We start from the raw sequence: 57,671 nt of genomic DNA, 5'->3' as shown, positions 1-57,671 counted from the left end.
CTTGCCATATCAACAGCTACACGTGTCAACATAATACCCACACCTGCCATCATCCCACTAGTAATTGCAGGTCCAATAAATGTTACGATTCTTTCAAGAAGTCCAAATATACCTATAATAGTCATCCCTACTCCACCTAAAATGACCATAGATATTCTTTCTTTCATATCTTTTCCCATTGTTCCAGCTAAAGTAATAGTCTCGGCCTGAAATGAAACTGGTGCTACTACACCTAAAACTAAACATCCAATAGCCCCAACAATAAATGCAAAAGCTGTGGGTACAGATGCAAATCCAAATGATAATGCCAAAAGTCCTTGAGGTAATCCATTAAGGATAACACTAAGTGCTGCAAGTAAATCTTTTAATAAGTCCATTTATGTCTCTCCTTTATGTTGCTCTCAAACAATGGAATACATACATAAACAAAAGACTGGAACTCTTTCCTATAGGAAAGAATGCCAGTCTTTTCAAAACGAAAACAAAGGTTAGAATTGATATATCCACCTTTGTAGTTTTATCTGTTATCCTGACCCATAGTAGGATATTTTACGGCTATCCTGTAGAAACTCCCGAACCATATTATCGGGATTATATGAGAGCAAATATTTTATTTTAACGTAATAAATATATCAGATATTTCGACATTTTACAACATTTTTCTACTCTGATTTTAAAACATAAAACAAAGGTTGGTTTTATAAGCAAGTGGGTATCATTATATTATTACAATATTAAAAGGAGGAATACTTTTGAAAGCATTATTTACTTTTAAATACAAAGATGAGGAAATGAAAAGCCTAGAAAAACTAGGTTTTGATATAATATTCAAAGATGAAAGGAATATAACCTTTTCCGAGGAAATAAAAGATATAGATTTAATGGTATGCTTTGATCCATTTAATAAAATAGATATTGGACTTTTCCCAAATCTTAAATGGATTCAACTTTTAAGTGCAGGTATCAATCAAGTTCCAATAGATAAAATCATAGCTCAAGATATTATTCTTACTAATAATAGAGGCGGATATAGTATACCAATAGCTGAATGGATAGTGCTTAAGATATTAGAAATGATTAAAAATAGTAAAGAGTTCTATGATAAACAAAATAAGAAAATATGGAAAATGGATACTTCACTTTTAGAATTATATGGAAAAACTGTAGGATTTATAGGAACTGGTTCTATAGCCCAAGAAGCTGCTAAAAGACTAGAAGGATTTGGTGTAAAAATACTGGGAATTAACGCCAGCGGAAAAAATGCAAATCATTTTCATCAATGTTTTAGTATAGATAAAATAAATGATATAGTTCCCCAATGCGATTTTTTAGTAATAGCTGCCCCATATACAGATAATACCCATCATCTTATAGATAACAGTGTATTCACTAATATGAAAGATGGAACTTACTTAGTTAATATTGCTCGTGGAAGCATTATAGATGAGAATGCACTTATCAATTATCTACAATCTGGTAAAATTAAAAAAGCCGCTCTTGATGTTTTTGAAGTAGAGCCTTTATCAGAAGATAATCCTTTGTGGAAAATGGATAATGTGATTATATCTCCTCATAATTCTTGGGCTTCAGAAATGTATATCAGAAGAAGATACGAGATAGCCTATGAAAATATGAAAAGATATATAAATAACGAAGAACTCATTAATGTAGTTAATTTGAAAATAGGATACTAATTTGTATGTTGAGTATTAATGTATAAAGAATAGTAAAAAAATCTATCCTTGTCAATCGTGATTTTCTACCATGCAGGGATAAGAAACACACCGAAATCCCGTATAAACATTAGGTTTTTTGCAGGTTGTCGGCGTTTCTTTTATGCCTGTGAATGAGGGAAAATATTGATTGTGGTGTTTCAGCGTCAAAAAGAAAGAGCCGATAATCCTAGGTTTTATTTCCGCAGATAGGACATAAAATCCATTTGGTATTTACCATTGCAGCATCTCATTTCATAAATATATTTTTAAATGAAACCATAATGATCGGCGCATACATACAAAGCAAACTTAATCTTTGCCATATTCCCTCATTAGAAATTATAGTATTTTCAAATCTTGCCTTATCAGCCATTACAAAAAAAGCAAAAAACAGTATAGACAAAGCAAAAAATATAAACGACATAACACTACAAACTACCTCGTTTGAGTACATGGTAACAATTCCAATAATCAAAGGAACAAAGGTTAAAACAATAAATCCTAAAACAGAACCATACCCATGTATTTTTTCGGGTAGGGTTACAAGTGCCTTTGTTTCTCCAACTGAAAATATACCGGATAATATGCAAGCTCCAATGGCATAAAACACTACACAAAATAGCAATACTTGCGAAAGTATATTTGAAGCAGGTAAATACATTGCATACAATTTTAAACCGCCAAGAATAAGCATAATTCCTGCAGCGATGAGCCACAAGTTATATATTAGATGTACTGGGGAATTGCGATTACCTAACAAACTCATCACCATTGTCATATGATTATACTTTTTGCAAAATGGAGCAAGAAAAAAAGGTATAAGCAAATCCCCAATCGTTGCAATGAGTAAAAGAATGAAACCTACATCTGACACACCAAAGGATTTTGTTATATTATTTTTCATCTGGCTTAAACTCCCCTAACCCTTTAAGGATTTTTACTGCAACTTCTTGCATAACATCTGCTTTTGTAATAGCAATCCCTTGTTCCTCATCTCCTAAAACCAATAAAATGTCTCCTGATTTTATATCAAACAAATCTCTTGCTTCTTTAGGAATTACAATTTGTCCTCGTTCTCCCACCTTGACTGTTCCAAAAATATGTTTACCTTTTGGTAATGACATTTTTAACCCCTCCACATTCATACTTTTCATACTAACATGAAAAGTATATCATCAATCAAATGGTAAGTCAAGAAAACGCCCATCCAAAATTGTATTATATGCTTTATTTCAGTCAGTACTGATATGTATACTCATATCCCAGAGGAAAGGTAAACGGTAAAATGTAATAGGGTGAAATATTATGAAGCGGCAACAGAAAAATTTGATTTCAAAGCTTTCTCTTACCCTATCAAAATAGCACCCGATACATGGCTTCTTTCACCCCTACTGCGTGACAGAAGAACATGAAAAAAGCAGCGTTCCTATATTCCTCCCCGCATGGAAATTAGTAAACGCCGCCCATGAGGTGCTTATTTAGTTTTCGTCGTTCACTTCACAGAACGGGAGTATAATACCCCTATCTAAAAGTTCGTTGCTCATGTCGCCCTCCTTAAAATTTATGGTACCAAAATGGTGCCCAACCATTTTTACAAGATACGTCTCAAAAATTCTCTCGTACGCTCCTTAACTGGATTATTGAAGATTTGTTCTGGACTACCTTCTTCTGCAATAATTCCTCTATCCATAAATACCACGCGATCTGCCACTTCCCTTGCAAATTCCATTTCATGGGTCACTACTAACATGGTAAGTCCAGTTTCCGCAAGTTCTTTCATGACCTTAAGAACCTCTCCTACCATTTCTGGATCGAGGGCAGATGTAGGTTCATCAAATAGCATAACATCAGGTTCCATAGAAAGTGCTCTAGCAATGGCTACACGCTGTTTTTGTCCTCCTGATAATTGCTTTGGCTTTGCATTAATATATTGGTCCATTCCAACAACATTCAAATATTTCATAGCTATATTTTCAGACTCTTCCTTAGAACCTTTCAAGACTTTCATTTGCCCTACTATACAATTATTTAAAACATTATGATTATTAAATAGGTTAAATTGTTGGAATACCATTCCTAGCTTTGTACGATATTCATAGATATCGTGATTATCATCTAAAATATTCTCTCCTTTATAAAGAATTTCACCACCATTTGGTTTCTCTAGAAGATTAACACAGCGAAGAAGAGTTGATTTACCTGAACCAGACGAACCAATAATACAAACTACTTCTCCTCTATTTACTGAAAAATTAATGTCTCTTAATACTTCATGAGTTCCAAAGGATTTACTTAAATGTCGAATATCTAGTATCTTTTCCATATTTCTCCTTCTCTCTCTAATATCGATTCGCATTGAAATCTTCTATTCTACCTATCATATTCTTCATGTGTTTATACTTACATTTGATTAGCATATATAATATAATTTTCAGGACCATCTAATTTTATTTCGATATATCGTAAAATTCTTGTCACTGTAAATGTCATTATAAAATAAAGAATACACGCAACAAAAAATGATTCAAAATATCTAAAGTTGTTTCCTGCAACTGATTTTGTTTGAAAATATAATTCTGTTACAGAAATTACATTAAGAACTGATGTATCTTTTATATTAATTACAAATTCATTCCCCATTGCTGGTAAAATATTACGAATTACTTGTGGTAATACTACATTTATCATAGTTTGAATATGGTTCATACCCATAGCTTGAGCTGCTTCGAATTGCCCTTTATCAATAGAAACAATACCACCACGAACAATTTCTGACATATATGCCCCCGTGTTAATAGATACTATAAATATAGCTGCAAAAATTCGATTCATATCTATACCAAACGCTGAAGCAGACCCATAATAAATTACCATTGCTTGTACAATCATTGGTGTTCCACGAAATATTTCTATATAAATAGAAAGAATAGCATTAATGAATTTAAAAATAATTTTCTTTACTCCTCTTTCAGGTATTGGAACAGTACGTATAACTCCTATTAGTAAACCAATAATAAAACCCACAATAGTACCAACCATAGAAATTATAAGTGTCATACCAGCTCCACGAAGAAACATTATCCCATTATTTGAAATAATTTTTAGTATCCACTCAAAACTCATTTTTCTCCTCCTATTCTGCTGCAGGCTGATTCTTAATAGCATCATCCATAATAGCTTCTTGTTCTTCTTCTGAAATAGCTTTTAATATTTCATTGATTTTTTCAGTTAAATTACTACCTTTTACAACACCTACAGCAATCGCAGTGTCTTCATCTGATGTATTGAATCCATCTCTAAATTCTATCATTTTGAAATTTTTGTTTGCAGTTTCAGCACTAATACCTTCTGGACGTTCGGAGATATATCCATCAATCATTCCTGATTCAAGTGCAACCCTCATTGCTGGGAAATTATCCATAGCTGGCTGCTTATCCACATCTTGAATCTGATTAACTACGGAATAATGAAATGTATTTAATTGAGCAGTTATTTTTGCTCCCTTAAAATCTTGGATAGAAGTAGCATCTTCATATTTTCCACCTTTCTGTACAACCATAACTAAATTAGATTTATAGTAATTCTCCGAGAAGTCAATTGTCTCTTTACGTTCAGCTGTTGGTGACATACCTGCAATAATTGCATCAATTTTTCCTGAAGTTAATGCTGGTACAAGACCATCCCATTCGGTTTTAACTATAACTAATTCTCTTCCTAAACCTTCTGCAATTTTCTTAGCGATCTCCACATCGTATCCACCTACAAATTCTGCGGCACCATCTATTTTAATCCCGCCATTGGAATCATCCACTTGGGTCCAATTGAACGGTGCATATCCTGCTTCAAGACCTACCCTAAATGTTTCTTTTTCAGCTACTCCCACATCTTTTATACTACTGTTTGTACCACATCCTGCTAAAACGATTGTTGTTAATAAAGATATTACGATTAATACCGATAATTTTTTTCTCATGACTAGTTCCTCCTGTTGTCTTAATTTTAATATAGTATTTTTACTAAAAGGTTAACTTGCCACTTGTTATACGAGTCATGCTATTTTTGACAACAAAAAGACCTGAGATAGACTCAGGTCCTAATAGACATAGTAATACCTAATTCCCCTCCTTTTCCCAAAATGAGATAGCACAACTCAATAAACTGGGAAAGTTTATTGAGACAGTCCTGCAGATCTTAACTGCAGACCCAGCAAGTAATACTGAGAATATTACAAGCTTCGGCAACATTTCCTTCTCCTTAGCATCTTTGCTTTCTCATGCTCAACTAAAGACTGTTAAATATCGCGCCTCTACCTCACTTGTAAAAGTGAGGCCTTATTCAATTGTTTGATATAGCTTACAATAAATTTATTTATCTGTCAACCCATTTATAAGTTTTTTAAAAATTCTAATTTCATCTTCCATAAAATATTTTAAAGTTAATTATTTTATTTATCTAGTTTAAAAATTAATAAAAATCGGCCTCACTACCAATAAGCCATCCTTTTATTAAGGATCAAATTTTAGAAGCTTCTCTTTTTACTATATAAATTTTTCCCTTGTACATTCTGCTAGCTACGAATTTTCATAGCTGTTAAATATAAATAGGACTGCTATTCAATTTCATTAAATAGACAGTCCTAAAATTATATTAACCCATTAAATGAGTTTCTAATATTTGCTCTTGTTTTAATCCTTGTAAGCCTAAATAATGATTTAAATTATTTAGTAAATATTCTAATTTAACTGGTCCTACAAGTTCTGAACCTGTTACTGCCACACCATATTTCTGAGCTTCAAGTTTAACTAATTCGAAAGCTCTATAAAGCGGAGTATTTGCACAGTCAAACATATTCATTGACACAACTACTCCTTCTCTTTCTGGGAATTTAATTCCTACAGCTCTTATTGTTGAGAATCCACCACTTGGTCCTCTTACTGCTTTTGCTATTTGTTTAGCTATGCTTAAATCCTCTGTTCCTAAGAAAACATTATATGCAGTTAGCCCCTCTTTATCTGCTGATACAATAGTTGCCCCATATTTTGGCTTAATTTTCCATCTACTGATAAATCTGGCTTTCTTGATTCATAATCTGGATGATTATTATCTTCTAGTAGAGCTTTTAATCCCTCATATTGTCCTTTTCTAATAAAGGAAATACTCTTCTTATCTTCGGTTCTAGCATTTTCTCCAGAGAAGAAAATTGGCACTTGGAATTTTGCAAACAATTCTTTTCCGATTTCTTCTGCTAATTCTTTACATTCTTCTACTGTTGTATTCATTAATGGGAATAATGGAATAGTATCTTGTCCACCAATTCTTGGATGTGTTCCCTCTTGTACTGTCATATCAATTAACTCATATGATTTTGCAGCCATTTCTAGTAAAGCTTCTTTAAGTGGAGCTGGTTCACCAATAATTGTTAGAACTGTTCTATTAAAATCATGTTCTGGTTCACAAGTAACAAGCTTCACTCCTTCTTTATTCTTTATAGTACCAGAAATCGCATCAATTACCTCTTGTCTTCTGCCATCACTAAAATTAGGTACAGCTAAAATATATTTATTTTCCATATCCTCTCTCCTCAATAAAGTAGTTATAGTAAATGTTCTTAGCCGTTAAGCCTTTTATATACAGTTTCTAAGGATTTTTCTTTTAAATTCTTAGCTGAACTTAATAAGCTAGATACTTTTTCAGAAATATTCTTTTGATATTCCTCATCCTTTATACTTCCTAGATTAATCGTAACATTTAATAACGCACCTTCTAAGCCTGAGTAAGCAAGTAATACACCTACTCCTATATCTGTTATAGCATTTACATTTCCATATTCGGCAAATACATCTTGTAATTCCAGAATCCTATGACATTTTTCAGCACATTTTAATGGAACTTCTAATGCAATTTTATATCCTTCTTGAATTGCTTGGGATCTAGCTTTTTTCTCTTTATCAGTTTCCTTTGGCATCTTAAACGCTTCCATTACCTTATCAAAAGCATTTGTATCCTTGTCTACGTCATTTGCTAATTCTTCAAATAATCCTTCTAATTCTTTAGCATTAGACTCCATCTTAGACCTTACATCTTCTGGTAATTCCGAATAATTTTTCTTAGAAAATGTTAATCCTCCAACCATGCTTGTCAAGGCTGAACTTAATGTTCCAACATAAGCTGATACACTTCCGCCACCAGGTGTAGGATCACTGCTCTTAGTATCCAATGCATATTGTTTTAAGCTTTTGTCAATAAACAATCTTGACACCTCCATATATCTAATATATAATGCAGTTTAGCATTTTTATTGGTATAATTTGCTTAGGATTTTCCTCTTGATTTTGTTCATTACCCCAAATTCAAGAAAAATATTCAGAAACTACATTACATATAATATATTAAGCAAGTATTATGCCAAAAAATAAAACTTACTTGTAACTTTTCAAAAAATAGTTAAAGTAAGTTTTATTTTTCATTAATTATACTTGATTCATAGGAAATCTCTAATTTTATCTAATGCTTTTTATTTTATATTTTCTATCAAATCAATAATAATGATTTATTATATTGAATCAACTATAATTTACACCCAATTAGAATGAGTTTAAAAGTGATTTTTTTCCTTTCTAAATTTAATAATAAGTTAAAAACCTCTAAATACAAAGGGAAACTATTAAAAACCAATTGAAGATTTTTTTCCTCTCATTTAGGAATTTTTTCTCTTTTGGAAATTAAGATCAACTTCTAATTTCTTTGCTTTTTTTCTCAGGGTGCTAACCTCCAACCCTGTTTTCTGACTAAGTTCATGTATATCACTAGTCCTATAAATATAATCTTCTAATAAAGCCCTTTCATAGCTATAAACATTTTCTTTAAAGAGTTTATTCTCATCTATGTCCATTGACCTTGTTTTGCCAATGTCTCCATATAAAACGTCTACTTCACTAATCACTTCAGATTCCGATGTAACTACAAGCCTTTCAATCTCATTCTGCAGCTCCCTTACATTTCCGGGCCAATCGTAATTAATTAGTAAATTCATAGCTTTTGCAGAAATGATTTTTTCATAATTATAATGGTCATTAAATTTCTTAAGGAAAAAATTAACTAAAGGTACAACATCTGTCTTTCTTTCCCTAAGAGGCGGAATCACTATCGGTATAACCTTTAGTCTATAATACAGATCCCTACGAAATGTGCCTTCTTCTACCATAGTATATAGATCTTTATTAGTTGCAGCTATAATTCTTGTATTAATAGATATATTTTTTGTTCCGCCTACTTTTTGAAATACTTTATCTTGAATTAAATTTAAAAGTTTTACTTGTAAATTTAATGGCAATTCTCCGATCTCATCTAAAAACAGAGTTCCTTCATTTGCCAATTGGATTAATCCAACCTTCCCCTCCTTTTTAGCACCTGTAAATGCCCCTTCCTCATATCCAAATAATTCTGATTCTATTAAACTTTCAGGCAAAGATGAACAGTCTACTTTAACAAATGGACCATTCTTTCTATTACTATGTTCATGTATATATTTACTAAAAATGCCCTTACCAACACCCGATTCTCCTTCTATTAATACTGTGGAGTCTACCTTTGCAATTCTAAGTGCTAAAATCTTTATGTTCTCTATCTCCTTACTTTTAGATATAATAGAATCATTTTGTCCATCTATTGCATTAAGTATATCTAATTCTTTTTGCATTCTCACATTAACACTTTTTAATTCATTAAATTGAAGCTTTAAATTTTCAAGACTAGTCATATCCATAACAGATACAACAACATTTATTAACTCTCCATTTTCATAAATAGGTATACCTGTTGAAAAAATGTATCTTCCGTTTACCTTCTGTGTCTTTGCAGTCTTCTGTCCTTTTTCTATAACTTCCAAAGCAACTGATTCAGAATAAACTCCATCATGGACAAGTTTCTTCATATCCTTCCCAACAATCCAATCCTCTGAGATTCCCTCAATTTCTTCGCAGATTTTATTATATAAAACTGTTATTCCTTTTCCATCTACTACATGAACGCCAACATCTAATGAATTAAATATGTCTTTGATTCTTTCTAAATTTAGGCACATATTAACCTTGCCTTTATCAGAATTATTTCCCTTAGTATCTTCCATATTAGCACCTCACTTTTATGCAAGTTAATTTAAGTTAATTATAATATTATCATAACTATTTTTTATATTCTGATAATATTATATCATACTTATAATCATATGTTTAAACATAGATTTACTTGATATGATATAAATAAAAAACAGCACTAATTTTAAAAAATAATTATACACAAAAAACGGATTCTGCGGAATCCGTTTTTATATTTTTTGATATTTTTTTTGCTGCCTTACCTCATTAATTATTTTCTATTTTGAGACAGCCTCTTTTTATGTGTATTATTTATTTTCCTTAATATTTTCTAATATACTTTCTACTTTCTCTATGGTAGTATTACCTTTTGGATTAAATTTTTCACTTTCTAGTTCTAAATAACCCATATTTACTATTTTTTCTACACTATCTTTTGCCCATATACTAATATCTTTTTCATCTTTATATGAAAGTTGTTGCTTTTCTGCTGGTTCCATGTTTAAATAAGACACAAATCTGTCCAGTACAACAGCCAATTCTTCTCTTGTTAATAAATCAGAGGGCGCAAAAACATTGGATGATTTTCCTACTATTATATTGTTTTTTACTGCCCAACGACTAGCCTCTTCATAATAAGTGAAGAAAAAAATATCTTTAGGTGTTTCTTTTGCATATTCTAAAGATTCATTATTTTCAAGAGATATCTCATGTAATAAGTAAGCCAATCTTCCTCGTGAAATATATAAGTTTTTATCCTCTCTAGCCTGCAACTTTCCTGAATTATTTTCAATGTAATGAACTGCCGTATCTATACCTTGCATATAGTCATCATAAGTTTGTTCCATTATAATATCAGGTTTAATAGGCTCAATACCATAAGGAATACCACTGTCAAATAAACTATCAATTTCTATATATTTTGTAGAGTGACCTACTTGTATATTCAATTGAGGCAATTGAAATTGATTTACAGCACCATAATGGTCAACACTTCCACCACTATAAGTCCCCATTAAAATACCACCCATTTCTTTTATCATCATGGCATTTATTGTAGCGGAAGAAAATGTATTTTCACCAATAAGACCTACTATTTCTACATCATTATTGTTTTGATATTCGGTTAATACATATAATAAAGGCATAATCACCCCATCAGAGCCGCCTGTATTATTTCTTAAATCAATAACAACAGTTTGATAGTCATTGCTTTCTAAATCCTTTTGAACATTTAAACTAAATGTTTCCATGGGCAAGTTTTTATCTTCTTGACAAGCATTATATTGAATATAATAAACATTTCCATCTAATGGCATAGAAAAATAAATTTTAGATTTATCCTTAGTTGTTTTTGGCTCTTGTATACGTTTTTGGGCTAAATATACCACATCTACCATATCCGCTGAAGTATCTACAGTATGAAGATAAATTGTTTTTTCCTGATTTTCTTTCTTTACTGTTATTTCTAATTCATCATCTTTTATAATACCTACATAATCAAGAATTTCTTTGACGTTGATAAATTGTCTTAATTGTCTTTGAAGCCACACATCATTATCATGGCTGATAATAGTCGCCATTTTATTTTTTACAGTTTCCATATCATATCCATTTAAATCCACAATTTCCCAGCCAAGATATTCTTCATATTCTGTTTCAATAACATCAAGCACCCATGTTTCAATATGTCTGATGCTAAACGGATAGATATGTACATCTTTCAAAGCATGGCCTATATTCACATTTGTATGCGAATCATTAACCATAGCTACTAAGCTTTGTAAATCAAGGACATACTCCACATTTGACTTTTCATTTACATTCTTTTTAATCTCAGCTTTTTTCTCTATAAATTCTTTTTCTGATGTGCTATAAAATATATTAGGATGACTTCCTTTTAATGTTTCATACAAAAAATCTAAATTTTCTTCCCTTTCCGTAATTTCACTGGCATGAACCACTGGAAAAGCACATAATAAAACGGTTAAAATTATAATCATCAGTTTTTTCATTTTTATCTCTCCTTAAACTATAGCATTAAATTTTTTTATTGTGGAAGATTTAATGTACATAATACATTTTCATGTTGATTGATAAACCCTTCAACAGCTTTTGAAGTATGAATTCTAGCATTGTCCCAAATAATAAACACTCTTTTGTCCTTGTTAATGTCTAATAAGTCTTTTAAAAACTTAATAATTTCATTAGAAGTAATTCTTTCATCAGAAGAACATACAATTACGATAGAATCTATAAACTCTCATCTTTTAAAACATCTACTATTTCATCCCTCTCTACTTTCTTAATTCCAAAATAATATGCTAAATATATACTCATAAATATCACGATAACATATCCAATTATAATTCTATAATCTAAAAATATAATTAAATCTTTAAAGGTATATGTTTTATTTATTTTAACTACAAATGCTAAAAAAATCAAAAATAGAGGAATTGATATTATAAAAGGATATATGCTGTAATAAATTCCTTCTAATCTTAACATTTTACCTAAATCATTCTTTGTAATACCCATAGACTTCAACATAGCAAATTCTCGTCTTCTATTCCTTAAGTTATTATTTATACTGGAATATGCATTAGATATACCTATAATACTTAGAAAAAATATAATAGAGAACGTGATTAGATAAACCAATTTATTTTGCATTTTCCGCTCTGCTTCATCATCCAATATGTTCCAAATATAATAATCACTTTCCGGCAAATAGTATTTCATAATATCTTTGATTTTTTCTTTGGCACCTTCGATATCGTTTTTATCAACTGCTAATCTAATTATCTCAGAATAACTGTAATCTCCCGGTAAATCAAAGTTTTCAATTATGGAATAAAGAACTTCCTTTGGCATAAATAAATATATACGATAATCTTGTAAATAGTAATCTTTTATTGGTTTTTCAAAGGTTTTAAGTCCTATATCTATATCCAAAGTATATCCCTTTTGATTTTTATATTCATTAATGGATATATTATTTACCTCTTCATGTAAATATGGTATAAACTTTGTCCTAGCCAGCGGTTGATTTATATCCTCCTTCACTAAATTTAAGAGAATAGCTTTTGGCTTTTCTTTATTGTAGTATTCTTCCGGTTCTTCTCCCTGAGACTTAATATATCGATTAAAATCCTCATTTTCAATACCTGCCAAAACTATAGGTACCTCATATCCATCTTCCAATTTATCAATAGGATATTTTTTAATATCTATACTTTCAAATCCACCTGTACCTTTAAACTCATCTGACTCATATTCTGATTTCAGCCTAGAATATAAATAAATATTTTTATACGTGATACTTTCCTTTACTTCATCTATCTTTCTTATTTCCTTAAATATATTTTCATCAGCAGGCTCATTAGTTAAAACTCGTGTTTGTATGGAGTAATAGTATTCCATCATGTCTAAATTATCAATTGCTTGGTTCAAGCTTCTAAATGTAAGGAAAACAAACATTACAGCAAAGCTGATGGTTATAGATATTATTGTAGTTTTAAAGGCTTTCTTATTTCCATCCAAAAAATCTTTAGCTAAACTAGATATTATATTACTAGGACTATAGTTATTCACTTTTCTTTTCTTTTTTCTAAGATGCTCATAATCTAAACCACCATATTTGATAGCCTCAATGGGTAATATTTTACTTAATTTTTTGGCAGGTCTGCTAATTGATATTAAAATAGCTAAAAACGATAAAATCAAAATTAATCCAATCACTATAGGAGATGTTTTAAATACTAGATTAAACATACTTCCATTCATATCAAGATTAATACTTTGTATCATACTGTTCACTATATCTATTATTATATAACAGAACAGATGACCTAAGATAACACCTATAATTATTGGTACTATTGAAATAAAAATAGCTTCTAATACGATGGTTGATTTTATCTGTTTTGGAGTTGCACCTATACTTTTTAGTATCCCCAATTGTCGTAACCTATTATTAGACCATACTGTAAAAACATTATAGATTATTATGACAAATAATAGTATGACGAATAATATAAAAATAGAAAATATAAGCGTAGATTCAGGGACTCTTTCCCATAAATTAAGAGAAGGCGGAAATATTCCCTGCAGCCTTAGATAATACAAATTATATGATGAACTATAATAGTCTTCAGGACTATCTTCCTCTCCCTTTGCAAATCCTAACATTCTACCAATCTCAGGTAAATCCTTGTATATATTTCTAGGATTTTCCATCCTTAAAAATGGAAAAAGTTTCATATCTTCATCTATTGAATCTTCATCTAAAAAACCTAATCCTCCATAATATGGCTCATATGATAAGCTTTTTCCAGAAATAGCAGCGACTATGGTATACTCTTTCTCTTTACCACCTATAAATGTTTCGCCCTCCCCAATAAAATCAAATGGGTCTATATTTTTTCCTTCTTTTTCCCTATATCCTAAATTCACCTTGATTTTATCCCCTATTTTATATTGGGGATTTTCCTTTAAAAAATTTCCAATAACTACAATTTCATCGGATTTCTCTGGGATTCTTCCTTCTAATATAAAATTCTTTTCATACATGTTTTCCCAATATTCTTTATTGAGATATGAAATATTAAAATAGGGTCTTTTAGTATCGATTTTACCACTGTAATATTCAGACCTTAAGTATACCTCATCCACTTTTTGATTTTCCTTTAAATATGGAATTTGAGATTTATCAATACCGCTATAAAAAGATCCGTGATAGTTTCCATTCCGCAATATAGCTTTATTAATATCATGATTCCAGTTCATATAAGTAGCTAATACCATTGTACTAAGCAAAATAGTTGCTATAGTAACGGCAATCATTATAGATATGGTATTTTTCCTATTCTTCTTTAAGCTATTCCAAGTATATTCCATGAGGATTTTCATTGCCTAATCACCTCATCTGAAACTATCTTACCATCTTCCATAGTAACTATCCTATCTGTTTCCAATGCCATCTTTTCATCGTGGGTTATCAATATTATTGTTTGTTTATATTTCTTGTTTGATAGCTTCAGCAACTCAATAATTTCATTAGAATTTTTCCTATCTAAATTTCCTGTAGGTTCATCAGCTAAAATAATTGCCGGACGATAAATCAAAGACCTTCCAATAGCAACCCTTTGTTGCTGTCCTCCTGATAATTCTCCTGGATAATGTGTCAATCTATTGTCCAAGCCCAATATCTCTACTATCTCACTAAAATGTTTCATATTCGGTGTTCTTCCATCCAATAGTAAAGGAAGCAAAATATTCTTCTTTACATCAATTGTTGGTATAAGATTGTAAAACTGATATATAAGTCCAACCTTTCTTCTTCTAAATAATGCTAATTCATTTTCTTTTAATGCCGAAATCTCTCCATCCTCTATGAATACCTTACCCTTTGTAGGTCTATCAACTCCTCCTAATATATGAAGCAAAGTAGATTTACCTGAACCACTGGCACCTATAATGGATAAAAATTGTCCTCTTGAGACAGCAAAAGTCACATCGTTAAGTGCTATAACCTTTGATTCTCCTTTACCATAAGATTTTGTCAAGCTTTCCGTTCTCAATATTTCCATTTTGGCTCCTCCTTATGGTTATAATTTTATATTCTTAATGTGACATTTAAGTGACATTTTATATTTTTTGATAGAATTTAACCTTAAATCTCGCTCCACCTTCAACCTTATTTTCTGCTGAAATTTCTCCACTATGTTTTTCAACAATAGTCCTCGCCATAGAAAGGCCTATTCCAACGCTATCTTTATCAGAATTTTTGCCTTTATAAAATCTTTTGAAAATATAAGGCAAATCCTCCTTTGAAAATCCATTTCCATTGTCCTCAATCTTCACCTCTGTAAATACGGGATTAGCTTCAAGAAAAATATCTATCTTTCCATTAGCTTCTAAATGTTCAGTGGAATTTTTTATAATATTTAGAAAAGCTTCACCTAGCCAGTAGGCATCTCCCTTTATTGATATATCTTGTCCTATTATATTCAATCCTATATTCTTTTTTTCTATTAAGGGCATAATAGGCTCTATAGCTAGGTCTACTATATTTTTAATGTTTATAATCTCTTTTTTAAATTCGATTGTATCTGCATCTAATTTTGACATAGTAAGTAAGGAATTAGTCAAACTTTCCAATCTTATTATCTGTTTATTTAACCTCTGAATATATTCTTGAGTTTCCTTATTATGCTCATTGCTTTCCATTAATTGAGCCATTATATTAATAGAGGTAATTGGAGTTTTCAATTGATGTGATATATCTGCAATATTATCTTTTAAATTAATCTTATCTTGTACGGCTTGCTCCCTTAATTCCCTCAAGCTGACAACAGTTTTATATAATTCATCAGAAAGAATAGTAAAATCTTCATCAATATTTAGATTTAAGGAATACTCTCCCTTATTTGTCCTTTCAAGATAATTCTTCAATTTTTCTATATTTCTCTTTCTGTTATTGCTTAATATCCTCATATTGATATAAACCATAGAACCAACCAGTATAGAAAATAAAAAACTTATGTAAATAACAGTTTTCTTATCCTTTAAAAATATAAACTTAGTTGAACTATATCCATATCTTTTCAGGACTTCTTTTCCGATAGCAATATATTGACTATCTTCAGATTTCAATTGGCTCATAGCCAATATTTCCATATCCTTTGAACTCTCAGCTACGACTCCTATTACAGTTGATAATTTTTCAAATAACATATGTCCCAGCAAATTATAGATTAAAATACAGAATATAAATGATAGCAATAAAATAAAAATTGATATTCCTGCTTTATAAGATAAATCTTTTCTTGAGCTACTCATCTTCATTCCCCATCCTATATCCTATTCCCCTAATTGTTTTTATGATTTTAGGTTTGTTATAATCACCTTCAACCTTTTCCCTTAATCTTTTGATTGTAACTGTAAGGGTATTGTCATTAACAAAATCCCCCTCAATATCCCAGAGCCTTTCTAAAATGCGTTCTCTTGTTAAGGTTTGATTTTGATTTTCCATAAACATTTCAAGCAATTTATATTCCCTACCAGTTATATTGATTTCCTCGTTATCTTTATAAACCTTAGTTTGAGATTTTATCAGCTTTAACTCCTTACAAAACAATATATCATCTACAATATTATCTCTTTTCACTCGTCTTAAAACTGTATTTATTCTTGATTCTAATATGGATAACTTAAATGGTTTAGTAATATAATCATCTGCTCCCAAGTCTAAGCCCTTAACTATTTCCTCATCTTCATCTCTTACTGTGAGAAAAATTATTGGAATATGAGATTTAGATTTTACAAAGGAAAAAAATTCATATCCAATTCCATCTGACAGATTCATATCAAGGATAATTAAATCATAGCTTAATTTAAACTTTTCTTTTCCTTTGGCTAAGGTATCTCCTATCTCCACCTGAAAATCCTTTTTCTCCAAATATGTCTTTATTCCAAAGGATATGTTTTCATCATCTTCAATTAATAAAATTTTCTTCAATAATTTCACCTCTATAATAAATAATTAATTTACCTTTATTATATAATAAAAAAGGTCTTAGGGTAATATATCCCCTCAAAAACCTTTTTCAGCTTTAATTTTAGAATATATCCCGCTAAAAAAGTGTGATATAATGATTGATGAGGAAAAAATTGGATAATACAGTACTGGAAAATTTGCATAAGTTTCAAATCATTTATATACTACGGAGGTAATTATATGTTAAAATTAATAAACATTGATTCAGAGAATTTTTGGGAAATTATAAAACTTAAGGTAACAAAACAACAAGAAGAATTTGTGGCATCTAATACCTTTTCAATTGCTCAATCAAAAGTACAGCCAGAATGTATACCTCTAGCCATATATAATGATGAAACCCCCATAGGCTTTCTCATGTACTGTATAGACAGCATTGACAAGGAATACTGGATTTATAGAATTATGATTGACATCAAATATCAGTCAAAAGGATATGGACGACAGGCAATGGAATTGCTTATAAATAGGATTAAGGAAGACAAAAAGCACCATGTTATCTTCATTAGCTTTGAACCTGAAAATGAATGGGCAAAAGCACTTTATGAAAGCATGGGATTTACACCAGACGGCAGAGTTGTTGAAGGCGAGATTGTATACAAGCTAGAATATTAGCTGCATTCTCTTCCATCTTAAAATTATACCTTTTTAGATAATAAGTATGAATTTAGGCTTGCTTCAAAGAGTAAACCTAAATTCATATTTTGGAGCAATTTCTTATTCTGATCTCTCAGCATATCCTTCATATTTCTAAGAAAGTATAGCCAATATAACTATGACTCTAACTTAATAACGGCCTAATTTACTTAGCTCTTCCTCTATTATATTTTTATCTAACCTTTCAAATAAAATATTAAATTCACCTATTGCACTCCCTATTTTTACATCTAAATACTCCCAAGTATCTGAATCGCAATTTAACCAATACTTAACCTTATCTGATGAAAAAGGCAAAAATGGATGAAGCAAATTAGCTATATTTACTATGGCTACTAAGCAATTATAAATGGTATTGGTACATTGAATTTTATCTGTATTGATTGTAATCCAAGGAGCCGTCTCATCAAAATATTTATTTATACTTCTAATAAAATCAAATATTTTTTCTATTGATACTTTTAAATTTCCACGCTCTATGAGAATTCCAACCTCATTATATAAAATATCAATATCTGTTCTTATATTATAATCCAGCTCTCCTTTTAGTATCTCACCATTAAAGTATTTTTCCACAAATACTAAGGTTCTGTTTACTAAATTACCATATACCCCCAACAATTCTCCATTATTCTTATTAACAAATTCTCTCCAAGAAAAATCAGTATCTCTTTTTTCAGGGCCATTTACTATAAAGAAATATCTCAATGAGTCAATATTATATTTTTCAATAACATCTGGAATCCATACTGCCCAATTATTACTGGTTGATATTTTCTTTCCTTCTAGATTAACATACTCACTTGAAATTATGTTGTTTGGAAATTTATCAGCCCCAACACCGCTTAACAACGATGGTAAAATTATTGTATGGAACGGAATATTATCTTTTCCGTGAACATAATAAGCTATAGTTTTACTATCCCAAAATTCTCCCCAGTTCCTATGATTTTCTAATCCCCATTTTTTGCTTACAGTTAAATAACCTAATACTGCATCTATCCATACATATACCTTTTTATCTTCATAACCCTTAATCGGTATATCTATCCCCCATGAAAGCTGCCTTGATATAGCCCTATCCTGCAAGCCTTCATTTAAATATCTTTCTGTATTATTAACTGCATTTATTCTCCAATCTCCCCTACTTTTATCTAAATACTTCCATATTTCATTTTCAAACTTTGATAGTCTAAAGAATAATTGTTTTACATTTTTAATTATTGGCTCACTTCCACAAAGTTTGCATTTTCTGTCTCCAAGCTCAAGCGGCTCTAAAATAGTGGAGCAAGCATCACATTGATCCCCCCTAGCAATACTTTTACACACTGGACAAATACCCTCCACAAATCTGTCAGCCAAGAATTGAGTACACTTTTCACAAAATAACTGCTCTACTTCTTTTTCATATATCAAATTATTATCATATAATATGCTGATAATATTCTGAACCTCTTTCCTGTGATATTCATCATCAGTCCTAGAATATATATCATAAGAAAATCCCAACCTATCAAAGCAATATTTAAATTCATTATGATATTTATCAGTAATTTCTCTGGGAGATACATTTTCTTTCTTAGCTCTTATGGATATTGGTGTACCGTGGCAATCACTTCCTGATACATACAATACATTTTCACCTTTGACTCTAAAATATCTTACTATAACATCTCCTGGTAATAATGCAGCTATATGTCCTATATGCAATGATCCATTGGCATATGGCCATGCTCCTCCTATAAAAATGCTCATAATTTTCCCTCCTATTATTTTTTAATAAATATAAAAAACTCCCGAACCTAAGAAATAATCTTAGGAACGAGAGTTTAACTTCGCGTTACCATCCTAATTTACCTATATCTCACGATATAAGTCTCATCAAGTACGTCACAAGCAATGTGATTATACTCTATCACTATAACGGGTGAACCCGTTGCAGCCTAAATCTTACGATCTCGGTGCACAACTCCAAGGCCATTTTCACTTTAATCTTCTTTGCCCCTTCTCACCAACTAGGAGCTCTCTGTAAAAGCATTCTTAAAGCTACTTTCCTTTTCTTCGTATTTCAATTATTATGTGTATTATATTCTATATTATAATTAAAGTAAATATGATTTATTAATTTTCTAACATTTCCATCCCACTAATAACATCTAATGTAAGATAATTAAGTAAATTAATCTATTTAATTTCTATCCCATCTTCTATAGATAGAATATTGGAAATAATAGCTGTACCTTTTACAACTTTTTCCTCCACTTTAGGCACCATCGAAGGATTAGATGGATATTTTTTTCCATCAAATTTCATTCTGGCATAAGAAAATTCTGTCCCTCCACCTGCTACCTGCATTATAATATCATTCCAACCATTTATTTTATCTTCACTTATTATAATTGGATTTCTTGCTAATGTGAATTTAGATATTACTTCATAACTTTCTTCCTCAATTATTAAAGCTGTAGATCCACCTGAACCTGATACAGATTCTCCTAATAAGTAAACGAAGATTTCTTTTTTACCGTCTCCATTAAGATCAATATAATTATAAGAATATGCAATCTTTCCATCTTGATTTTTATCATACTCTAAATAATCAATAATAGCTTTTTCTAATTTTTCATTTCTTTCAGTTTCAGAAGATTTATATTTAATACCTGAAAAATCTATTGTATTTGATTTAAGTTCTATTATCTCATCTTCATTTATTATTTGGTTCATCTTATCTATTAAATCCTCTGTAACTTTATTACCATTTTTGGCTACTTCTTCTGTATAAGTCTTCAATATATCGTGTAATATTAAATACTCATAATCTTTCATTGCCTTATTATAACTTTTAAGAGTATCAGAATTCACCTTATGAGTTGTAAGATCGTGGGTCGAGAAAATATAGCCTCTCAAGTACCATTCATGCATTTGATTAACTTCTGGTAAATACTTAGAATAAGGATACATCAACATAAACTCTTCCATAGCTGCAATTCTTGAAGCCATTTCATCTAATGGTATTTTAACATATTCTTCAGAAAGTCCTGGTTTATTAGATTCTGCTGCAAATATCTTTAAATAATCACTAATCTCACTACTTACAAAGTCACTAAAATTTAAAAACTTCTCGTAACCTATAACAAAATAGTAACTTCCTTCGGCCGTAGCCACTTTTAATCCCATACTGTTGGCATTTAGAAGTAATTCTTTCAAATCTTTTTCCTTTGAAAAAACAGAAGCATTTTCAATAATGTTTACATCATTTAAATCAGTGGCTTTTAATTTATATGTTTTCATGATGCCTTGATTTTCAAACATTTTATATCTTTCCTGATATTTATTAAAGGTAGTATTCATTGAACTAAGTTCTTCATTTAAAGCTGACAAGTATGTCCTAATCCCTTCACTATTATCTCTTATAGAAAGTTTATCTTTATTTTCATTTAAATAATCAAATGCTTTTGATAAATTCCCTTTATTTATAAATTCATTATAATTAGATACTATTTTTTTATCTGTTTTTTCTTCTTTAGGTTCTCCTACCTTCTCATATTTCACAAAATTAACTCCATCTTTTCCATCCCATTTATACCATATATTAATCTTTTCTGAGTTGACAGAACTGCTATCCGCAGATTCAGGATCAATTTCTTGTATGGAAAATTCAAGTATCCCATCCTTATCAATATCTTTTATCTCACCATCTGGATATACTGATAAAAGATTTGCTTTTTTAGAGCTTATTCTATTAACTAATTTATCATTCTCAAGAGTAAAAAGATAAAATTGTCCTGAATGTGCTCCTACATTGGAATTTATAAAAATCGCATTTTTTCCTGTTTTTCCTTCTCCTATAATTATATTTTCAACTCCATTATCATAATTCATAGAAACTCTATCTATTTCCTTATACTCACCATCTTTATATTTATATAATACTAATGTCCCTTCATCATCCATGTTGCTGAAATCTCTTTGCTCATACACTATAATTTCAGGAATGTTATCCCCATCTAAATTACCTATATTAAAATGTTTACTTATTTTTCTCTCATTTTCCTTACTATATTTTGTTAAAAGATTAACTCCTAACTCATTAGCTAAATTCATATATTTATTATCTTTTATATAATCGTAGCTTTTATCATTTTTATTAATAATTGCAGATATTGAGCTTTGTAATCTGTCACTTGCTTTAGTCTGTTCTGCCATAGCTGTAATTCCACTCAAATATCCCAGTGATGCTTGTGGTAGTGGTGCAATAGCTATAGTAAAACCTAATGTAACTGAAGCAATTCTTCTTATTTTCTGTCTCATTTTTTATTCTCCTTTTTTATTGAATTAACTTTATTATATAACTAAGAAATCTAGGAGTATTTACAAAAAAATTACATAATAATTACATAATGGAATCAAATTAAATAAATATTCTTCTTATCTCCCATTTTATTTTTAATTATAATTATTTTCCTTCAATATTTCTTTGAAATAATATACATGTAGTGGTAAAAAAGTAATATCGGGATAACTTTGTCCTGTTTCCCATTTAGAAATAGAGGCCTTTGAAACATCGATATACTTTGCTAATTCTTCTTGAGTAATGCCTTTTTCTTTTCTCTTAACTATTAGTGTTTTTACAATATTTATTTCCTTCATCTAATCACCTCTTGCTTTAATTATAACTTTCTGTTATTAAAAGCTCAGAGGATTTACAGTTGATTTTGAGGGTCTGACATTTATTGCATACTCTTCAATATTTTGATACCAAACTCCATGAGCCTTAGTAAAGAGTTGACTGAAACAACCAGATTTAATTGTATTCTCATTCCACATAAAAAGATTATCCATCAATAAGGACATTCACCATTTTAAAAATCCGTCCTTTTCTATCTGTTGAAAGGTTATCTATATACTTTTGTAAATCTAACCGTAGCTCATGTTCAGCCTCAGATAAATCTATAGCTTGAATATCCGATTTGAATGGATGACGCTTAATGAGTGCAGCGACTTCAATATCTTCAAGTATATCAAAGACTAGAGCTTTCTCTTCTCCATTTAATTCTGCATCAAAAAGTATATCTTCTAAATCATTAAATGACTCTACGTTTTCTTTTATAATTGCAATCTTATTCAATGAATATTCACAGACTAATAATTGATTAATTAATTTTCTATAATCTTCATCCTCCATCTTTACACCAGATGAAAACTTGATCTTCGGCTTCAAGTCAGGATTAATTGGAGTTACAAATACTTTATCCAAAGCATTTGTCTTAATTCCATAGGCAATATTAGATGTGACTTTGTGTAAGCTTCTTTCAATATACTCTTGAACTAAAGGATTTGTAATATTCATCTTTTCAATTAATTTTTTAGCCGCATTTTGAATCTTCAAGGCAAGTGAATAATTAGTATCCTTTGATAGCTCTCTATTTAAAAATTGAATTTCATCTTTTGAAATATCCAATTTTTTAATACTTTTATTGGCAAGCAAGCACCCTAGCCCCGCCGTCAATACATGTTCAAAGATATTAATTAGCAAATCTTTATATCCTTCGTCATATCCATAAAGAAGATAGTGAATATCTTGTGTATCAAAATTTCTACAAAACTCATTTTCAATAAGCAAACCCTCAAGATATTTGTGAATAAATTCAATCCCCTCCAAATTAATCACTGGATTACAGAGCTGATAATCTATTGATGCAGGAGTCTCATGAGCCTCATAATCTGGATTATATGACCTAAAAAAAATTCCTATTCCATCATCATCAAGGGTTGCATTATAAGTGTAATTTAATGTAAAAACCTTATTCTTTTTAGCCAGCTTGTAGATATGTTTTACAGTACGAATTTTCTCATCAATCAAATCTCTCCCCTTCTTATAAATTTCATCAATCCTTGTTGATTTGAGTTCACTAACCGCACTGTCAGCATCAGGTAATGATTTTAAATATAGTCCTATTGTGTACAGATTGGATTTCATTATATTTTCAGCAACCTCTACTCTTATGGAACTACTTTCGCCACCATTATAATTCTCACTTTTATATGCTAAAAAATCAATGCATTGCAACTGAATATTTTCAATATCTGAATCATATAAAAGCCCACAAGCATATGCCTCTTGCAGAATCGAAATAAAATACGATTCTTCATTCAAATTATTACTATCAATGATATGTCGATTTTTAATATTCACCATATTCATCCTCCTCATATTCTTCCAAATCCTCCGAATAATCCGGAGGATATCCATATCTTAAGTTATGAGCCATATTAGCAAGTTCTCTTTCTGAAAGTAACTCCAATGATCCCTGACATTTTCCATCAAAGCTATTCTTCATAAATTTTATCAATTCATCATCGTTCATCAAATCAAGTGTTTCATTTTTATAAAAATAAAAGATTTCCGTAAGTTCGTGAAGTGTTTCAGCATAGTTATACATAGAAATATAAGGAGAATCACAAAATTCTTTAATTATCTTGTTGATGGAGCCTCCTCCAAATTCAATCCGACCATTGGTTTTTAATGCCAGAGCACGGGTTTCAACTAGTTCAACAGCATCATGATGGGATAAAGTCAGCCTAAACTGAGCAGTAAAATCATTACATCTTTCTATTTCTGCCACAGCTTGTTTTAGTATCAAGGATGAACCTAAGCTAGTTATTTCGAATAACAAAATAAATCTCCTCCTATGCTAAATTATTTTTATTTTTTTCAATATCCTATTGACACACCTTTTAAAATATGTTATGATAATAATATATGATTATTTTTTGATTTATTGCGTATCCTATATCATATCACGTACAAATATAAAAAGCAATAAAATAATTACAGCGAACAGTCATGTTCGTTTTTTAATTATTTTATTGCTTTTATTGTTATTCCTGTATATCAATAAACAAAGACATAATATCTAAAATACAGCAAATGCTCTTCTATGCTTAATTATATATATACCTTTGCTATTAAAATATTAGCTGGATTTTCAGATCTTAGTTTTAGATTTAGAGTATTATTATTAGACCTAACTAAAAGAGTTTGAAATGGGCTAATAGGATTTGTATCTCCATTGATATCAACATATACCCCATTATCCCAAGCATATATGAAACAAAAGGCTTCCTTAAAATCGAAAGAAATTTCTTCTACTACTAAATGTTCTTTGTCTATATAAATGCTCTCAAGCTGCCCTTTAGCTCCATTCCTAAGCATCAAATTAAAATCTCTTACCATACCATAGCTAGTAGTATCTGTTGCTCCATTAAATTCGTATACTTCAAAGGGCTTTAGATTGATATATTCTTTATGATTATGTGTTAATTTAAGCTCATCATCAAGTGGCGTAATAAATCTATTTACTCCTTCTAATTTAGTAAACTCTGATTTTTCTAATTCTACTATGGCAGAGCTTAATCTAAATTTAAAATTAAGTTCTTTATAATTTGAACCTTCTGGATAGATAAATATTTGAGTAGTCTTACCTCCTGACCATTCCGTTGTTATATAATCATCTTCTTTAATTAACCTTGTATTAATCTCCATTTTATTCCCCTTATTATTATGATAGTCTTGCACATCCTTACATGGGATTTATATTAAAATGTTCTGCTGCCTGACGTGCAGAATAATCTGTACTATGCATATATTCTATAACAGATAGTTTGAAATCGCCACTATAAGTTTGACTTTTAACTAAATATTAGATCTTTTCTCTAACTTTTAGAAATCAGTTCATAGCGGGTAGTATTTATAAAACATCAAAAAATCGTCCGTATTTATAACAGACGATTTTTGTCATTTCATTTTATTTCTTTTTCACAGGGTAGCATACTTCCGTTACCCACTCTTCAGGATTCTGTGTTTCATAGGGACTAACATGGTAAATACAGAAGGATAAACCATTAAATTCATATCCATTATCTCGAATCCAATTGGCTACAGCTTCATTCACTTCTATAACTTGGTCATAACTTCCCTTGTAGGTAGCTGATGCAATTTGAATGGGAGCAACGGTCTTAAATTTAACATTTTCAGTGTCTTCATAATTTCCACGCACTGATTTCTGAACTTCTACATCTACTCCGCTTTCCTTATACTCTCCATCATGAAAGATAGCTAAGGTATAGCACGGTTCACCATCTTGCATATGAAGAGATGCTGTTTCTTCCATGAGAATATTCCAAAGCATTCCTTCCTGATCATAGTTAGGAATTATCTTACGTACACTTGCCACATATCTTTCAGGAAGTTCTTTTAACGTTACATTGTAATTCATTGTCTTATCATCCTTTCCAAGTCTCTGAATAGTAGTCTCAATGAGCAGTAAACGTCGATTTATTTCCTCCGCTTGTTCTTGAATTTCTGTCTGTTTTAACAATAAATATTCCTTTAGAGCCTGTGGATTTTCATAATTTTTCAGTATTTTAGAAATAGATGCTAGGCTAAATCCCATATCTTTTAGTGCATTAATACGACCTGCAAGAGGCAATTGTGCTTCACTGTAATACCTATAACCTGTAAAATCATCTATACTCTCGGGAATAAGTAAACCAATCTCATCATAATGACGTAGCATTCTTATACTGATCATTGATAGTTTTGAAAAATCACCTATTTTTAACATTTATCTTACCTCACATATATGTGTTTTTTGAGCTCAATTATAGTATAAAGTATGCCATAGTGTAAGAGTCAACAAATAATTTAAAAATTATCTGTTGATTCTTGAAAACTATACCATCTAAATCAAATATATAATTCTAAAAGCAGTCATCAATTTTTTCCTTTCCTAAACATACTTTTTAACTCCTTAGCCGCTTCTTTTATATCTGGCTGTGAAATAATAGCTGAGACCACTGCAAGCCCATGGATACCTATGCCTTCAAATTTTGGTATTGTAGTCTTATTAATTCCTCCAATCACCACAATAGGCAGTTTAATATGTTCTCGTATTCGTGCAAGTTCATCTATGGATGTAATCTTTGCATCTGTTTTCGTACCAGTTGTAAACATTGCTCCGACACCAAGATAGTCTGCATCCTCTGACTGCGCCTTTATTGCTTCTTCAAAGGTAGATGCAGATACACCAAGAATTTTATTGTCACCAATCAATTTTCTCGCAATGGTTACAGGTAGGTCACTCTGACCAATATGTACACCTGCAGCGTCAACCGCTAATGCAATATCAATTCGGTCATTAATAATTAATGGAGTCTGATATCTATCTGTAATTTCTTTTATTTTCGTTGCTATTTCAAAAAACTCTAAAGATGAACAATTTTTCTCTCTCAATTGTATTACCGTACAACCGCCTAAAATGGCTTGCTCTACAGCAGTTTCCAGTTTTTCTGTACTCATAAGCTCTCTATCTGTTATAAGATAAAGTGTATAATCAATATTTGATTTCATCTATCTTCGCCCTTTCTACAAAATATGTGCTATCCATATTTGATAAAGTATCAATGATACCAATATGAAAGCTACCTGTTCCCATTTCTCTAGTTTTTTCAAAGGAAATCTCACCAGCAATTCCCATTGCAGTAATTCCTGTAACCGTTGCTGTATAATGATCCTTTGTTATACCGCAGAAACTACCTGCAAGTGCAGATGTCATACAGCCTGTACCAGTTACTTTGGAAAGCAGTTTATGACCATTGGCTACTTTAGCAACACGAATGCCATCTGAAATGATATCTACCTGTCCTGTAATTCCTACAACACAAGAATATTTATTAGCCACTGACTTCGCAATAGCTTCCGCATCATTTCTTTCATCTGCTTTTGAAGTGTCAACTCCTTTTGTAGAAACACTTAGTCCAGCTACAAAGGAGATCTCTGATAAATTTCCACGAATTACATCTATTTTTACTTCTGAGAGAATTTCCTGCGTTGCTTTGTTTCGCAGTGAGGAGGCACCTGCTCCAACAGGATCTAAAACTACGGGAATATGAAGTTCATTGGCTTTTTTTCCTGCTATAATCATTGAAGTAATAGTTCGTTGATTTAGAGTTCCTATATTAATTACAAGAGCAGAAGATATTGAAACGATTTCTTCTACTTCTGCAACATCATCTGCCATAATAGGAGATGCTCCTATTGCCAAAATGGCATTTGCACAATCATTTACTGTCACATAATTAGTGATATTGTGAATCAGTGGATTTTTTATCCTGACTTCGCGGAGTAAGTCCATGCAAGCATTAGTTAAGTGATTCATTAGTATTTCCAACCTTTCTTTTATTTATAATGAAGCATATAACACCCATTGCTACCATTACAGGTAACGTGATTCCTATAATAGAGTTATAAGGCATAAGTAAACGATAAACGATAAATCCAATCACCCATAAAATTATGTTTCTTATGCTATGGGAGCGACTAGGGTCTATATCTTTTTTATGCAGCAGAAAATAATCCACAAACAGGATGGCAAATAAAGGTGCAAATACAGAACCTATAAGATATAAAAAATTCTCATATTGACTAATAGGAACAAACATTGCAAGTAATGAACCTACGACACATGCAATAACAGCAGCAAACTTTTCATTTACCTTTTTATTTAAATTCGCTGTGCTTACTCCTGCAGAATAAACATCGAGAAATGTAGTGGTAACTGTGGAAAATAGAACAATTACAAGAGCAACCAAGCCAAGTCCTGCAGACATTAATATGGCTGTAATATCCGATGTGCCAGCGTAAATTGCTGCACCGAGTCCAATTACAAACATCACTGTACTACCAACAAAATAACTTATTACACTCCACAAAGTACCTGTGATTTTCTTCTCCAACTTTCTTGTATAATCAGATATAAGAGGAAGCCAAGAAAGGGACATAGCTACATTAAGTTCAACCGCCGTGCCAAAGTTTATAGTTTCTTCCATTACAATTACTCCACTAGTATTTTTGAAAACCGTAAAACCAAGAATAATTGTAAATATAAACAAGACCGTCATCACTACAGTATTTAATTTTGACAGATTTTTAATACTAATTACTACCCAAATACAAATAAGTAATCCAATAACCATACACCATAACTTTTCATTCTGATAGCCCCAAAGATGATTTGTAATTCCATCAAATGCTTTTGCTCCGTTAATAATCATAATCGCAGTCCAACCAAGAAGCTGTAATATATTAATCCACGAAAACCCAAAGGACCCATATTTACCAAAAGAAATACGAACAGATTCAGCGGCAGAAAGACCAGTTTTTGCACCAATCAGTCCCGCTGGAAAAAGAATAGCCCCTCCAATTACATGTCCAATAATAATAGCCCAAATACCTTGGACTAGTCCCAAAGGAGCAAGTAAAGCTCCTGTCATAATTTCAGCAATCGATACTGCTGCACCGAACCATAATAATATTTGACTAAAGGTAGACACCTTTTGATTTTCACTTTTCATTATAAATCTCCTTTACTTTCCTTAATTTTCAAACCATTTTTATATAGCTCATAAAAATGATGTGTTGGCCCATTACCCTTACCAATGTTTAACGAATGCTCAATTGCTGTAGTAATATATTTTTTAGCCTGCTTTACAGCAATAGGCATAGTCATACCAAGTGCAAGATTGGAAGCAATAGCCGAAGAGAAAGTACAACCTGTTCCATGAGTATTTTTTGTATTTATACGCTGGGTTTCAAAATAATAGAACTCTTTACCGTCATATAAAATATCCAGTGCATCTCCAATAGCATGACCACCTTTAACAAGAACATTTTTACACCCCATATCATAAATAAGCTTTGCTGCTATTTTCATATCTTCTGTACTGCTTATCTTAATATTTGATATCTTCTCAGCCTCTGGGATATTAGGTGTAAGTAAATCAGCATAAGGTAGTACAACCTTGATCAACGTATCTATGGAATCGGGGTCCATAAGTGGGCAACCATTTTTCGCATACATTACAGGATCAATTACAACATTACACGGCTTATATTGCTCCAGTTTTCTTGCTACTGCCTCCATACAAAGTTGTGTAGACAGCATACCAATTTTCACAGCGTCAACCTCAATATCCTCAAATACTGCATCAATCTGCTTCTCAATCATATCTGGAGTAATATCTTGTATATCGATAACACGGCTCGTATTTTCTGCTACTACTGAAACAATGACACTCATTCCAAACACCCCATGTGCAGAAAACGTCTTTAAATCTGCTTGTATCCCAGCACCTCCACTGCAATCTGATCCAGCAATACTAAGTACCTTTTTCATTGAAACTCCTCCCTTTGTTCTTTATATATAATAAATTAGGGCACTTCTCTACACGGAGAAGCACCCTAATCAAATACAATAATGTAAGTGATTTGCTTCCCTACGTCGGTATTAACCAACAGGTTCAAAGGGTCAGGTTTTACCTTCTCAACTATTTATAGTCCCCCCGCAAATGTTAATTATATTCATTTTTATACTTAATGACCTTACCTTAAATAATAATAGGGCACTTCTCTACACGGAGAAGCACCCTAATCAAATACAATAATGTAAGTGATTTGCTTCCCTACGTCGGTATTAACCAACAGGTTCAAAGGGTCAGGTTTACCTTCTCAACTATTTATAGTCCCCCCGCAAATATTAACTATATTCATTTTTTATACTTAGTAACTCTATTTTAAATAAATAATAGGATACTTCTCTATACGGAGAAGCACCCTAATCAAATACAAATAACATAAATGATTTGCTTCCCTACGTTGGTATTAACCAACAGGTTCAAAGGGTCAGGTTTTACCTTCTCAACTACTTGTAGTCCCCCTGCAAATATTAACTATATTGATTATATCCCATAGTAATAACATAATCAAGCTACAAAAGTATAATTTTTTCTCTAACTTTTATAAATATTATTATTTTCCTTCAGCTTCCATAACTGAAATTATAGTAGCCAAAGCGTCCATATTTTCTTCTGGAACACCTGATATGCAAATCCTTATGTAATTACAATTCCTCTGATTCTTCTCTTTAGACCATTCTTCTGGAAAGAATTCTGATGCTGCTTTTACAAGAATCCCATGATGCTTAAGTTTCTTTTCAAATTCTACAGCCTCTATATTCTCAGGCAGATGGAGCCATATGAATATTCCATGTTCTGGAACATACCAACTGAAACCTAACGGGCTTAATGATTTAACGATTTTAGCTGCCTTCTTAAGTTTAGTTTCATAAGATTTTTTGACTTTTTTAATATGTTTTTCGTACATTCCTGATTTTATAAAAATATCCAGTGCTGCTTGTGGAATTTTTGATGTATTCAAGTCACTAATATGCTTAATATTAATCACTTCCTCAATCATGGATTCTGGAAGTACTGCTGCTCCCATCCTTATTCCAGGCATGAAAGCCTTTGAAAAGCTTCGTATATAAATAGTGCCTTTGCTTATATCATAATAATGTATTGACATAGAACCTTTTCTTGAGCCTAAATCTGCTAAATAGTCATCTTCTATAATAAGCACATTATATTTATAAGAGAGTTCGGCAATTTTCTGCTTGTCTTTTTCAGAAAGAGTATAACCGGTAGGATTATGATGTCTTGGTATAACATAGAAGGCAGTAATTTCACCTGACTTAAATATTATTTCCATTTCTTTATAGTCAAAACCATCAACTCTCCTTTCAATTCCTATAATATCAATACCTAAATGATCTGCCAATTTTAAAGCAAGACTGTATGTAGGAGATTCAACAAGTAATTTACCTTTACTTTTCCCAAATAGATATTGAAATACTAACCCTATAGCTTGTTGGGCTCCATTGGTAATTATTATCCTTTCGGCAGCAGTATATATTCCGTCCTTCTCGAATTCATACTTCAATGTATCCCTTAAAGAAGATAGTCCACCGCTAGATTCATATTCAAACAATGTATTTTTATACATATCAACCGCCTTATTCATTACATGAGTGAACTCTCTATATGGAATAAGTTTTTCATCTGGCTTAACTGTCCTAAAATCCACCTCTTCCTGCACCACCTTTAATCTTTCTTCTGAATCAATCAAGTAAAAACCTCCGCGAGGAATACTATATACCTTATGCTCCCTTTCCAATTCGTTATATGCTTTATTTACAGTTATTTTATTTATAGAAAGGTATGAAGATACTTCTCTGCAGCTGGGAAGCCGCTGACCATTTTTTATTTTCCCATCCTTAATTTCTCTAAATATAAAATCCTTAACCACCTCAACTTTACTTTTTTTCATCATTTTTCACCTCTACACCATATTTTGTAATAGTACAGAATGAATTTTACATAATTGAACTACTATATTTTTCATTATATACTTAACCTAAAATAATACAATATATTGGAGGTAATAAAGGTGGATGAACTATACAAAGATAGATGCATGAAAATGTTTACAAATCCAGATACTTCCATAACAGTCATGGAAGCTTTAGGTACTCGAATCAAAACTAAAGAATATGGAGAACTGATTGATTTTGAATCAGGATGTTGGGCTGCTGTCCTAGGTCATAGCAAGAAAGAAGTCGTGGCGACTATAGTTGAAAATGCGGGACATTTATTTCATACTCATCAATATTTTGATACAGAACACCCGGGGGCATTAGTAAAAGAACTTACTGAAGCGTCTAAACTTAATGGAAACTATAAAGGAACCTTTATGTCATCGGGAAGTGAGGCTGTTTCTCTAGCTGTTTTACTGGCTGAACTTGTTACTGGTAGACTAAAGAAACTTTCCTTATCAATTTCTTATCTTGGTACATCTCCGGAACTGAGACTGCCTAGAAACCCTAATCAATGGGTAGACCTAAATGTATATGAGTGCCTCAACTGTACAAAAAATTCCAACTGCGAAGAATGTGGTAAGTATAATCATATAGATTTCTCATATATTGCTGCATTTGCTCTGGAGCCTGGGAATTCAGGGGGCCTTGTCCTATGTCCACCAGATAAGCTAATCACATTTCTAGTTAAAAATATTAGAAATTCAGGAGGCTTTGTTATAGCAAATGAAGTTACGACAGGCTTCGGCAGGACTGGTAAATGGTTTGGATTTCAACACTATAAGGTCTTTGACTGTGAATCAAGTTCCCCTGATTTTATTGCGCTAGGTAAAGGTCTTGGAAACGGCTATCCTATAAGCAGCTTGCTGGTTCGTTCAGAATTGGCAGATATAGTAGAGTCAATAGATTTTAGATACGTCCAATCTCATACGGACGACCCTCTAGGTTGTATGGTCGCAAGGAAAGTAATTGAAGTCATGTTAAATGAAAATCTCGTTGAATACGGAAATAAAATAGGAGAATATTTTCGTCATAAACTAGCTGAAATAGGTGAACGTACAGGTGGAATAATGGAAGTACGTGGAAGAGGAATGATGAACGTTGCGGTTCTTGATAAAAGACATAAAGCATCAGAAGTATTTAAAGTCCTTCTCGAAAGAGGTTTTTTCATTGGATATTCAGATGTTCATAATTATCTACATTTCTATGCTCCATTAATAATTAAAAGTGAAGAAATCGATAACCTATGCAATTCTCTTGAACTTATTCTAGAATCTGATTCAACTATAAAATTTAAATAACCTATCTGCTATTAGGTAAATTATCATTAAAATTATGGAGGTAATAAAATGAACAACTTTGAATATTATATCTCTACAGATAAGTCAAAATTAAATATTGAATCAGTAAAATCATTATTAAAACAATCTTATTGGGCTAATGACAGAACTGAAGAAACAATATTTAAATCTATTGAAAATTCGATCTGTTATGGAGTATACCAGAATGGCAAATTAGTTGGATTTGGTAGAGTGGTTACAGATTACTCTACAGTTTATTGGATTTGTGACATAATAGTTGACATAAATCATCGAAACAATGGTTTAGGAAAAAAACTGATGGAAAATATTATGACAACTAAAGAATTAGAAGGATTGCTAGGTATTCTAGCTACTCAAGACGCCCACGGATTATATGAGCAATATGGTTTTACTAGGGAATCCCATAAGTTTATGATGAAAAAAAGAACTAGGCTGTAAAAACTTGAAATTCGATTCTCATTAATTTTTACGAATATAGAATCATAATTATATCAGAAGTTTGATAGTTAGAGTATTATTCATAAATCAAATATAGTTTCAAATGTTCAAATAAAATAAAAATTTATAATAATGGTTATGTACATTCTCTTTTAAAATCGAATCAAGAAGTCAAAAGACTTCCCTTGAAAATACATATATTTTTAATATCCCTCTAAGTCATAATCTATTTTTTAGCCTCTAACTCCATGACTTACGTTACCATAAATAAAACCTCTATATTAATCTAATATTTAGGCATAATGATAATCTTTTCTAAAAACAGCCAAATATATAATACACATTATCATAGCTAAAAATTCGGCTATGGTCATAGCATACCATACGCCTCTATACCCCAAATTAATGGCAATATAATAAGTCCTGCTGTAATAAATACGAAAGTTCTCATAAAAGAAACAATTGCTGAAACCCTACCATTTGAAAATGCAGTAAACATAGCAGATGTAAATATGTTTATTCCTGCAAAGAGAAAATTGATACTAAAAATATAAAATTTTTCTATAGTAATATTATATACTACACTGTTTTTAGGAACAAACAGTTGAACGAGTAATGGTGCAGATAACGTCGCAACAGCATAGGATATAATCGAGCTTACCACAATGAAAGTTATACAGTATCGAAAAATTTTTTTAATTTGTATTATATTTTGGCTTCCATAATTAAAACTAATAATTGGGGATACACCCATTGAAAATCCCATAAATACAGCATTTAATAAGAATTGAGCATATAGCATAATAGTAATTGCTGCAACACCATTTTCTCCTAAATACTTCATCATTATTATATTATATAAAAAGGTAACCACAGCAAGTGCAATATTGCTCACCATTTCAGATGAACCGTTAAAGCAGCTGTCCCATAGAACTTTTTTATCTAGCTTTGGTTTTACAAAATATAATGTTCCCTTTCTGAGGAAAGTAAAATAGAGCATTCCAAAAACAGCTGGAATTGTAATACCTATTCCAGTAGCAATTGCAGCACCTACAATACCCATTTGCATTGGAACAATAAAGATATAATCAAGTACAATGTTTGTACAACCACCAACAATAGTCATTACAAGTCCAAGCTCAGGTTTTCCAGCAGTAACAAAAAAACATTGAAACAGCATTTGAAGTATGGCAAGGGGAGTAAAAAATAAAAATGTTCTCCCATAGTCAAGGCATAGCTGAAGTACTGCTTCATTGGCTCCTAATAAAACTACTAGGGGTTTAATAAAAGCAATACCTACTACCAAAATAATCAAACCTATCATAACACCAACTAAAACAATCAAACTAAAGTTTTCTCTTGCAGCTTGACTTTCCCCTTCCCCCATTTTTTTAGCAATCACTGCACTTCCTCCTGTAGCAAACATAAGCCCTATAGCAATAATTACATTATAAATTGGATATACAATATTAACTGCCGATAATGCTGTTGTGCCAACAAAACGAGATACAAACAGTCCATCAACAATTGTATACAATGACATAAAAACTATCATCACTATAGTTGGAAGGGCAAATTTAAATAGTGAATAGAAGCTAAATTCCTTATCTATCGAATTTTTCATGATGATTTTCTCCTATTGATAATTTATATAACATTGATTATAATAAAGTATAGTGTTACCCGATAGTCAAGAGGAGATTTTATTTATGAACAAAAACTTACAGAATTACTTTACAACTGGAGAATTTGCAAAAATTGTAGGGGTTACAAAACACACTTTATTCCATTATGATCAAATAGGTATATTTTCTCCAGAACTAAAAGGAGAAAATGAATACAGATATTATTCTGTTTTTCAAGTTGAACCTTTCTATGTCATATCTGCATTAAAAGAATTGGGAATGCCATTGAAAGAAATTAAAGCTTATTTAGATATACGGGGACCAGAAAAACTTATTGATTTATTGAATAAACAGGAAGATGAAATCGACAAAAAAATTGATCGGCTTCTTGCCATGAAGGAATTAATTTCGCAAAAATCACAGCTTACTAAATCTCTATTTAATGTAGATACAAAAAATATTTCTATATCAGAAGAAAAGGAAGAGTTATTGCTTTTAACACCTACTCTACCATGGACAGGAGAACGCAGTGTATTCATATCCTTTGCAAATCACATAAAATCTTGTATAGAAAATAATATCTTTATCCCTTATTCTGTAGGTCAGATGATTAGTAGTTCAAACATTCTTGAAAAGGATTTTAATGCCTATGATTATTTCTATACAAAGGTTTCTACGCAACTACCAAAGGTTGATATTTATCTTAAAAAGTCAGGTCGATACTTAACTGCATATCACACAAATGGTTATTCTTCAATTGAGGAAACTTATGAAAAAATACTTACCTTTGCAGAGCAGCATCAACTACAGCTAATAGAATATTTTTTTGAAGATGCGGTTTTAGATGAGTTATCTGTTGTCGGATATGAAAATTTTGTAATTAAAATTTCAGTTCTGATTAAGGAATGACCAGAATAAAAGCTGTTTGGTCCATTAGAATTCTCCAAAACATTCCATCCTGATCTTAGTCAGGAATTACCTTATGTACACTTGCCATAGGGAATTAACTTCACTATAATATCAATATCCTGTAAAAACACCTTATTACTGGATATTTAAAATCTCGTCCATGCAAATTAAAATCTATAAATAAACAAATTATCTGTAAATCAATTCTAATATATGTTATTATAGAATTTGGAAAATAAAATAATATATGACAGAGTAGATAACAAGCGTTAAGTGTTTGAGAATGGAACGTTGTCTCAAGACGAAAAGCTATGCTTGCGGTTTGTTATCGCGTTCACTGCTCATAAGACTTCTTTCTTATGTGCAGGTCATAAAAGAAAGGAGTTTTTTTAATGATTAAGGAAAGTCGTTTTACAACAAAAAAAATCGCTTACGGAGCTATATTTGTAGCACTATCCGTAGCCATCAACACCATGAGAATAGGAAGTATAAGTTTTGGGGGATTTCCTATAATATTTTCAGGCTATGCCCTTGGGCCTTTAATGGGATTTATAGTTGGAGGATTAGCCGATGTAGTAGGCTTTCTAATTAGACCATCTTCAACAGGATCATTTAATCCCTTATTTACTTTAACATCAGCTTTAACCGGAGCAATACCAATACTTATAACAAGACTTCTAGGAGATAAATATCCAGATTATAAACTATGGAAAATCTTTATTGGGATTTTTGTTGGACAAACCATAACTTCTGTAATAATGGTACCTATATTCACATCTTTACTTTTTGGTAGAAATACTATATGGTTCTATATGTGGAAAGCTGGTATTAAACAAGCACTTTCAATTCCTGTATATGCAATACTGTTAAAGGCAATAAATGATATAATAATAAAGCAATTTGATTTTAGGTAATAATATAATTTTATAAAATCAAGGATGTGAAAACTTTATTCTCTTCACATCCTTGATCTTTTTATATTAATTTACTACCCTTTACTTGATTATTTTGCGTTATTTTCAACAATTTTTACAATTAACTGTGATGCTAGCTTCATTGCTTCTGTTGGGATAAACTCAAATCTTCCATGAAAATTATAACCTCCCGTAAAGATATTAGGACACGGAAGACCCATATAGGAAAGCTTCGCCCCATCAGTTCCTCCCCTAATAGGTTGAATAATTGGCTGAATTCCTAGTTCTATCATAGACCTTTTAGCAAGTTCAATGATTTCCATATGCGGTTCGATTTTTTCTTTCATATTATAATAGCTATCTTTAATCTCTATGGTAATTGTATTTCCATACTTATCATTTAAGAAATTTATTATCTTTCTAAAATCTTCCTTTTTCTTGTCAAACCTATCCTTACAGTGATCTCTAATAATATAGCTAATAACTGTATGGTCTATGCTTCCAGTTATTTCATCTAATAAATAAAATCCTTCATAGCCCTCTGTATATTCTGGTTTTTCATTTACTGGCAGCATAGATTCAATTTCCATGGCTATTCTAAGTGAATTTACCATAATATTTTTCGCCGTACCTGGATGTACGTTTTTTCCTCGGATCTCTATCTTCACACTTGCAGCATTAAAATTTTCATATTCCAGTTCGCCTACAGGACCCCCATCAACAGTATATCCAAAGTCCGCTTTAAAGTTCTTTATATCAAATAAATCTGCTCCTCTTCCAATTTCTTCATCTGGTGTAAATCCAATCTTAATATCTCCATGTTTTATTTCCGGATGTTTGACTAAATATTCCATCGCATCCATAATTACAGAAATTCCAGCCTTATCATCAGCCCCTAATAGAGTTGTTCCATCTGTTGTAATAAGCTCCTTACCTATAAGATTTCTTAGGAAAGGAAATTCTTTTATAGTTATACTATATTGTTCATTTAACTCTATATCTCCGCCCCTATATGTGAAAATCTTTGGATTTGTACATTTACCATCTAAATCTGGACTAGTATCTAAGTGGGAGATAAATCCTATAGTGGGTACTTTCTTATCAGTATTAGATTTGAGAGTAGCATATACATATCCATTTTCATCCTGCTTAACATCTTCAAGTCCCAATTCCTTTAGCTCATCCACTAATAAAGTACCTAGCTCCAATTGACCTGGAGTACTAGGACAGGTACTACTATTTTCATCAGATTTCGTATCTATAGCAATATACTTTTTAAATCTTTCAACGATTCTATCCATATAATCATCCTTTCGATTAAAGTAATCTTATAGTAATGTTTGTATAATAAGCATTATCATAGAGAATACTCCGATTACTCCCATTAATGGCAGTATAAACTTTAGCCATTTATTATATGTTACATCTACCATTTCTAGTGTTGCCAAAATTAACCCTGTTGGTGTAATAAATGCCATCCAACCTTGCCCCCAGTTATATGCCGTAACTACAATATCTCTAGATACTCCTACTGTATCTGCCAGTGGAGCCATTATAGGCATAGAGAGTGTGGCTAGCCCTGATGAAGATGGTATAAAAAATCCTAGAAAACTAAAGAGTATCATCTGAACTACTGCAAAAATACCGCCATTCATATTTCTAATGATAGATGATGTATAGAATAGCAATGTATCAGATATCATTCCATTATCCATTACAATATTAATTGCTCTTGCAACTCCTATTATAAGTGCAACACCTACTAAGTCTGCTGCACCATTTATAAATGTATTAATAGCTTCTTTTTCTGATAGTCCTGACAAGAACACTATGACAATAGCTACTGCTAAAAATAATGCCGCCATTTCTGGGAACCACCATCCACCTCTAGAAACTCCCCAAATCATAAATGGAAATGCACCTAAAAATATAACAAGTATCAGGATTCTTCTCCAATTAAAGGGAGCTACATTCTCAGGGTCATAATTTTTCAAAAATCTTTCCTCTATCTTTTCCATATCCTCATATATTAAAGAATCCTTTGGATTTCTCTTTACTTTTCTGGCATAGTAGTAGATATATATTAAAGTTATTATAGTAGCCAATACTAAAGCTATAATACGGAATGTAAGCCCTTCATTAAATGAAATTCCAGCAGCATTTGAGGCAATAACTACTGAAAAAGGATTTACAGTTGAATACATGGACCCAATTGAAGATCCCATATATATTGCTGCAATACAAACTATCGCATCATATCCACTAGCTACAAATATAGGCATAAGTATAGGATATAAAGCAATGGTTTCTTCCGCTAATCCAAAGGTAGTTCCTCCTAAGGCTATTAGTGATGTAACAAACACTACTAATAAAAACTCTTTTCCCTTTGTTCTCTTTGATAGGGCAGCAATCCCTGCATCGAATGTTCCAGTCTTATTAACTAAACCTATAATTCCTCCTAAGATTAGGACAAAAACCATAATATCAACAGTATCCATAATACCTTCAATAGGTGACATGATAACTGATAAAACTCCTTGTGGCGACTGTGGTATAGTCTGATAAGTATCCGGTATAGCTATAGGTTTTTTAATACTACCATCTGTAAACTTACTAATATCCATCCTAATGTTTAAGGTATTTAGTGTTTCTTGAGTCGCCGGAAGTGTGTTTATTTCCCCCTGATGATTTTCTACCAAAAAAACATTCTGATCTGAATCATATTGTAATTTTGAATAAAATCCTGCTGGAACTATATAAGTTAATATAGCAGCAAGTATTAGAATTATAAATAAAACTGTAAAGGCTGTGGGAAATTCAAACCTTTTCTTCCTTTTATTTTTCCTTTCTTCATTCATATTTTCATCTCCCTATATAGTAATGGTTACAATCATTTAGTATTTCCTAAACAGTATTTGCATTTATTAGCTAATTTATAGCTATTTTTTTCATCTCTATAGAAATTTACAAAGGATTATGAATTTCTTCTAACCAAGTACTTACTTTAATTATTTTCTTATTAATTTAAAATACAAAAAAGAGCAACTAAATAAATAGTTGCTCTAATAAATTTTGTTTTAATACTATATTAAATTATCATTAACAATTAATATCTTATTTTCTTTATAATTCAATGATATCCTTTATTACTTCTCCAGCAATAATTAAACCTGCTACAGATGGAACAAATGATACACTTCCCGGGATTTGCCTTCTAATAGTACATTTACGAGCTGTACCTGGAGGACAAATACATTTATTCTTACAATTATCTTCTTCGTTTTCTATCGGCTTTAATGCTGGTTCCTTTGAATATACCACCTTTAAGGAATCAATACCTCTTTTTCTCAACTCGGAACGCATTGTTCGGGCAAGCGGACATATGCTTGTCTTATATATATCAGTTACTTCAAATCTAGTTGGGTCTAGTTTGTTTCCTGCGCCCATACAACTAATAATTAGAGTGTTACATTTCTTTGCTTTCTCAATTAGAGTTAACTTTGAAGAGACAGTATCAATAGCATCTACTACATAAGTATATTTAGATAGATCAAACTCATCTGCATTATCTACAGTGTAGAAGGTCTGATGTATCTCTACATTAACTTTTGGATTTATTTCCAATATCCTATCTCTCATGACCTCAACCTTGTGTTTTCCTATAGTCTTTCTTGTTGCTATCAGCTGTCTATTTATATTTGTTAAGCAGACCTTATCATCATCAACTATGGCAATATTACCTACTCCACTTCTTACCAAAGCCTCTACTGTAAATGATCCAACTCCACCTATACCAAATACTGCAACAAATGAGTTTCTTAATTTATCTACACCTTCAACTCCAAGCAGAAGCTCGGTTCTTGAAAATTCATTCATCTACTTCTCTCCTTAATTGAAATTTTAGTCTAAAAATCCCACAATAAAGTGGGATTCATTAATATATTATACTACTTAAAGTCAAGGATATCTAGCCTTGATTAGTAATTTCTCTAAGTATTCGAGAAGTAAAATATAGCTTTTTGAATCCTATAAAGGTATATAATAATTTTTTACTGAAACAATAAAGAAACATATCATAAATTAATTATAATATATAACCCAATAACCCTTAAAAACCTTTTTTATTAACCAAGATAATTATCATCATTATTCCTATCAGGATCGATGGTATTAATAGTTTGGAGATTTTTGCTATCAGTTGATATGGTGACTTCTGTCTGCTGTCCTTCCTCATCGGTTACAAGAACAACAACAAATATTTCATAGGCTCTTGCATCAGAAGGCGATTTTCCAGCTGGAATACTTTTTCCATCGATAGATGCAGCTATATCTTTGAACTCTGCTGCAATTGCTTTAGTTCCAAAATGTTTTTCAGTAAATTGCTTTGCCAACTGTAAGTATTCATCACAATTATTTTTATACTCTTCTGTAACTTTTTGATAGTTAAAAGGTACAGTTGTTTCTTTTCTTCCGTATTGCTTTGAAACAGAATTTCTTTTACCAGATATAGCTTCGATGACGAAGCTGTAAGTTGGTGGTCCATCTGAAATATCACTGCCCGTTTCAATAATATCGCCACTCCAGTATGCTTTGGCAACAGAAGGGTCAACGAAGTAGGACATATAAATTGTCTTACCCTCTAAATCAATCTGAAACATATCCCAAAGATATTGGGCCCCAATCTCAGCTGCCTCTTCAATTGGCAATGCACTGGCATTTGTAGATGACATGATTTTGTTCTCCAAAACATTGTAGTCAGCCTTTACATAATCATCAGCCTTATCAATTACTGTAGTACTAATATTGTACGTTGTAGGAATTGATTCCTCTTTATCCAATGCTAATGCCATTGCTGTATTGCTGGCTCCTACAAAAATCGTACCACATAAGCCTATAGCAATTGTACTTGATGCTACTGTCCTCCAGATACTTTTTTTTCTTTATTTCTTTTCTTTGTGCCATAGATGAATCTCCTTTCAAATTTATTTTAGTGATAGACACAAATAAAGTATAATCATAAGATATTATTGAATTATTATGAACTTGTTATGAACTTGTAAAAGTTAATTTTACTATAGTACCCATATTTGGTAATGATTCAATTGAAAGCATAGCATTGTGACAATGAGCTATTTGTTCACAAATAGAGAGTCCAAGTCCTGCACCACCTTTTGCTCGATTTCGTGATTCATCTACACGATAAAATGGATCTGTTACTTTGTTAATTTCATTTTGCGGAATACCTTCACCATTATCTTGTACAGATAGAACATGACATCCGTTTTCAATATAAGCATTCCATATAATGACCCCTTTAGAATTGCAAGCTTTTATAGCATTATCAGTAAAATTAAGAAGCAGACTTTGTAATAAATCCATATCGCCATAAATAGTATCTATCTGACTTTTCCACTTAAGTGAAATCTGATTTTCAGTCAGCTTCGCCGCTAGGGATTTATAAGAGTGTTCAAATAGATTTTTTACATCTACTTCTTTCATTTTAATTTTCTGGTTCCTTAATGTAGCTAACTCTAAAAGTCTGTTCGATATATTGAGCATACGTTGACTTTCAGACATTATATAATCGGCAGCTAGTATTTTTTCTTCGTCACTTATAGTAGCTTTCTGAATATATTCAGCGAATCCATAGACCGAAGTAAGGGGGGTGCGTATCTCATGTGCTAAATTGTCTATAAATTGCTGTTTTTGCTCCGACGCTTCCGCAAGTTGAGTAATGCGTCGTTGGATTTCCTCTGCCATGTTATTGAAACTCCCTGCCATTTCAGCAATTTCATTGCTTCCAGATACGGTAATACGGTTATCATATTGTCCATCAGCAATTTTCTTTGAGGCAGCTGACACCATATCCAATGGTTTGAAAACACGTCCTAGAAGATATTGAAGGCTTACGGCTAAAATAATGGCAAACATGATACCAACTAACAACAAAATACGCTGTATATCCTTCCATCCCTTCAATTCACCCGAAATATCGTAAAGATACTGAATGCTAAATTTATTATCAGTTCCCGGCAATTCTCCAATGACCTTAAAATAAACGCCATCACCTATATCTTCAAAAGTTGCTTTTCTCATACCTGTTTCTGTAGAATAGCGTCCTAATTTATCTTGACGTTCTGATAAACTACTGTATATCATCTCCTCTTGCGAAAATAATTCTAAAAATACATTTTGCTTTTGATAGTACTCTGTATAGAAATCAAAAAGCTGCTCTATTGCTTCATCTAAGTCTCCTCCACGATTGACAACAGCCATTAGGTCTTTACCAAATGAAGAAGAAATAAAATAGTGCTCATTTATTCCTCGTTCTTTTATAATAGTCATCTGATTATTAAAAATAAAAGCTGAAATAAAAAACAAACTGGCAAAAAATATTATCAAAAATAAAGTAAAGGTGGCAACGAATGTTCTGAACTTCAATCCAGCACCTCCAGTCTATATCCTAATTTATATACTGTCTTTATATAATTATCTAAGCCTAGTTTTTTCCGCAACTTTGTGATATGAACATCTACTGTTCTTGTATCACCTTCAAAATCATATCCCCATGCTAGTTCTAGTAATTTTTCACGTGAAAGAGCAATATTTCGATTTCGAATCAATACAACTAGCAAATCAAACTCTTGTGGTGTAATATCGACTAATTTATCATTGAGAAATGCTTGTCGTCCATCTAAATTCACACGAACATTGCTAAGTACAAAAAACTTTTGAGCCTTATTTGTCCGTCGTAGCAAAGCTTCAACACGTGCCTGTAATTCCACCATTTCAAAGGGTTTTACTATATAATCATCAGCACCTAATGTCAATCCCTTAACTCTATCTGAAAGGGAACTTTTTGATGTAAGAAATATAACTGGTATATTCATTTTCTTTACTGCCTCTAAAACCTCATAGCCATTCATTTTAGGTAGCATTATGTCAAGTAGTATCAAATCAAATGTATGTTTCTGTATTATTTCCAACGCAGCTTCACCATCATATACAGATATACACTCATGCCCTACTAACTTTAAGTTTCTATTAATTAAAACATTGATAGGCATTTCATCCTCAACAATTAAAATTAATGCCATAAATCCACCCCTTTTCTTCTTCCTATTCTAAACTTTTTAAATATAAAACATAGACACTTCTAATTTAAACCATGGAAAAGTAATTTTTAATTTTAATGAATTTATAATATCATTGAAATTATTTTTTTTCAAATATAGTTATTTTTTTAATATTTGATGCCTATTTTCTAATCAAGTCATTTTCTTAAATATAGATTGGTAATTTCGATAAATTTTTGGGGAATCTAACTAAAAATAATAGAAAGTAATCTAGAAAGGATTTTAACTCTATAAAAATAAAAGAGAATATTATAATATTCCCTTTTTTGCTTTTAAAATAATTATTTATCAGTATATGGAATTCCAATAGAATCTTGAAGTATTTATTGAAGAGTAGTGCTGAATTACCATTTTTATATGCTTAATACCTATCACCAATTTTCTTAATAGTAAAACCCAATACAAACATCCATGCAAATAGAAGCAACATTTCCATACATATTAAATCCTTGCCATCCAATATTCGTTGCGTGACTTCACTAACCTCAATACTTGGAAGTAAAACTAAAAAATTATATGTCCATTTCGGTAGAGCCTGATAAAGAGCAACAATTAAAAATAATGATATCATAACTACAGATGATAAGGCTGAACCACTTTGCGAAGATTTTACAGTTAAACCGATTATCATACCAATTTCAACAAATACAATTCCTCCTATAATTATAGGCACTAGTAAGGAAATAAGGTGAATGGAAAATTTTTCGTTAATTAAAACAACTACTATTTGAACTATTAGGGAACCAATCAGTATAATGCCACCCTTAGCGCACACAATACCCTCGAATGTCAAAGGTGAACATAACAATGCATCTATAGTTTTTGTCTCTCGTTCTTCAATAACTGTTGGACCTGCAAGCATAATTCCAATTAAAACTTGAGCAAATAATATCCATATTGATAAAAGAAGAAAATCTGCTCCTGATACCTTAATAGTAGTCAAAATCATTTTCGACATTAAAATTGGTAAAAACAGCACAGCCAAAGTTCCTGGATTTTTCAACATTTCTTTAGACTCATGTTTGCCTAAAACAAAGATACTTTTCAATTTAATTTCCTCCCCGTTAATTCTGCAAATACAGTAGAAAGTGAACTTTCCATTGTATGAATATTTACAACTCGCCCCTCTTTAATTAATTGTGCTATGAATTGATTTGTTTCATTGGTGCCAAATGGAAGATTTTTTTTGTTAATATTGCCATTATCCTTGTACTCAACAAAAATTTCATTTTTTCCATGCTGCTGCTTTAATCTTTCAGGAGTATCAATTGCAACTAATCGTCCTTCATTCATTATGCCAACTCGATTACTCATCTCGTCTGCTTCATACATATCGTGGGTAGTCAAAACAACTGTTGTACCTTTCTCATTTACTCTTTTTATATGATTACGAATTAGGATAGCAGTGTTTGGATCAAGCCCGCTTGTAGGTTCATCTAGAAAAAGAATTTTTGGTTGGTGTAATAAAGCCCTCGCAATCAGCACTCTTTGCTTCCATCCTTTTGATAGTTTCTTGACTGCCATTTTTCTTCTTTCAGTCAGCTGTAATTCCTCCATAACCTGATTCACCTGTTTATCATTAACTCTATACAGAGCAGCAAATAACTTTAGATTTTCTTCTATAGAAGAACGGAGGTAAAGATTTTGAAGTTCAAATACAACACCGATATCCTCACAAATGGATTTTTTATTTGCTATAACATCATGGCCATTTACAATAATACTGCCTGATGTTGGCTTCAAAAGACCAGTTATCATCCTTATTGTTGTTGATTTTCCAGCGCCATTAGGACCTAAAAATCCAAATAGCTCTCCCTCTGGAATAGAAAAAGAAATATCATTAACAACATTTTTCTGTCCATAGCATTTTATAACTCTATTTAATTCAATCATTATAGCCCTCCTCTAGCTCAGGAAAATCTATAGAATTTTTTTGAAAATAGATTGAAAGAGCTTCTTCCATGAATTCATCTACTGCCTTCTGTTGTGTTCGCATCCCCTCACTCCAATTTTCACGATTCTCACTGAAACTCAGAATTCCTGGCAGCAACTCCATATTTCCACCTGTAAAAGTAAATATTAAATCCCACCACTCTTTTGCCAATATCTGTCCTTCTTTGCTATCAGGTGTCTTACCTTGTGCTTTTAATGATATGGTTTTATCACACATCTGCTGGTATTTTTGAAAAAGTCCAATGCCAAGCTCTGGATTGTCTTCAAATAATCCCTTAATATGTGTTGCCAGCTCCTCATCTTCATTAAAAAATTCAACTGACAAAAATCCTTCATTCTTTGTGCGAATAAGTGAAACAATATCAGCATATCTATTAAAATCTACAGTATTCGTTTGGGTTACGCTTTTTTTCAAAGCCTTGATAGCTTCCAATACCCTATTCAAATTATCGATTTCATACTCTATAGCCTTTGTTTGTTCTTCTAGTAATTTATAGATATCTTCTGGATTATCAAGGGAGATAAGATTATTTTTTATCTCCTCAAGAGAAAAACCCAAATACTTCATTGATAGAATTTGATATAATAATACCATATCTTTTTTTGTATATAGCCTGCGCCCTCCCTCGCTTCTTGCAAAAGGGTTCAGAAGTCCTTCTTTATCATAATACTGTAAAGTCCTCACAGTAACATTCATCTTTTTTGCTAATTCCCCAACAGTAAATAAATCATCTTTCATTCTTTTTCCCTCCTTGAATATATAATAGCATATGACGTAACGTCACAAGCAATATCGTTTTTAAAAAGTTACAATATTTAATTTTAATATTCTACCTAAGAGATCAAACTGGTATATACAAATTACTTCTATCTGTTTTTTAAATATAAAAAAAATAACACCAGAACAAGGTCTAGTGTTAAATCATAGAGTTTCTATTAAATTTTTCTTGCATGGCTTTTATATGATCCAGCATATATAATGCATTTTGTTCGGCCTTTCGTAGTGATGTAAGAAGTTTATCACAGGCAGATGCAATGTCATCATCCCTTTTGGGGTGTCAATGACTTCTCGTATATTAACATTTGGATTACAAGATAGCGCATTCAACATACGCAAAATTGCTGCAAGAGAATAATTGGCACAGCGAAGTGAACGAATAATTTTTAGATGTCTAATATCGTTGTTGGTATAAACTCTATAACCATTCTGCTTCCTCTTAACTGTCAATAATCCATTCATCTCCCAATTTCTCAAAGTATCAATTGTAATTTGCAAATAATCAGCTGTTTCTTTTCTCGTAAGAGATAATTCATCCCCTTCTTCCTGCATACCAGACAATAGTTTTTCTGCAATTCTTATAGCTTCCTCAGCATTATCCTGCTCAACCTTAATTTGTTCCAAATAACTTTCAGTAAGTACGATGGCTTCTTGAAAATTCCCTTTTGCTGAGAGTTTTATAATACGGATCATCTTTTTTCTCAGACCATTCTGCAAAACTTCAACTTTTAAAGCTATTCTTACAAGTTTGAATTGTTCAATATGAAAATCGGTAAATACACGATAACCATTTGACCTTCTCTGTGGTTTCGGTATCAATTCAAGCTCCTCATAAAGGCGTACAGTATTAGGGTGTATTCCAATCTTTCTTGCAACTTCTGCTGTTTTATAAGTATTTTTCATGCCTGCTCCACCTCCTGCTCTTTAGGTATCATAATATAAAATCGAAGTCTGGTGTTATAGTGGAGAGTTTATTGTATCAAGAACATAAGTATACTTATTACACTCTTATATTTTATTAATAATTCATATAGATAAACTAAATAGAGTTTATCTTTTGAGCAAATTTATAAATATTATCTTCCAGTATATTTGACTTATCGGATGTTAGTTTTGATACCTTCTTTACTATTAACTTTTCCATAAAGTTCATTTTATCAAAGATAAATTCTCCTCCGAAATAGCTCTTTACTTCTGCAATCTTCAGCAACTCAGAAGGAAAGTTTTGATTTAATTCAGTATTTATCATCTCTCCCTCTTGCATACCACAAATAAATAATCCAATTCGTTTTTCCTTTAGTTTATCTAAATTCTTCGTACAAAATTCAGTGACTTCTTTTTGGATTCTACCAATATATATTGATCCCCCGATAATTACCCTATCATATTTTGAAAAATCGATAGCCTTTATATTCTTAAGATTTATTAAATCCACTTTATCATTAAGCTCTTTAGACAACAGTTTAGCACATCTTTCCGTGCATCCATATTTACTTGCATAAACTATTAAAGTACTCACTTTATTACCTCCATATAATTTAATTATTATTAAATGCATTTTCTATTGATTTAAGATAAGCTTTAGATGTCACAGTAGCTTCCGAAATTACATCAACTGTTGTGTTTTGTACTGTTATAACTTTATTAAATAAATCATGACTTACACTAGGCATAGAAAAAGTAACATCATCTTCTATATCAATTTTTATGATTTTATGGTCCTTTACTGTGATGTTTAACTCATTTGTCCATCTTCCAGCCTTGTATTTTCCATTATATACTCCATCACTTAAATTTGATATATCTATTTCGTTTATCGTAATGTCTTTTCCGTCGTTAAGTCCTCGAGATATATAAAATATTCCACTTACAAGTACAAGTATACATATAAATATTACTGATAATAATATTTTAAATATCGTCTTCAAATTTACACCTCCTTGCTATTAATTCCCTTTTCATTAACTATTTTCAATACTATTTCTTCTGAAAAATATCCTATTAATTTTTGCCTCTGTTTATCATCAATGTCTTTTTCTATAATGAGCTTTATAATAAGTCCTAATGTTGATACTGCAATCATTTGAGCAGTTAATTCAATTGTATTTTCATCTACCTTTTTATCTTTGTAAATTTCTTTTAAACAATTATATAGTGCAGCTAAAGCAGGCTTTTCTTTTGAAGCACCTTTAAATAATGAGGAGGTATGCTTTAATGCTATCTCGGATTGATTTAATTGGGCAGCTATGAATTCTTCTGGCATATCTAGTGCTGCTTTTATATAGTTTTTTGTCATTTCAACTAATCTTTCTTCAGGAGAATCTCCTTTTACCTTCGCCAAAGATACAGCTTTTACTATTTTTTTATAACCTCTTTGCATTACATTGTTTAATATTTCTTCCTTATCATTAAAATAATGATAGATAATAGATGGAGAATATTCAATTTTTTTAGCTATTTTCCTAATTGATAACTTGTCAAAACCTTCAGCAGTAATAATATCATTTGCTGCTGAAAGGATAAGTTCTCTCATTTCTTCCTTTTCACGTTCTCTTCTCTCTTTAATAGTCATTACGCCACTCCTTATTTTATTTAACATCGTTCCATGTTTAAACACCGTTCAATTTTAAGGTAACACTTTCTTTAACTTCTGTCAATATAAAAAAGAAAAATGGGAAATAATTAATTTAACAATCTGAAAGGTAGGCTAATATGGATAAGATTAAATTCAAATTTGTTTGGATCATAATATTTTTAATAATTTTCATAAGTGGAAGCTTTATAACTCTTGATTGGGCAAGATTTTTTATAGTTAAAGAAGAGCTTAAATACAATAGATTTCTATATACATATATAGCAAAATTTTTAATTGTCATTCTTTCTACTACACTGGTTTTCATAATTGGGGAAAATGGACTTAGCCATAGTGATACAAAAAATCTTAAATTTATTTATATATTTATCATTCTTGCAGATATATCATTGGTAATTTTCAAAGAACCTTATATAGGAATTATTCTGTTCTCTATAGTACAATTAGGATTGATATCAAGAAATGGATCTGCAATCTTAAAAAATTTTACAATAGATAAATCAAAGGTTTTATCAAATAATATATTTATTAATACTGTTTTAGCTACTGTTTTATTTATACTAATTATCATGAAGGTAGCTAATAATTTGATGAAAGAGTCAACTCTATTTTATATATTAAAATTTTATGTAGTTTTACTTTCCGCATCCTTATTAATTGCAATTGCTAATCTATTGTTAAAAATATTTCCAAAACCAAACTCAATTCTAGTTACTATTGGGATGTTTTTCTTTGTTTTATGTGACTTAAACGTAGGACTAACGATGGCTTTACAATTAGGTAATTTCAGCCTAATTACAGACAGTCTTATATGGATGTTTTACACGCCTGCACTAACACTCATTGCATTAAGCGGCTATAATTATTATGAAAGTTAGGGATTTAAACACTTAAATCAATTTATGCCGATCTTAAGGATTAAAAAACACCAATGCTAATCCTTATATCAAAGGATAACAACGGTGTTTTATTTGATCTTATATGGATCTTAAATTTTTCTTCAAATATCTGTAAATGAATTTTAAAAAATAGTAATAAAAAATATTATAAGTTACTGAAACCAAAAACAGTATTAGTATTTGAATTATTATTACTCCAGGAATCTTCATGCCAAAAACAGGGATGCCTATGCCATAATTCATGACACTTAATGTAATTGTTAGAGCAATAGAGCTTAAAATCCAAATGGCAGACTCTTTTTTTATATAATAACTACATATTCCAAGTGATATTCCAACAATTCCATTAGTGCATAAAAAAAACAATCCCTCATGTACACTTAAAATCATAACAATTATACTTGCTACTAAATATGATAGAATTCCTGTCTTAGGATTTATTCTTGAAACAATATAAATGGGAACTGCACTAAAAATAGTCAAAAATACAAGAACTTCTGAAAAGAAAACAGGTATTAGCTGAAATAAAGCTGCTATGGCTGCAAATAAGGAACCAATTATAATGTTTTTAGTATTAATCATAATATTCCTCCAATAATTGATTTTATATATGTATAATGAATTATATTATATGAGATTAAGTTATTCTTTGTTACCTTATTATATTCTCAAAAGGAACTAACTGAACGCCCAGTGAATATGCTATTACAAATAATAATTTAAAAGGAGTTTTTTTATGAGAAGACAAGAACAACTTTCTAACTCAATGAAACTATCTAGTGAACATAAAAAAAACTATAAAAGAAAACTTAATCCCTCAGACATAAGGGTCCCTTTAGGCTATAAGATAGACGTATTCGCACAAGGATTAGACACTCCTATAAGTATGGTTTTTATGGAAAAGGGAGAAATTCTCATAGCCGATGCTGGAGTAATATCTGGTAATGGCAAAGTTCTGCGTCTTTCTAACAATGGTTTTGAAATAATTGCAGAAGATTTCAATCCTCCATTAACAGGAATAAATTATCTTAATGGAAATATCTATGTATCTCATAGAGGATTTATAACCATAGTAAAGCCTGACGGAACAAAGGAGAATATAATTTCTGGCCTTCCTAGCTATGGGGACCATCATAACAATCAAGTAATTTTTGGCCTGATGGAAAGATGTATTTTGGACAAGGGACAGCTACTAATTCTGGTGTAGTAGGGCTAGATAATGGCTGGATAGAAAGATATCCCTTTTTCCACGATTATCCTGGAAATAATATAGTCTTAAATGGAGAAAATTTTATAACTAAAAATATTCAGACTGCATCGCCAAATGACTATACCTGCACTGGTGCATATTCACCATTTGGTGTACCAGGTACGTCTTATGAAACAGTAAAAGGCATTGTAAGAGCTAGTGGCAGTATACTTAGATCAAATCTTGATGGTTCGAACCTTGAGCTAATCGCTTGGGGTCTTAGGAATCCATTTAGATTAAAATTTGACAGATTCAATAGATTATTTAGTACAAATCATGGTGCAGATGTTAGAGGAAGCAGACCTATTAATAACTCGCCAGATGAATTTCATATGATTATTCCTGGAACTTGGTATGGCTGGCCTGACTACACTGGAGGTCTTCCAATAACGCTACCAAAATTCAAGCCAGAAGATGAGGCTCAGCCTAGATTTTTACTAGCTGAACATCCAATGGTTCCTCCAAGGCCATTTGCCCTATTTACCCCACACTCTGCAATAATGGGTTTTGATTTTAATTATAGTGATTTCGGTCCATATGGAGATGTTTATATTGCAGAATTTGGCAGTGAAGCTCCAGAAACCACAGGAGGTAAACCCCTTCCTCATGTAGGTCATAGAATATCAAGAATTGATATGGAAACAGGAGAAGTAACTGATTTCGCCATTAATAAATCTGGTCTTCCAGCATCTTATACAGGCGGGGGAGGCTTTGAAAGGCCAATTGATGTAGTATTTGGACCTGACCAAGCCATGTATATACTTGATTTCGCAGTTACGCCTGAAGATGAACCCGATGAATTTTACCCCAAATCAGGGGTTATATGGCAAATTACTAAAAATAATAAGCTGTAAGTTAAGTATAAAATTAAAGGTAGACTTCAGATATCTGAAGTCTACCTTTAATTTCTTTGATTTACTTTATCTTTAAATAATAAATCTGCACAATAATTGATAATATCGCTTCTCTTTATGATTCCTATAAATATTCCCTGATCATCTATTACTGGAACAAAGTTTTGGTTCTTCGCAAGTAAAATTAAATCCTCCATATTCGCGCTAATTGATACGGTGTTACTTTGTGTGTGTCTATGAACATCCTTTATTGATATATTATTTGTGCCTTCAATTGTAAGTCCACTGGTATTCTTAAGCTTCCAGAGTAAATCACCTTCAGTAATAGCACCAACATATTTACCCTTTCTATCAATTAGTGGTATTGCCGTATATCTATGATGCTCCATTTTCTCTAAAGCTTGTCTCATGGTCGAATCTATCGTTTCATATACAATTTCACTTTTAGGTGTTAGGAAAAATGCTATATTCATATTGGTCCCTTTCTTCTAAGATATTTATTCTAAATTTCAAGAGGGTTTCCAAAATCATTACACCCTCCATCACTTATTTTATAATCTCTCTATATAATAGTCAATCCCCAACCTAATATCTAAAATTCAAATGTAGAGGAATCTACCCATTTCCATTCCTTTCTTAAATTTTTTATGGATTCTACAAGTCTAAATAAAGCAATATCTTTCTTTTTTGCTTCTATCATTATGTCTATATCTCTATTTAAAGGTTTACAAATTTCTATAAATTCTACAAAATCATGACCATCAATAAAATCTGCATGTTTTCTATCCTTTGGAGCATCTTTAGGACTTGAAAAATGTAGCTTAGGTGGGAGTATCTCATCATCCAGGTTCCTAATATACTGGGTAGTACTTCACCTATTCTATATCCTTCATTATTACATATATGATGATGAACATCTAATACCATTGGTACACCTAATGTTTTGCATAGTTTAAGAGTTTCTTTTGCAGTAAAAGTTTTATCGTCATTTTCTAAAATCAGTTTAGATGTTATTTCTTTCGGATAATTTTTGAAATTGTTCTCAAATCTTTTAAGAGCTATATCCTTACCTCCTGCCGCACTCCCTACATGAAGTACCATTTTACCAAGAGAATAATCCATATCTTCAAATAAATTAACATGAAACAACAGGTTTCTTTTGGTATTTTCTACTACCTTATTATCTACACTATTTATTACATTAAATTGATCCGGATGAGTATCAACTCTCATATCATTATCTTTTATTATATCCCCAAGTATCTTAAAATCCACATCAAACATTTTTCTATAATCCCAGTTTACATCTGGATGAGTTGCAAGTGGTATAAGGGCTGAAGTTATCCTATAAAAATGTATTTTATTGTCTATATTATATTCTAGTATCTTTTTCAAATCTACAATATTGGAATATGTAACTTGTTTAAGCTTTCTAATCTTCTCTTCAGTTGTCAGCTTTTGATAAAAGGTATAAGTAATATTGCTTGAGGAAGTAACTTGTGGAAGATTTAAAGCAATCGCAACATAACCTAGTCTTACTCTCATAAATACACCACCCTATTTTCTTCTTACAGTTTATTATGTGTATTGAGAATAAGAATTATCTAATTTTATAATTAAAAGTCTTTTCATAGACTACAATATATTAGAATCATACTCAAATTCCTTGTTGATAGAATAATCTTAATACATTTAGTTAAAAATAAATTAAAACGTAATTAAGGGAGTTTTTAAATGTATTATATTGTTTTTGATTTAGAGTTTAATCAGGATTTTTCTTCCTTCCATGACCAAGATACTATCATAGAAAGATCCAAATATCCTTTTGAAATTATCCAAATAGGTGCAATAAAACTGGATTTAGATCTTAACACCATAGCAGTTTTTAATCGCTTTGTAAAACCAACTATTTATTCAAAGGTAAATTCATTTATTACAGAATTAACCAGCATTACTACGGAACAGCTTCTTCTGGAAGATCCATTTTTTGAAGTTTATAATGCCTATATCGAGTTTATAGGTAATACAGAATCTATATTTTGTATTTGGGGCATGTCTGATATAAAAGAACTCTTTAAGAGTGCTAATTACTATAAATTAGATCTCAAATCCTTACCTAAAATGTTTATTAATCTCCAACCTTATGTTTCTAAGCATTTAGGCATTTCTCAAAAAAAGGTTGCTTAGTCTTCAAAATGCCATAGAAGTACTTAATATTCCAATAACGTATAACTTTCATAATGCACTTTATGACGCCTACTATACTGCAGAAATATTTAAAAAAATATATACTTCATCAATTCAACCCAAGATCTATGATCCATCATATATAAAAATCAAACCTGCTCGACGTAAAAAACAAGATAGATTATGATAGCCTTATTCAACAATTTAAAAAAATGTATGATAGAAATATGACTGAAGAAGAGCAACAAATAATTAAATTAGCCTATAAAATGGGGAAAACACATCAGTTTCTAAAATGATTTAATTTTAGAACTCTACATATTCCTTCATTAGATAGTATTACATTAGAGATGCTTTAAGCTTACTCATAATCCCGATGTCTAATAAGCTCCATCATGGAGCCCCACTCTTCTTCCCGTAATATTGCTAAGTTATTCTTTTACCCAATAACTACTACAATCATTAGTACGCTCAATAAATCCATATTCTACTAGGGCTCTTCGAATAGTAGCATAGTCTTCATATATTCTTTGCAAAATTCTATTTATCTCTTTCTCAGAGTATTTCTTTCCTTTAGAAAAATGCTTAACTATTTGAGATAAAACTATTATTTTCTTCTTTTCTTTAGCAGGAAATGTTTTTATTGCTCCATTTTCATCCATATAATTTTTAATTGTATTTTCTCTTTCTTTATCAGTGATATTATACCTATCATCTATGGTAGTTGCTGTTTTATGGGCATCACATAGAGCATCTTTATCTAATATGTTTATCTTCTTATTTGTACTCGATGATATTAATTCCATCATCGCTAAGAATAACCTTGTTTGCTTTTCTTTTTCACGTAATTTATAACGATGATTTCTTATAGTAGACTGTGCTACCCCTAATTTTATGGCTATTTCCTTGTCAGATAATCCTTCTGCCATTAATATTAATAGTTCTCTTTGAACCTCCGATATCCCTATAAATGATGGTTCATATTTAATAGGTATTCTAAAGTAGAACCATGTTTTTCTGATATATGAAGTTCAGCAGCCTTTCTTGCATCATAAAACATAGAATCTATCTGATATATTCTTCCTTTCGTAAATTCCTCCTCACAAATTATACATTTGTAACTTTCATCTAATTCAACATATCCTCTTTTCATCTCCTCAATAGTTACATCCCAAAATAGTTCTTTATTATTTTCTTTCATTTTACTCAACATCCTTTAATATATATTTATATATTGATTGTATACCATTTTTGATTTATTGTCTACATATAAATAAACCTTTTATAGTTTTGTCTATTATTTTGGTATTTCTGTTAATAAAAAAGTAGTGGTTCTTATATAAGAACCACTACTTTTTTATATGTTATTTATACCTGCCAATATAAATCAGATTTACTAAGTTAAATATTTATAATATAAATTCTAATTCTTACTCAACAAATTAAAAGCTATTCCGCCACTTATGACTCGACTCAGCGTTCCTAATTCTAATTTGATATAGTCAATTCATCGTATCCTACTGCTATGAATTAACTATATCAAGGAGATTAATCATATATAAAATTAGTGACTTTGTGAAGTGTTATACTAATAATCTTTTATTATAGCTCCTTTTTAAAAAAATATTGTCCATAATCATTAAAACATGGTTCTATCTTTCCAAATAATTGATAACCTTGTTTCTCATAAAAATCCGGTGCTTGAAATCCAAAGGTATTTAATATGATTCTTTTTACATGCAAACGAATGGCTTGTTCTTCAAGATGAATCAACAATTTTGATCCATATCCATTTTTTCGATATGAATCATCAACAAACAAATAGTCTACTGTAATACAATCCATATCTCTTGATGCAACAATACCAGCAATGCATTCACCATTTTCATTTTCAATACAGTAAGACAAATCTTCACAATCCGTAATATATCGACTATTATACTCCTGTAATCGTCTGTGGATATAATTCGCCTTTTCTTCACTGCAACTTTTTATCTGCTCCATATAAATCACCTCTCAAAATATAATATTTTACATTCCCCACTATGAATAATCATACATGAGTATTTTATCTTTTTCTATCATTACTTAACATTTATAATTTTCATCATGGATCTGACAAATAAACTCCCTACATCTTCCACATGGTGGAATTATTGTTCCATCTTCATACACTGCAATTACTTTTGTTATTCTATTTTCTCCAACGGTAATCATAGCCGCAATAGCTGCTGCAACAGAACCAGCGCAAGAATTTTTAGAGATTTCTCTAGGATTTAATGTATTTTTTGCGATATCATACAATTCATCAAATTCCATAGTTATCATCCTTTCAAGTAAATTCTTGTATTTGAATCAATACACGATATATTAATATAAATATTAGCTTGTTATTTTTTTAATCATCACAGTCTTCGTTCACTTCAATAGTGAAGATAAATAGCAGAAGCTATATCCACTATTTTTAATTTTTTATAGCAAAAAATAATTCTCACTTTAATAAGTTATTTAA

59 protein-coding genes, 6 riboswitches and 1 other annotated feature (1 of these 66 running past the window's edge) are annotated in these 57,671 nt (G+C 31.1%); of the genes, 10 read left to right on the top strand and 49 right to left on the bottom strand.

The annotated features are described in order from the left end of the window. Positions 1-377, bottom strand: partial view of a hypothetical protein gene (locus CIW83_RS23940; protein ID WP_235601392.1) — the 5' portion only. The gene continues 298 nt to the left of window position 1, outside the view; 377 of the gene's 675 nt are visible here — the first part of the coding sequence; its start codon is at positions 375-377; the stop codon falls past the left edge of the window. A 140-nt stretch (positions 378-517) separates the two neighbouring features. After that, positions 518-619, bottom strand: a riboswitch (purine riboswitch). Positions 620-752: 133 nt separating this feature from the next. Between CIW83_RS23940 and CIW83_RS17315 the strand changes: the two genes are divergently transcribed. Beyond that, entirely contained in the window at positions 753-1,694 is a 942-nt protein-coding gene (locus CIW83_RS17315; RefSeq protein WP_094903536.1) for a phosphoglycerate dehydrogenase, read from the top strand. Between the two features lie 268 nt (positions 1,695-1,962). Here the strand turns inward: CIW83_RS17315 and CIW83_RS17310 are convergent, their stop codons facing one another. The 15 genes from CIW83_RS17310 to CIW83_RS17245 form a co-directional block, all read right to left on the bottom strand. After that, on the bottom strand, positions 1,963-2,619 hold the full coding sequence (locus CIW83_RS17310) for a DUF998 domain-containing protein (RefSeq protein ID WP_094903534.1): 657 nt from the start codon (positions 2,617-2,619) through the stop codon (positions 1,963-1,965). Beyond that, complete coding sequence (locus CIW83_RS17305) at positions 2,609-2,839, bottom strand: AbrB/MazE/SpoVT family DNA-binding domain-containing protein (protein ID WP_094903532.1); 231 nt, start codon at positions 2,837-2,839, stop codon at positions 2,609-2,611. Before CIW83_RS17305 ends, CIW83_RS17310 begins: the two co-directional genes overlap by 11 nt. Positions 2,840-3,306: 467 nt before the next feature. After that, the gene (locus CIW83_RS17300) at positions 3,307-4,038 is read right to left on the bottom strand and encodes an amino acid ABC transporter ATP-binding protein (RefSeq protein ID WP_094903530.1); all 732 of its coding nucleotides are present in this window, start codon (positions 4,036-4,038) and stop codon (positions 3,307-3,309) included. Positions 4,039-4,115: 77 nt separating this feature from the next. Further along, positions 4,116-4,838 carry an amino acid ABC transporter permease gene (locus tag CIW83_RS17295; protein ID WP_094903528.1) on the bottom strand — a complete coding sequence of 241 codons (723 nt, stop codon included), beginning with the start codon at positions 4,836-4,838 and terminating at the stop codon, positions 4,116-4,118. 10 nt (positions 4,839-4,848) lie between these two features. Continuing rightward, positions 4,849-5,688, bottom strand: a complete 840-nt coding sequence (locus tag CIW83_RS17290) for a transporter substrate-binding domain-containing protein (RefSeq protein WP_094903526.1) — start codon at positions 5,686-5,688, stop codon at positions 4,849-4,851. Positions 5,689-5,848: 160 nt separating this feature from the next. Then, positions 5,849-6,032: riboswitch (Lysine riboswitch) on the bottom strand. A gap of 330 nt (positions 6,033-6,362) precedes the next feature. Further along, positions 6,363-6,662: a hypothetical protein gene (locus CIW83_RS23935; protein WP_235601394.1), complete on the bottom strand. Its 300-nt coding sequence runs from the start codon at positions 6,660-6,662 to the stop codon at positions 6,363-6,365. A gap of 50 nt (positions 6,663-6,712) precedes the next feature. Next, on the bottom strand, positions 6,713-7,285 hold the full coding sequence (locus tag CIW83_RS23930) for a hypothetical protein (protein WP_235601391.1): 573 nt from the start codon (positions 7,283-7,285) through the stop codon (positions 6,713-6,715). Between the two features lie 38 nt (positions 7,286-7,323). Further along, positions 7,324-7,965, bottom strand: coding sequence for a cyclodeaminase/cyclohydrolase family protein (locus tag CIW83_RS17280; RefSeq protein WP_201259992.1), 642 nt, complete (start codon positions 7,963-7,965; stop codon positions 7,324-7,326). A gap of 447 nt (positions 7,966-8,412) precedes the next feature. Continuing rightward, positions 8,413-9,843 (bottom strand): sigma-54-dependent Fis family transcriptional regulator, encoded by a 1,431-nt coding sequence (locus CIW83_RS17275; RefSeq protein ID WP_094903522.1) that lies wholly within the window; start codon positions 9,841-9,843, stop codon positions 8,413-8,415. Between the two features lie 276 nt (positions 9,844-10,119). After that, positions 10,120-11,826, bottom strand: a complete 1,707-nt coding sequence (locus tag CIW83_RS17270) for a S41 family peptidase (protein ID WP_094903520.1) — start codon at positions 11,824-11,826, stop codon at positions 10,120-10,122. A 35-nt stretch (positions 11,827-11,861) separates the two neighbouring features. After that, a complete protein-coding gene (locus CIW83_RS24990; protein WP_369819407.1) occupies positions 11,862-12,053 on the bottom strand; it encodes a transposase in 192 nt (63 codons plus the stop codon). An 11-nt stretch (positions 12,054-12,064) separates the two neighbouring features. After that, entirely contained in the window at positions 12,065-14,725 is a 2,661-nt protein-coding gene (locus CIW83_RS17260; RefSeq protein WP_094903516.1) for an ABC transporter permease, read from the bottom strand. Then, on the bottom strand, positions 14,722-15,405 hold the full coding sequence (locus CIW83_RS17255; protein WP_094903515.1) for an ABC transporter ATP-binding protein: 684 nt from the start codon (positions 15,403-15,405) through the stop codon (positions 14,722-14,724). Before CIW83_RS17255 ends, CIW83_RS17260 begins: the two co-directional genes overlap by 4 nt. Positions 15,406-15,463: 58 nt before the next feature. Further along, positions 15,464-16,657, bottom strand: coding sequence for a sensor histidine kinase KdpD (locus CIW83_RS17250; RefSeq protein WP_158220164.1), 1,194 nt, complete (start codon positions 16,655-16,657; stop codon positions 15,464-15,466). After that, complete coding sequence (locus CIW83_RS17245; RefSeq protein ID WP_094903511.1) at positions 16,650-17,336, bottom strand: response regulator transcription factor; 687 nt, start codon at positions 17,334-17,336, stop codon at positions 16,650-16,652. Before CIW83_RS17245 ends, CIW83_RS17250 begins: the two co-directional genes overlap by 8 nt. A gap of 219 nt (positions 17,337-17,555) precedes the next feature. Here CIW83_RS17245 and CIW83_RS17240 point away from each other — a divergent pair, with 219 nt between their 5' ends. Beyond that, complete coding sequence (locus tag CIW83_RS17240) at positions 17,556-17,990, top strand: N-acetyltransferase (RefSeq protein ID WP_094903509.1); 435 nt, start codon at positions 17,556-17,558, stop codon at positions 17,988-17,990. 171 nt (positions 17,991-18,161) lie between these two features. Here the strand turns inward: CIW83_RS17240 and metG are convergent, their stop codons facing one another. The 12 genes from metG to CIW83_RS17180 form a co-directional block, all read right to left on the bottom strand. After that, the gene (gene metG, locus CIW83_RS17235; RefSeq protein ID WP_094903507.1) at positions 18,162-19,787 is read right to left on the bottom strand and encodes a methionine--tRNA ligase; all 1,626 of its coding nucleotides are present in this window, start codon (positions 19,785-19,787) and stop codon (positions 18,162-18,164) included. 59 nt (positions 19,788-19,846) lie between these two features. Beyond that, positions 19,847-20,103, bottom strand: a binding site (T-box leader). Positions 20,104-20,216: 113 nt separating this feature from the next. Next, positions 20,217-22,343, bottom strand: coding sequence for a hypothetical protein (locus CIW83_RS17230; protein WP_094903505.1), 2,127 nt, complete (start codon positions 22,341-22,343; stop codon positions 20,217-20,219). Positions 22,344-22,478: 135 nt separating this feature from the next. Continuing rightward, a complete protein-coding gene (locus CIW83_RS17225; RefSeq protein WP_094903503.1) occupies positions 22,479-22,682 on the bottom strand; it encodes a helix-turn-helix domain-containing protein in 204 nt (67 codons plus the stop codon). A gap of 184 nt (positions 22,683-22,866) precedes the next feature. After that, positions 22,867-24,231, bottom strand: a complete 1,365-nt coding sequence (locus CIW83_RS17220; RefSeq protein WP_094903501.1) for a DUF6179 domain-containing protein — start codon at positions 24,229-24,231, stop codon at positions 22,867-22,869. Beyond that, positions 24,218-24,709: a DUF6323 family protein gene (locus CIW83_RS17215; RefSeq protein ID WP_094903499.1), complete on the bottom strand. Its 492-nt coding sequence runs from the start codon at positions 24,707-24,709 to the stop codon at positions 24,218-24,220. The genes CIW83_RS17220 and CIW83_RS17215 overlap by 14 nt, the downstream gene beginning before the upstream one ends. Positions 24,710-24,981: 272 nt before the next feature. After that, positions 24,982-25,578: a HutD family protein gene (locus CIW83_RS17210; protein ID WP_094903497.1), complete on the bottom strand. Its 597-nt coding sequence runs from the start codon at positions 25,576-25,578 to the stop codon at positions 24,982-24,984. 262 nt (positions 25,579-25,840) lie between these two features. Beyond that, positions 25,841-26,659, bottom strand: a complete 819-nt coding sequence (locus CIW83_RS17205) for a MerR family transcriptional regulator (protein WP_094903495.1) — start codon at positions 26,657-26,659, stop codon at positions 25,841-25,843. A 149-nt stretch (positions 26,660-26,808) separates the two neighbouring features. After that, on the bottom strand, positions 26,809-27,444 hold the full coding sequence (thiE, locus tag CIW83_RS17200) for a thiamine phosphate synthase (protein WP_094903493.1): 636 nt from the start codon (positions 27,442-27,444) through the stop codon (positions 26,809-26,811). After that, a complete protein-coding gene (gene thiM / locus CIW83_RS17195; protein WP_094903491.1) occupies positions 27,428-28,252 on the bottom strand; it encodes a hydroxyethylthiazole kinase in 825 nt (274 codons plus the stop codon). The genes thiE and thiM overlap by 17 nt, the downstream gene beginning before the upstream one ends. Next, complete coding sequence (cytX, locus tag CIW83_RS17190; RefSeq protein WP_094903489.1) at positions 28,236-29,447, bottom strand: putative hydroxymethylpyrimidine transporter CytX; 1,212 nt, start codon at positions 29,445-29,447, stop codon at positions 28,236-28,238. The genes thiM and cytX overlap by 17 nt, the downstream gene beginning before the upstream one ends. Continuing rightward, positions 29,447-30,268, bottom strand: coding sequence for a bifunctional hydroxymethylpyrimidine kinase/phosphomethylpyrimidine kinase (thiD, locus tag CIW83_RS17185; protein WP_094903487.1), 822 nt, complete (start codon positions 30,266-30,268; stop codon positions 29,447-29,449). The genes cytX and thiD overlap by 1 nt, the downstream gene beginning before the upstream one ends. A gap of 79 nt (positions 30,269-30,347) precedes the next feature. Then, positions 30,348-30,446: riboswitch (TPP riboswitch) on the bottom strand. 87 nt (positions 30,447-30,533) lie between these two features. Continuing rightward, a riboswitch (TPP riboswitch) is annotated at positions 30,534-30,631 on the bottom strand. A gap of 90 nt (positions 30,632-30,721) precedes the next feature. Then, positions 30,722-30,820: riboswitch (TPP riboswitch) on the bottom strand. Positions 30,821-30,900: 80 nt separating this feature from the next. After that, positions 30,901-32,256, bottom strand: a complete 1,356-nt coding sequence (locus CIW83_RS17180) for a PLP-dependent aminotransferase family protein (RefSeq protein ID WP_201259991.1) — start codon at positions 32,254-32,256, stop codon at positions 30,901-30,903. Between the two features lie 120 nt (positions 32,257-32,376). On the opposite strand from CIW83_RS17180, the gene CIW83_RS17175 reads away from it, so the two are divergent. Together CIW83_RS17175 and CIW83_RS17170 are read left to right on the top strand one after the other, a co-directional pair. Continuing rightward, on the top strand, positions 32,377-33,603 hold the full coding sequence (locus CIW83_RS17175) for an aminotransferase class III-fold pyridoxal phosphate-dependent enzyme (RefSeq protein WP_094903428.1): 1,227 nt from the start codon (positions 32,377-32,379) through the stop codon (positions 33,601-33,603). 48 nt (positions 33,604-33,651) lie between these two features. Then, a complete protein-coding gene (locus CIW83_RS17170; protein WP_094903426.1) occupies positions 33,652-34,062 on the top strand; it encodes a GNAT family N-acetyltransferase in 411 nt (136 codons plus the stop codon). A 370-nt stretch (positions 34,063-34,432) separates the two neighbouring features. On the opposite strand, the gene CIW83_RS17165 is transcribed toward CIW83_RS17170, so the two are convergent. Continuing rightward, complete coding sequence (locus CIW83_RS17165) at positions 34,433-35,686, bottom strand: MATE family efflux transporter (RefSeq protein WP_201259990.1); 1,254 nt, start codon at positions 35,684-35,686, stop codon at positions 34,433-34,435. Positions 35,687-35,771: 85 nt separating this feature from the next. Here CIW83_RS17165 and CIW83_RS17160 point away from each other — a divergent pair, with 85 nt between their 5' ends. Together CIW83_RS17160 and CIW83_RS17155 are read left to right on the top strand one after the other, a co-directional pair. Then, the gene (locus CIW83_RS17160) at positions 35,772-36,596 is read left to right on the top strand and encodes a MerR family transcriptional regulator (protein ID WP_094903424.1); all 825 of its coding nucleotides are present in this window, start codon (positions 35,772-35,774) and stop codon (positions 36,594-36,596) included. Positions 36,597-36,845: 249 nt separating this feature from the next. Continuing rightward, a riboswitch (THF riboswitch) is annotated at positions 36,846-36,938 on the top strand. A 50-nt stretch (positions 36,939-36,988) separates the two neighbouring features. Further along, a complete protein-coding gene (locus CIW83_RS17155) occupies positions 36,989-37,510 on the top strand; it encodes a folate family ECF transporter S component (protein WP_094903420.1) in 522 nt (173 codons plus the stop codon). 89 nt (positions 37,511-37,599) lie between these two features. Here CIW83_RS17155 and pepT read toward each other — a convergent pair whose 3' ends face one another. The 13 genes from pepT to CIW83_RS17090 all read right to left on the bottom strand — a co-directional run bounded on the left by pepT (position 37,600) and on the right by CIW83_RS17090 (position 49,949). After that, positions 37,600-38,811, bottom strand: a complete 1,212-nt coding sequence (gene pepT / locus CIW83_RS17150; RefSeq protein WP_094903418.1) for a peptidase T — start codon at positions 38,809-38,811, stop codon at positions 37,600-37,602. A 27-nt stretch (positions 38,812-38,838) separates the two neighbouring features. Beyond that, entirely contained in the window at positions 38,839-40,368 is a 1,530-nt protein-coding gene (locus CIW83_RS17145) for a YfcC family protein (RefSeq protein ID WP_094903416.1), read from the bottom strand. 265 nt (positions 40,369-40,633) lie between these two features. Further along, positions 40,634-41,386, bottom strand: a complete 753-nt coding sequence (locus CIW83_RS17140; RefSeq protein WP_094903414.1) for a ThiF family adenylyltransferase — start codon at positions 41,384-41,386, stop codon at positions 40,634-40,636. Between the two features lie 248 nt (positions 41,387-41,634). Further along, positions 41,635-42,360 carry a hypothetical protein gene (locus CIW83_RS17135; protein WP_094903412.1) on the bottom strand — a complete coding sequence of 242 codons (726 nt, stop codon included), beginning with the start codon at positions 42,358-42,360 and terminating at the stop codon, positions 41,635-41,637. Positions 42,361-42,556: 196 nt separating this feature from the next. Next, entirely contained in the window at positions 42,557-43,951 is a 1,395-nt protein-coding gene (locus CIW83_RS17130; protein ID WP_094903410.1) for a HAMP domain-containing sensor histidine kinase, read from the bottom strand. Beyond that, entirely contained in the window at positions 43,948-44,607 is a 660-nt protein-coding gene (locus CIW83_RS17125; RefSeq protein WP_094903408.1) for a response regulator transcription factor, read from the bottom strand. The genes CIW83_RS17130 and CIW83_RS17125 overlap by 4 nt, the downstream gene beginning before the upstream one ends. Positions 44,608-45,007: 400 nt before the next feature. Beyond that, entirely contained in the window at positions 45,008-45,694 is a 687-nt protein-coding gene (locus CIW83_RS17120; RefSeq protein WP_094903406.1) for a hypothetical protein, read from the bottom strand. Further along, positions 45,691-46,539 carry an ABC transporter ATP-binding protein gene (locus tag CIW83_RS17115; protein WP_094903404.1) on the bottom strand — a complete coding sequence of 283 codons (849 nt, stop codon included), beginning with the start codon at positions 46,537-46,539 and terminating at the stop codon, positions 45,691-45,693. Before CIW83_RS17115 ends, CIW83_RS17120 begins: the two co-directional genes overlap by 4 nt. After that, positions 46,532-47,338 (bottom strand): MerR family transcriptional regulator, encoded by an 807-nt coding sequence (locus tag CIW83_RS17110; protein WP_094903402.1) that lies wholly within the window; start codon positions 47,336-47,338, stop codon positions 46,532-46,534. Before CIW83_RS17110 ends, CIW83_RS17115 begins: the two co-directional genes overlap by 8 nt. Before the next feature lie 219 nt (positions 47,339-47,557). Beyond that, a complete protein-coding gene (locus tag CIW83_RS17105; RefSeq protein WP_201259989.1) occupies positions 47,558-48,280 on the bottom strand; it encodes a MerR family transcriptional regulator in 723 nt (240 codons plus the stop codon). Between the two features lie 136 nt (positions 48,281-48,416). Continuing rightward, complete coding sequence (locus tag CIW83_RS17100) at positions 48,417-48,896, bottom strand: flavodoxin domain-containing protein (protein ID WP_094903400.1); 480 nt, start codon at positions 48,894-48,896, stop codon at positions 48,417-48,419. 19 nt (positions 48,897-48,915) lie between these two features. Then, positions 48,916-49,305, bottom strand: coding sequence for an FMN-binding protein (locus CIW83_RS17095; protein ID WP_094903398.1), 390 nt, complete (start codon positions 49,303-49,305; stop codon positions 48,916-48,918). 2 nt (positions 49,306-49,307) lie between these two features. Continuing rightward, positions 49,308-49,949, bottom strand: coding sequence for a TetR/AcrR family transcriptional regulator (locus CIW83_RS17090; RefSeq protein ID WP_094903396.1), 642 nt, complete (start codon positions 49,947-49,949; stop codon positions 49,308-49,310). Between the two features lie 140 nt (positions 49,950-50,089). Here CIW83_RS17090 and CIW83_RS17085 point away from each other — a divergent pair, with 140 nt between their 5' ends. Next, a complete protein-coding gene (locus tag CIW83_RS17085; RefSeq protein ID WP_094903394.1) occupies positions 50,090-50,848 on the top strand; it encodes a hypothetical protein in 759 nt (252 codons plus the stop codon). A gap of 99 nt (positions 50,849-50,947) precedes the next feature. On the opposite strand, the gene CIW83_RS17080 is transcribed toward CIW83_RS17085, so the two are convergent. Next, on the bottom strand, positions 50,948-51,451 hold the full coding sequence (locus CIW83_RS17080) for a hypothetical protein (RefSeq protein WP_094903392.1): 504 nt from the start codon (positions 51,449-51,451) through the stop codon (positions 50,948-50,950). Positions 51,452-51,605: 154 nt separating this feature from the next. On the opposite strand from CIW83_RS17080, the gene CIW83_RS23925 reads away from it, so the two are divergent. Further along, complete coding sequence (locus CIW83_RS23925) at positions 51,606-52,076, top strand: hypothetical protein (protein WP_235601390.1); 471 nt, start codon at positions 51,606-51,608, stop codon at positions 52,074-52,076. Further along, positions 52,037-52,972 carry a sorbosone dehydrogenase family protein gene (locus tag CIW83_RS17075; protein WP_235601389.1) on the top strand — a complete coding sequence of 312 codons (936 nt, stop codon included), beginning with the start codon at positions 52,037-52,039 and terminating at the stop codon, positions 52,970-52,972. The genes CIW83_RS23925 and CIW83_RS17075 overlap by 40 nt, the downstream gene beginning before the upstream one ends. A 47-nt stretch (positions 52,973-53,019) precedes the next feature. On the opposite strand, the gene CIW83_RS17070 is transcribed toward CIW83_RS17075, so the two are convergent. Together CIW83_RS17070 and uvsE are read right to left on the bottom strand one after the other, a co-directional pair. Next, positions 53,020-53,445: a CBS domain-containing protein gene (locus CIW83_RS17070; protein ID WP_094903390.1), complete on the bottom strand. Its 426-nt coding sequence runs from the start codon at positions 53,443-53,445 to the stop codon at positions 53,020-53,022. Positions 53,446-53,716: 271 nt separating this feature from the next. Then, on the bottom strand, positions 53,717-54,517 hold the full coding sequence (gene uvsE, locus CIW83_RS17065) for a UV DNA damage repair endonuclease UvsE (protein ID WP_201259988.1): 801 nt from the start codon (positions 54,515-54,517) through the stop codon (positions 53,717-53,719). A 189-nt stretch (positions 54,518-54,706) separates the two neighbouring features. Between uvsE and CIW83_RS23265 the strand changes: the two genes are divergently transcribed. Further along, on the top strand, positions 54,707-55,159 hold the full coding sequence (locus CIW83_RS23265) for a 3'-5' exonuclease (RefSeq protein ID WP_201259987.1): 453 nt from the start codon (positions 54,707-54,709) through the stop codon (positions 55,157-55,159). A 431-nt stretch (positions 55,160-55,590) separates the two neighbouring features. On the opposite strand, the gene CIW83_RS23260 is transcribed toward CIW83_RS23265, so the two are convergent. The 4 genes from CIW83_RS23260 to CIW83_RS17045 form a co-directional block, all read right to left on the bottom strand. Then, on the bottom strand, positions 55,591-56,088 hold the full coding sequence (locus tag CIW83_RS23260) for a DUF2087 domain-containing protein (RefSeq protein WP_201259994.1): 498 nt from the start codon (positions 56,086-56,088) through the stop codon (positions 55,591-55,593). 35 nt (positions 56,089-56,123) lie between these two features. Then, entirely contained in the window at positions 56,124-56,360 is a 237-nt protein-coding gene (locus CIW83_RS23255; protein ID WP_201259986.1) for a hypothetical protein, read from the bottom strand. 401 nt (positions 56,361-56,761) lie between these two features. Beyond that, positions 56,762-57,163 carry a GNAT family N-acetyltransferase gene (locus CIW83_RS17050; RefSeq protein WP_094903388.1) on the bottom strand — a complete coding sequence of 134 codons (402 nt, stop codon included), beginning with the start codon at positions 57,161-57,163 and terminating at the stop codon, positions 56,762-56,764. An 84-nt stretch (positions 57,164-57,247) separates the two neighbouring features. Beyond that, entirely contained in the window at positions 57,248-57,478 is a 231-nt protein-coding gene (locus tag CIW83_RS17045) for a hypothetical protein (protein ID WP_094903386.1), read from the bottom strand. Positions 57,479-57,671: the final 193 nt, after the last annotated feature.

This window comes from Tissierella sp. P1, from assembly GCF_002266425.1.
Lineage (GTDB): Bacteria > Bacillota > Clostridia > Tissierellales > Tissierellaceae > Tissierella > Tissierella carlieri.
This window is presented reverse-complemented; position numbering and strand designations above follow the sequence as displayed.

Bases quoted from the DNA above. Each gene is read 5' to 3' on its own strand.
- CIW83_RS23925 (WP_235601390.1), top strand. From the start codon at position 51,606: ATGAGAAGACAAGAACAACTTTCTAACTCAATGAAACTATCTAGTGAA.
- CIW83_RS23265 (WP_201259987.1), top strand. From the start codon at position 54,707: ATGTATTATATTGTTTTTGATTTAGAGTTTAATCAGGATTTTTCTTCC.
- CIW83_RS17220 (WP_094903501.1), bottom strand. From the start codon at position 24,231: ATGGTGAATATTAAAAATCGACATATCATTGATAGTAATAATTTGAAT.
- CIW83_RS17125 (WP_094903408.1), bottom strand. From the start codon at position 44,607: ATGGCATTAATTTTAATTGTTGAGGATGAAATGCCTATCAATGTTTTA.
- CIW83_RS17135 (WP_094903412.1), bottom strand. From the start codon at position 42,360: ATGGCATTAGCATTGGATAAAGAGGAATCAATTCCTACAACGTACAAT.
- CIW83_RS17295 (WP_094903528.1), bottom strand. From the start codon at position 4,838: ATGAGTTTTGAGTGGATACTAAAAATTATTTCAAATAATGGGATAATG.
- CIW83_RS17090 (WP_094903396.1), bottom strand. From the start codon at position 49,949: ATGACTATTAAAGAGAGAAGAGAACGTGAAAAGGAAGAAATGAGAGAA.
- CIW83_RS17250 (WP_158220164.1), bottom strand. From the start codon at position 16,657: ATGAGTAGCTCAAGAAAAGATTTATCTTATAAAGCAGGAATATCAATT.
- CIW83_RS17230 (WP_094903505.1), bottom strand. From the start codon at position 22,343: ATGAGACAGAAAATAAGAAGAATTGCTTCAGTTACATTAGGTTTTACT.
- uvsE (WP_201259988.1), bottom strand. From the start codon at position 54,517: ATGAGAGTAAGACTAGGTTATGTTGCGATTGCTTTAAATCTTCCACAA.
- CIW83_RS17240 (WP_094903509.1), top strand. From the start codon at position 17,556: ATGTTAAAATTAATAAACATTGATTCAGAGAATTTTTGGGAAATTATA.
- CIW83_RS17260 (WP_094903516.1), bottom strand. From the start codon at position 14,725: ATGAAAATCCTCATGGAATATACTTGGAATAGCTTAAAGAAGAATAGG.
- CIW83_RS17225 (WP_094903503.1), bottom strand. From the start codon at position 22,682: ATGAAGGAAATAAATATTGTAAAAACACTAATAGTTAAGAGAAAAGAA.
- metG (WP_094903507.1), bottom strand. From the start codon at position 19,787: ATGAGCATTTTTATAGGAGGAGCATGGCCATATGCCAATGGATCATTG.
- CIW83_RS17110 (WP_094903402.1), bottom strand. From the start codon at position 47,338: ATGAAAGATGATTTATTTACTGTTGGGGAATTAGCAAAAAAGATGAAT.
- CIW83_RS17255 (WP_094903515.1), bottom strand. From the start codon at position 15,405: ATGGAAATATTGAGAACGGAAAGCTTGACAAAATCTTATGGTAAAGGA.
- thiE (WP_094903493.1), bottom strand. From the start codon at position 27,444: ATGAAATCAAATATTGATTATACACTTTATCTTATAACAGATAGAGAG.
- CIW83_RS17105 (WP_201259989.1), bottom strand. From the start codon at position 48,280: ATGAAAAATACTTATAAAACAGCAGAAGTTGCAAGAAAGATTGGAATA.
- thiM (WP_094903491.1), bottom strand. From the start codon at position 28,252: ATGAATCACTTAACTAATGCTTGCATGGACTTACTCCGCGAAGTCAGG.
- CIW83_RS17170 (WP_094903426.1), top strand. From the start codon at position 33,652: ATGAACAACTTTGAATATTATATCTCTACAGATAAGTCAAAATTAAAT.
- CIW83_RS17085 (WP_094903394.1), top strand. From the start codon at position 50,090: ATGGATAAGATTAAATTCAAATTTGTTTGGATCATAATATTTTTAATA.
- CIW83_RS17140 (WP_094903414.1), bottom strand. From the start codon at position 41,386: ATGAATGAATTTTCAAGAACCGAGCTTCTGCTTGGAGTTGAAGGTGTA.
- CIW83_RS23930 (WP_235601391.1), bottom strand. From the start codon at position 7,285: ATGGAAAATAAATATATTTTAGCTGTACCTAATTTTAGTGATGGCAGA.
- CIW83_RS17080 (WP_094903392.1), bottom strand. From the start codon at position 51,451: ATGATTAATACTAAAAACATTATAATTGGTTCCTTATTTGCAGCCATA.
- CIW83_RS17050 (WP_094903388.1), bottom strand. From the start codon at position 57,163: ATGGAGCAGATAAAAAGTTGCAGTGAAGAAAAGGCGAATTATATCCAC.
- CIW83_RS17070 (WP_094903390.1), bottom strand. From the start codon at position 53,445: ATGAATATAGCATTTTTCCTAACACCTAAAAGTGAAATTGTATATGAA.
- CIW83_RS17305 (WP_094903532.1), bottom strand. From the start codon at position 2,839: ATGTCATTACCAAAAGGTAAACATATTTTTGGAACAGTCAAGGTGGGA.
- CIW83_RS23255 (WP_201259986.1), bottom strand. From the start codon at position 56,360: ATGAAAGAAAATAATAAAGAACTATTTTGGGATGTAACTATTGAGGAG.
- CIW83_RS23260 (WP_201259994.1), bottom strand. From the start codon at position 56,088: ATGGCAGAAGGATTATCTGACAAGGAAATAGCCATAAAATTAGGGGTA.
- pepT (WP_094903418.1), bottom strand. From the start codon at position 38,811: ATGGATAGAATCGTTGAAAGATTTAAAAAGTATATTGCTATAGATACG.
- CIW83_RS17145 (WP_094903416.1), bottom strand. From the start codon at position 40,368: ATGAATGAAGAAAGGAAAAATAAAAGGAAGAAAAGGTTTGAATTTCCC.
- CIW83_RS17275 (WP_094903522.1), bottom strand. From the start codon at position 9,843: ATGGAAGATACTAAGGGAAATAATTCTGATAAAGGCAAGGTTAATATG.
- CIW83_RS17180 (WP_201259991.1), bottom strand. From the start codon at position 32,256: ATGAAAAAAAGTAAAGTTGAGGTGGTTAAGGATTTTATATTTAGAGAA.
- CIW83_RS17165 (WP_201259990.1), bottom strand. From the start codon at position 35,686: ATGAAAAATTCGATAGATAAGGAATTTAGCTTCTATTCACTATTTAAA.
- CIW83_RS17290 (WP_094903526.1), bottom strand. From the start codon at position 5,688: ATGAGAAAAAAATTATCGGTATTAATCGTAATATCTTTATTAACAACA.
- CIW83_RS17075 (WP_235601389.1), top strand. From the start codon at position 52,037: ATGTATTTTGGACAAGGGACAGCTACTAATTCTGGTGTAGTAGGGCTA.
- cytX (WP_094903489.1), bottom strand. From the start codon at position 29,447: ATGAAAAGTGAAAATCAAAAGGTGTCTACCTTTAGTCAAATATTATTA.
- CIW83_RS17300 (WP_094903530.1), bottom strand. From the start codon at position 4,038: ATGGAAAAGATACTAGATATTCGACATTTAAGTAAATCCTTTGGAACT.
- CIW83_RS17155 (WP_094903420.1), top strand. From the start codon at position 36,989: ATGATTAAGGAAAGTCGTTTTACAACAAAAAAAATCGCTTACGGAGCT.
- CIW83_RS17210 (WP_094903497.1), bottom strand. From the start codon at position 25,578: ATGGAGATTAATACAAGGTTAATTAAAGAAGATGATTATATAACAACG.
- thiD (WP_094903487.1), bottom strand. From the start codon at position 30,268: ATGAAAAAGGTACTTAGTATTGCTGGATCAGATTGCAGTGGAGGTGCT.
- CIW83_RS17205 (WP_094903495.1), bottom strand. From the start codon at position 26,659: ATGTTAAAAATAGGTGATTTTTCAAAACTATCAATGATCAGTATAAGA.
- CIW83_RS17045 (WP_094903386.1), bottom strand. From the start codon at position 57,478: ATGGAATTTGATGAATTGTATGATATCGCAAAAAATACATTAAATCCT.
- CIW83_RS17270 (WP_094903520.1), bottom strand. From the start codon at position 11,826: ATGAAAAAACTGATGATTATAATTTTAACCGTTTTATTATGTGCTTTT.
- CIW83_RS17310 (WP_094903534.1), bottom strand. From the start codon at position 2,619: ATGAAAAATAATATAACAAAATCCTTTGGTGTGTCAGATGTAGGTTTC.
- CIW83_RS17115 (WP_094903404.1), bottom strand. From the start codon at position 46,539: ATGATTGAATTAAATAGAGTTATAAAATGCTATGGACAGAAAAATGTT.
- CIW83_RS17160 (WP_094903424.1), top strand. From the start codon at position 35,772: ATGAACAAAAACTTACAGAATTACTTTACAACTGGAGAATTTGCAAAA.